The sequence below is a fragment of the Stenotrophomonas sp. 05N37 genome (assembly GCF_056397365.1).
Map to the genome: position 1 here is coordinate 1 of NZ_JBFTNG010000012.1, position 45,713 is coordinate 45,713.

Annotated in this window: 38 protein-coding genes; 13 read left to right on the forward strand and 25 right to left on the reverse strand. The window is 68.7% G+C overall.

Going from position 1 to position 45,713, the window contains the following annotated elements:
• Positions 1–365 precede the first annotated feature (365 nt).
• From AC1DGC_RS19605 to AC1DGC_RS19615, 3 genes are read right to left on the reverse strand one after another with little or no spacing between them, the layout of a single operon-like run.
• On the reverse strand, positions 366–3,452 hold the full coding sequence (locus AC1DGC_RS19605) for an efflux RND transporter permease subunit (protein WP_478048647.1): 3,087 nt from the start codon (positions 3,450–3,452) through the stop codon (positions 366–368).
• Positions 3,449–6,958 carry an efflux RND transporter permease subunit gene (locus AC1DGC_RS19610; protein WP_478048648.1) on the reverse strand — a complete coding sequence of 1,170 codons (3,510 nt, stop codon included), beginning with the start codon at positions 6,956–6,958 and terminating at the stop codon, positions 3,449–3,451. The genes AC1DGC_RS19605 and AC1DGC_RS19610 overlap by 4 nt, the downstream gene beginning before the upstream one ends.
• Positions 6,955–8,103: an efflux RND transporter periplasmic adaptor subunit gene (locus AC1DGC_RS19615; protein ID WP_394164845.1), complete on the reverse strand. Its 1,149-nt coding sequence runs from the start codon at positions 8,101–8,103 to the stop codon at positions 6,955–6,957. The genes AC1DGC_RS19610 and AC1DGC_RS19615 overlap by 4 nt, the downstream gene beginning before the upstream one ends.
• 205 nt (positions 8,104–8,308) lie before the next feature.
• On the opposite strand from AC1DGC_RS19615, the gene AC1DGC_RS19620 reads away from it, so the two are divergent.
• Positions 8,309–8,704, forward strand: coding sequence for a c-type cytochrome (locus AC1DGC_RS19620; protein WP_259208408.1), 396 nt, complete (start codon positions 8,309–8,311; stop codon positions 8,702–8,704).
• 8 nt (positions 8,705–8,712) lie between these two features.
• Positions 8,713–9,174 (forward strand): c-type cytochrome, encoded by a 462-nt coding sequence (locus AC1DGC_RS19625; protein ID WP_259208405.1) that lies wholly within the window; start codon positions 8,713–8,715, stop codon positions 9,172–9,174.
• 642 nt (positions 9,175–9,816) lie between these two features.
• On the opposite strand, the gene AC1DGC_RS19630 is transcribed toward AC1DGC_RS19625, so the two are convergent.
• On the reverse strand, positions 9,817–11,700 hold the full coding sequence (locus tag AC1DGC_RS19630; protein WP_478048649.1) for an ATP-binding cassette domain-containing protein: 1,884 nt from the start codon (positions 11,698–11,700) through the stop codon (positions 9,817–9,819).
• Between the two features lie 36 nt (positions 11,701–11,736).
• A complete protein-coding gene (locus tag AC1DGC_RS19635; RefSeq protein WP_478048650.1) occupies positions 11,737–12,639 on the reverse strand; it encodes a LysR family transcriptional regulator in 903 nt (300 codons plus the stop codon).
• A gap of 110 nt (positions 12,640–12,749) precedes the next feature.
• Here AC1DGC_RS19635 and AC1DGC_RS19640 point away from each other — a divergent pair, with 110 nt between their 5' ends.
• From AC1DGC_RS19640 to dbpA, 3 genes are read left to right on the forward strand one after another with little or no spacing between them, the layout of a single operon-like run.
• Positions 12,750–13,820, forward strand: a complete 1,071-nt coding sequence (locus AC1DGC_RS19640) for a YeiH family protein (RefSeq protein ID WP_478048651.1) — start codon at positions 12,750–12,752, stop codon at positions 13,818–13,820.
• Positions 13,821–13,861: 41 nt separating this feature from the next.
• Positions 13,862–14,131 carry a hypothetical protein gene (locus tag AC1DGC_RS19645; RefSeq protein WP_478048652.1) on the forward strand — a complete coding sequence of 90 codons (270 nt, stop codon included), beginning with the start codon at positions 13,862–13,864 and terminating at the stop codon, positions 14,129–14,131.
• 47 nt (positions 14,132–14,178) lie between these two features.
• Positions 14,179–15,555 carry an ATP-dependent RNA helicase DbpA gene (gene dbpA / locus AC1DGC_RS19650; RefSeq protein ID WP_478048653.1) on the forward strand — a complete coding sequence of 459 codons (1,377 nt, stop codon included), beginning with the start codon at positions 14,179–14,181 and terminating at the stop codon, positions 15,553–15,555.
• 259 nt (positions 15,556–15,814) lie between these two features.
• Here the strand turns inward: dbpA and AC1DGC_RS19655 are convergent, their stop codons facing one another.
• Entirely contained in the window at positions 15,815–16,351 is a 537-nt protein-coding gene (locus tag AC1DGC_RS19655) for an adenine phosphoribosyltransferase (RefSeq protein WP_259208390.1), read from the reverse strand.
• Positions 16,352–16,660: 309 nt separating this feature from the next.
• Between AC1DGC_RS19655 and AC1DGC_RS19660 the strand changes: the two genes are divergently transcribed.
• Both AC1DGC_RS19660 and AC1DGC_RS19665 read left to right on the forward strand, forming a co-directional pair.
• Positions 16,661–19,102 carry a membrane-bound PQQ-dependent dehydrogenase, glucose/quinate/shikimate family gene (locus AC1DGC_RS19660; RefSeq protein ID WP_478048654.1) on the forward strand — a complete coding sequence of 814 codons (2,442 nt, stop codon included), beginning with the start codon at positions 16,661–16,663 and terminating at the stop codon, positions 19,100–19,102.
• Positions 19,103–19,198: 96 nt separating this feature from the next.
• The gene (locus AC1DGC_RS19665; RefSeq protein ID WP_259208385.1) at positions 19,199–20,053 is read left to right on the forward strand and encodes an IclR family transcriptional regulator domain-containing protein; all 855 of its coding nucleotides are present in this window, start codon (positions 19,199–19,201) and stop codon (positions 20,051–20,053) included.
• A gap of 49 nt (positions 20,054–20,102) precedes the next feature.
• On the opposite strand, the gene pcaC is transcribed toward AC1DGC_RS19665, so the two are convergent.
• The 15 genes from pcaC to AC1DGC_RS19740 all read right to left on the reverse strand — a co-directional run bounded on the left by pcaC (position 20,103) and on the right by AC1DGC_RS19740 (position 34,820).
• Complete coding sequence (pcaC, locus tag AC1DGC_RS19670) at positions 20,103–20,495, reverse strand: 4-carboxymuconolactone decarboxylase (protein WP_259208383.1); 393 nt, start codon at positions 20,493–20,495, stop codon at positions 20,103–20,105.
• 55 nt (positions 20,496–20,550) lie between these two features.
• On the reverse strand, positions 20,551–21,327 hold the full coding sequence (gene pcaD / locus AC1DGC_RS19675) for a 3-oxoadipate enol-lactonase (protein WP_394164853.1): 777 nt from the start codon (positions 21,325–21,327) through the stop codon (positions 20,551–20,553).
• Between the two features lie 20 nt (positions 21,328–21,347).
• Positions 21,348–22,691, reverse strand: a complete 1,344-nt coding sequence (locus tag AC1DGC_RS19680) for a 3-carboxy-cis,cis-muconate cycloisomerase (RefSeq protein ID WP_478048655.1) — start codon at positions 22,689–22,691, stop codon at positions 21,348–21,350.
• Positions 22,692–22,758: 67 nt separating this feature from the next.
• Positions 22,759–23,322: a protocatechuate 3,4-dioxygenase subunit alpha gene (pcaG, locus tag AC1DGC_RS19685; RefSeq protein WP_449336096.1), complete on the reverse strand. Its 564-nt coding sequence runs from the start codon at positions 23,320–23,322 to the stop codon at positions 22,759–22,761.
• A gap of 4 nt (positions 23,323–23,326) precedes the next feature.
• Entirely contained in the window at positions 23,327–24,037 is a 711-nt protein-coding gene (pcaH, locus tag AC1DGC_RS19690) for a protocatechuate 3,4-dioxygenase subunit beta (RefSeq protein WP_259208373.1), read from the reverse strand.
• Between the two features lie 105 nt (positions 24,038–24,142).
• Complete coding sequence (pcaF, locus tag AC1DGC_RS19695; RefSeq protein WP_478048656.1) at positions 24,143–25,357, reverse strand: 3-oxoadipyl-CoA thiolase; 1,215 nt, start codon at positions 25,355–25,357, stop codon at positions 24,143–24,145.
• Between the two features lies 1 nt (position 25,358).
• The gene (locus AC1DGC_RS19700) at positions 25,359–26,006 is read right to left on the reverse strand and encodes a 3-oxoacid CoA-transferase subunit B (protein WP_259208371.1); all 648 of its coding nucleotides are present in this window, start codon (positions 26,004–26,006) and stop codon (positions 25,359–25,361) included.
• On the reverse strand, positions 26,003–26,692 hold the full coding sequence (locus tag AC1DGC_RS19705; protein WP_259208368.1) for a 3-oxoacid CoA-transferase subunit A: 690 nt from the start codon (positions 26,690–26,692) through the stop codon (positions 26,003–26,005). The genes AC1DGC_RS19700 and AC1DGC_RS19705 overlap by 4 nt, the downstream gene beginning before the upstream one ends.
• Before the next feature lie 151 nt (positions 26,693–26,843).
• The gene (locus AC1DGC_RS19710; RefSeq protein WP_478048657.1) at positions 26,844–28,163 is read right to left on the reverse strand and encodes an MFS transporter; all 1,320 of its coding nucleotides are present in this window, start codon (positions 28,161–28,163) and stop codon (positions 26,844–26,846) included.
• Between the two features lie 52 nt (positions 28,164–28,215).
• Positions 28,216–29,067, reverse strand: coding sequence for a type I 3-dehydroquinate dehydratase (gene aroD, locus AC1DGC_RS19715; RefSeq protein WP_478048658.1), 852 nt, complete (start codon positions 29,065–29,067; stop codon positions 28,216–28,218).
• Entirely contained in the window at positions 29,067–30,362 is a 1,296-nt protein-coding gene (locus tag AC1DGC_RS19720; protein ID WP_259208364.1) for a carbohydrate porin, read from the reverse strand. Before AC1DGC_RS19720 ends, aroD begins: the two co-directional genes overlap by 1 nt.
• Before the next feature lie 20 nt (positions 30,363–30,382).
• On the reverse strand, positions 30,383–31,885 hold the full coding sequence (locus AC1DGC_RS19725; protein WP_478048659.1) for a right-handed parallel beta-helix repeat-containing protein: 1,503 nt from the start codon (positions 31,883–31,885) through the stop codon (positions 30,383–30,385).
• Positions 31,886–32,172: 287 nt separating this feature from the next.
• Positions 32,173–33,738, reverse strand: coding sequence for a protein adenylyltransferase SelO (locus AC1DGC_RS19730; RefSeq protein WP_478048660.1), 1,566 nt, complete (start codon positions 33,736–33,738; stop codon positions 32,173–32,175).
• 37 nt (positions 33,739–33,775) lie between these two features.
• Positions 33,776–34,468, reverse strand: coding sequence for a glutathione S-transferase family protein (locus AC1DGC_RS19735; RefSeq protein ID WP_478048661.1), 693 nt, complete (start codon positions 34,466–34,468; stop codon positions 33,776–33,778).
• Positions 34,469–34,610: 142 nt separating this feature from the next.
• Positions 34,611–34,820 carry a cold-shock protein gene (locus AC1DGC_RS19740; RefSeq protein ID WP_006451993.1) on the reverse strand — a complete coding sequence of 70 codons (210 nt, stop codon included), beginning with the start codon at positions 34,818–34,820 and terminating at the stop codon, positions 34,611–34,613.
• Positions 34,821–35,120: 300 nt separating this feature from the next.
• Here AC1DGC_RS19740 and AC1DGC_RS19745 point away from each other — a divergent pair, with 300 nt between their 5' ends.
• On the forward strand, positions 35,121–35,597 hold the full coding sequence (locus tag AC1DGC_RS19745; RefSeq protein WP_478048662.1) for a YaiI/YqxD family protein: 477 nt from the start codon (positions 35,121–35,123) through the stop codon (positions 35,595–35,597).
• A gap of 67 nt (positions 35,598–35,664) precedes the next feature.
• Here AC1DGC_RS19745 and AC1DGC_RS19750 read toward each other — a convergent pair whose 3' ends face one another.
• Together AC1DGC_RS19750 and AC1DGC_RS19755 are read right to left on the reverse strand one after the other, a co-directional pair.
• Positions 35,665–36,525 (reverse strand): pseudouridine synthase, encoded by an 861-nt coding sequence (locus tag AC1DGC_RS19750; RefSeq protein ID WP_478048663.1) that lies wholly within the window; start codon positions 36,523–36,525, stop codon positions 35,665–35,667.
• Positions 36,522–36,704 carry a hypothetical protein gene (locus AC1DGC_RS19755; protein ID WP_478048664.1) on the reverse strand — a complete coding sequence of 61 codons (183 nt, stop codon included), beginning with the start codon at positions 36,702–36,704 and terminating at the stop codon, positions 36,522–36,524. The genes AC1DGC_RS19750 and AC1DGC_RS19755 overlap by 4 nt, the downstream gene beginning before the upstream one ends.
• 123 nt (positions 36,705–36,827) lie before the next feature.
• Here AC1DGC_RS19755 and AC1DGC_RS19760 point away from each other — a divergent pair, with 123 nt between their 5' ends.
• The 3 genes from AC1DGC_RS19760 (at position 36,828) to AC1DGC_RS19770 (ending at position 40,737) form a co-directional block, all read left to right on the forward strand.
• Complete coding sequence (locus tag AC1DGC_RS19760; RefSeq protein ID WP_259208348.1) at positions 36,828–37,379, forward strand: YaeQ family protein; 552 nt, start codon at positions 36,828–36,830, stop codon at positions 37,377–37,379.
• 10 nt (positions 37,380–37,389) lie between these two features.
• On the forward strand, positions 37,390–38,574 hold the full coding sequence (locus AC1DGC_RS19765) for a BaiN/RdsA family NAD(P)/FAD-dependent oxidoreductase (RefSeq protein WP_478048665.1): 1,185 nt from the start codon (positions 37,390–37,392) through the stop codon (positions 38,572–38,574).
• A gap of 90 nt (positions 38,575–38,664) precedes the next feature.
• On the forward strand, positions 38,665–40,737 hold the full coding sequence (locus AC1DGC_RS19770; RefSeq protein WP_394164864.1) for an EAL domain-containing response regulator: 2,073 nt from the start codon (positions 38,665–38,667) through the stop codon (positions 40,735–40,737).
• Between the two features lie 33 nt (positions 40,738–40,770).
• Here the strand turns inward: AC1DGC_RS19770 and AC1DGC_RS19775 are convergent, their stop codons facing one another.
• Entirely contained in the window at positions 40,771–41,358 is a 588-nt protein-coding gene (locus tag AC1DGC_RS19775; protein WP_478048666.1) for a TetR/AcrR family transcriptional regulator, read from the reverse strand.
• A 133-nt stretch (positions 41,359–41,491) separates the two neighbouring features.
• Between AC1DGC_RS19775 and AC1DGC_RS19780 the strand changes: the two genes are divergently transcribed.
• Both AC1DGC_RS19780 and AC1DGC_RS19785 read left to right on the forward strand, forming a co-directional pair.
• Positions 41,492–42,733 carry an MFS transporter gene (locus AC1DGC_RS19780; RefSeq protein ID WP_478048667.1) on the forward strand — a complete coding sequence of 414 codons (1,242 nt, stop codon included), beginning with the start codon at positions 41,492–41,494 and terminating at the stop codon, positions 42,731–42,733.
• Positions 42,730–43,935, forward strand: coding sequence for an MFS transporter (locus AC1DGC_RS19785; protein ID WP_478048668.1), 1,206 nt, complete (start codon positions 42,730–42,732; stop codon positions 43,933–43,935). The genes AC1DGC_RS19780 and AC1DGC_RS19785 overlap by 4 nt, the downstream gene beginning before the upstream one ends.
• Before the next feature lie 54 nt (positions 43,936–43,989).
• Here AC1DGC_RS19785 and fabV read toward each other — a convergent pair whose 3' ends face one another.
• Positions 43,990–45,246, reverse strand: a complete 1,257-nt coding sequence (gene fabV, locus AC1DGC_RS19790; protein ID WP_259208342.1) for an enoyl-ACP reductase FabV — start codon at positions 45,244–45,246, stop codon at positions 43,990–43,992.
• Positions 45,247–45,713: the final 467 nt, after the last annotated feature.

A 45,713-nucleotide genomic window follows, 5' to 3' on the forward strand; every position in this document is an offset into this window, starting at 1 on the left:
CCCATGCCCTTTCCGGCGAATGTCCCCCGGCGTCGGCCTGCGGCCGCCCCCTCCTCCTTTATTTCGCCTCCAAGGGCATGGGGCCCCAGCGCCCAACCCACCGACCAGCGTCAGCGCCAGCAGAGCCTTGCTTCCACCTGCGCACCGCAAGCCGCGCCCCGTCGCAGCCGGTAGGCTCCTGGGCAAAATAAAGGAGGAGGCCGCCACGCGGCCGGGGGACATTTGCGCCAGGGGCCTACCGGCTGCTACGGGGCCCACATGCGCGCGACGGACCCGAACGGAGACACCGCCTGGCAGTGCCCACCCCGGCCCGACGGCCGGCACTACCGAACGCCGGGATTGTTGGCCGGCGGCCACCGGCCCGTTCAGGCGACCGTTGCCGCGTCGCCCTTCGCCGGCAGCCCGCGCGCACGGCGGATGATCCGCGACACCGCCGTGCTCATGTCATCGAGCATGGCGTAGATGGTCGGCAGGAACAGCAGGCTGACCACCGTCGAGAACGCCAGGCCGCCGGCGATGGCACGCGCCATCGGGTAGTACGGCGGGCCGTCGCCCAGCAGCTGGGTGTCGGTGAGCGAAATCGGCACCATGGCCAGGATCGCCGTGCCCATGGTCATCATGATCGGCCGCAGGCGCTCGCGCGAACCCTCCACCAGCGCCTGGGTGCGCCCTACCCCGCGCCGGCGCAGGTTGTTGATGTGCTCGATCATCACGATGCCGTTGTTCACCACCACCCCCATCAGCACCAGGATGCCGATGAAGGACATGATCCCGAACGACGTGCCGGTGAGCCAGAACAGCCAGAACACGCCGAAGATCGAGAACAGCACCCCGCTCATGATCGCGGCCGGGAACAACAGCGATTCGAACACCGCGGCCATCACCACGTAGATCATCACCAGCGCGATGATCAGGTTGAACAGCATCTGCTGCATGGCTTCGTTGTCGTTGCCGTAGTCGCCCCCATCGAAGGTGAAGCTGTAACCGGCCGGGAAGCTCATCGGCTTGAGGGTGTCCTCCATGGCCTTGCGTGCTTCCGGGGTGGTGATCTTCTCGGCAAGGTTGGCCTTGATGGTCAGGGTGGTCTGGCGGTTGGTGCGGGCAACCCGGGTAGCCGATGGCTTGATCGAGACGTCGACCAGGCTCAGCAGCGGGACCGAGCGGCCGTCGCCGGTACGCACGGTGAAGCTGGCCAGGTCTTCCGGGCTGCTCTGGTCGGCGCCGGCAAAGCGCACCCATACCGGCACTTCGCTGTCGCCGCGACGGAACTCCCGCAGCGGCGCGCCGCGCAGGGCCAGGCCGACGAAGCTGGCGACCTGTTCGGCGTTGAAGCCGAAGGCGGCGGCACGCTCGCGGTCGACGTGGATGGCCAGTTCGCTGCCCTTCTCGCCATTGTCGATGCGCACATCGCGCAGCTCCTTGCGCTGGGCCAGCAGGGGCACCACTTGTTCGCCGATCTCCTGCAGCATCTTGGTCGAGTCCCCGACCAGCTGCACCTGCACCGACTGGGTGCCGCCACCGCCACCATCCCCGCCTTGGTTGCCGACGATGTAGTCCGCGCGCGCCGAGCGCGGCAGGCCCTTGCGCAGCACTTCCTGCACGGCGGGCAGGTTGTCGGCATGCGCCGCGTCGAAGGTGACGGTGGTGCTGCTGCCTTCCTCTTCGCTGTACCAGGAATACACCTGGGTGATGTGCAGCTTCTCGCGGTTGTCATCCAGGTAGCGCTCGACGCGCGCGACTTCCTCGGACATCTGCCCGTAGGTGTAGGCACCCTTCCAGTTGTAGCCGATGAAGATGTCCTTGCCACCCTCACCGCCGAACATGTCGACCTTGGTCAGCTTCATCGGTACCAGGCTGACCAGCACCACCATCACGATGCCGAGCACGCTCCAGCCACGGTGTTCCAGCGTCCATTGCAGCAGGCGCGCGTAGCGGCGCTGCAGGCGTGCGATCACCCCGCTCTCCGAATGCACCAGCTTGGGCGTCTGCATGCGGGCCGACAGCATCGGGATCAGGCTGACCGCGACCAGCCACGACGCCAGCAGCGAGACCGAAATGGTGATCGCGATCTGCGCCATGAAGATGCTGATGTTGTTGGTTTCGCCGAACAGGTTGGGCACGAACACGATGCAGTGGCACAGCGTGCCGGCGCTGAGCGCGATGGCCACGTTGCGGGTGCCGACGATCGAGGCCAGCCGCGGCTGGTCGGGCATGCGCTCGCGTTCCTGGTAGATGCTCTCCACCACCACCACCGCGTTGTCCACCAGCATGCCGACCGCCAGCAGCAGGCCCATCATGCTCAGGATGTTGAGGGTGACGCCGGCGAAATACATGAAGCCCAGCGTGATCACGAAACAGATCGGGATCGCCAGGGTCACCATCAGCGTCGACGGCCAGTGGCGCAGGAAGAAGAACAGCACCGTGACCGACAGCAGCAGGCCGACCGCGCCGGCTTCGGCCAGTTCCAGCAGCGAGGAGGTGACCGTCTTGCCCTGGTTGTCGATCACCTTGATCTGCACGTCGCGCATCGATGGCTGCGTGCGGATCGCCTCGACCTCGGCCAGCGCCGCGCGCGAGACCTCCACCAGGTTGGCGCTGCGCTCCTTGTAGATGTCCAGGCCCACCGCCGGATTGCCATCCAGGCGCCGGCCGTAACTCATGCGGGTCGGCTTGAGGCGGATGTCGGCGATATCGCCCAGGCGCAGCCCCCGGGTGTCGATCACCAGGTCGCGCAGCTCCTGCAGGTCGGTGATCTCGCCGACCGGCTGGATGCGCACGCGCTGGCCGTTGTCGTCGATCTGCCCGGCGGAGATGGAAAAGTTGAGCGTGCGCAGGCGGTCGCTGAGGTCGTTGATGCTCAGGTTGTGCGCGGTCAGGCGGTCGGGGCTGATCGCGATCTCCACCTCGTTGGGCGGTGCGCCGGAGATGTTGACCCGGGCCACGCCGGGAATGCGCTCGATGCGCCGCTTGAACTCGCGGTCGAGCATGTCATACGCGCCGGTCAGGTCGGCGCTGCTGGCCAGGCGTACCTTCAGCACCGGCTCGTCGCTGCTGGACCACTTGAACACGTTGTAGCGCTGCAGATCGTCGGGCAGGTCGCTGCGGATCGCATCGATGCGCTCGCGCGCGTCGGAGGCGGCGATGGCGATGTCGCGGTCCCAGTCGGTGAACTCGATGAAGATGCTGGCGCCTTCGGAGGTGGCCGAGGAGCGCATGCGCTTGATCCCGGTCATGGTCGCCAGCGCCTCCTCGGTGGGGCGGATGATGTTGCGCTCCACCTCTTCCGGGGTGGAGCCGGTGTAGGGCACCTGCACGAACAGGAACGGCGCGGAGATGTCCGGCAGGGCTTCCAGCGGCAGCCGGAACGAGGCGATCAGCCCCACCACCACCAACGACACGAAGCACATGATGGTGGTGATCGGGCGGCGGATGGAGAACTCGGCGATGCTCATGCCGGCTCCTGTGCAGCGCCGCCGGCGGTGGGCTCGGCGTGGCCGGCGTGCTTGCGCCCACGTTCGCGGTAGTAGGCATCACCGCGTCGATCCAGCAGGTCGTACACCACCGGGATGACCACCAGGGTGAGCAGCGTGGACACCAGCAGGCCGCCGATCACGGTGATCGCCATCGGCGCGCGCACTTCGGCGCCCTCGCCCATCGCCACCGCCAGCGGCAGGAACCCGAACAGGGTGCACAGCGTGGTCATGATGATCGGGCGCAGGCGCGAGCGCGCGCCTTCGACCAGCGCCTGCTGCTTGGGCACGCCGGCTTCGCGCAGCTGGTTGACCTTGTCGATCAGGATGATGGCGTTCTTGGTGACCAGACCCACGAGCAGGATCAGGCCGATGAACACCACCACCGAGATCGGCTTGCCGCTCAGCATCAGCGCCAGGATCGCGCCCACCAGGGCCAGCGGGATGGTGAACAGGATGACGAACGGATGCAGCAGGGACTCGAACTGCGAGGCCATCACCAGGTAGACCAGGAAGATCGCCAGGCCGAAGGCGAAGATCAGCGAGCGCGCCGATTCGGCCAGCTCCTCGCCCTGTCCGCCGATGTGCATCGCCACGCCCGCGCCCAGCGGGTCCTTGGCGACCATCTCCTGCACTTCGCGCACCGCACCGCCCAGGTCGATGTCGCGCAGGTTGGCCGAGACCACCGCCACGCGGGTCTGGTCGGCGCGATGGATCTCGCTGGGGCCGTTGGTGGCGACCACCTCGGCCACCGCGTCCAGCGTGACCGGACGGCTGCTGCCGGGATTGACGATCAAGCGACGGATGCTGTCCACGCTGGCGCGGTCGCCTTCCTGGGCACGCACCAGCACGTCGATCTTGCGGTCGCGGAAACTGTAGCGGGTGGCCACGTCGCCACGCACTTTCTTGACCACCACGTCGGCGATCTGCCGCGTGGTCAGCCCCAGCGCGCCGGCGCGCTCCTGGTCGAAACGGATCTGGATTTCCGGGAAGCCCTCCTCCACCGTGGACTTGACGTCGGCATAGTGCGGGTTGTTGCGCAGCATCGCCGCCAGCGCCTGGCCGCCGCGTTCCAGCGTGGCCATGTCCTGGCCGCGCAGTTCCACTTCCAGCGGCGTGGAGAAGCTGAACAATGCCGGCCGCGCGAAATCGACCTGCACGCCGGGATGCTGCCGCATCGAATCACGCAGGCGCTCGGTGATTGCCGCTTCCGTGCGCGCGTCGCCGCCACCGGCCATCACCACGGTCAGCTTGCCGATGTTCTCACCGCTTTCGGTGGGGCTGGCATCCAGCCGCGTACCGCTGCCGCTGACGCCGTACAGGGACGCGATCTGCGCATCCTTGGCATGCGCCAACTGCAGCTCGCGGACCAGTGCGTCGGTCTGCTTGAGCGGCGTACCGGCCGGCAGCTTGGCGGTCATCTCGAAGCGGTCCTGGGCCAGCTGCGGGATGAGGTCGGCACCGAGCATCGGCACCAACGCCAGGCTGGCCGCGAACGCCAGCGCGGCCAGGCCCAGCACCTTGCCCGGATGATGCAGGGCCCCGGGCAGCAGCTTCAGGTAACCGCGCTCGGCACCGGCATAGGGCTTCATCGCGATGTCGCTGGCCTTGCGCATGACCGGGCCGATGACCGCGGCCAGGCCCCGCCAGACCCGGACCACCGCCCAGGCCAGGCCAAAGCAGCTCCAGCGCACCAGCGCGCCGATGCCACGGCGGCCGCCGGCGACCGGCTTGAGCCAGCGCTGTTGCGGCTGCCATGCGGCCTGCGCGGGCTCTTCCGGGAAGACCAGCGGCGGGCGGCCCTTGAGCGAACTCAGCATCGGGATCAGGGTCATCGACACCAGCAGCGAGATCGCGATGGCGATCGCCACGGTCAGCGCCTGGTCGCGGAACAGCTGGCCGGCAATGCCGTCCACGAACACCAGCGGCAGGAACACCGCGATGGTGGTGAGGGTGGAAGCGACCACGGCCATGCTCACTTCGCGGGTGCCGACGATGGCGGCCTGCAGGATGCCCAGCCCACGTTCGCGTGCCTTGGCGATGCTCTCCAGCACCACGATCGAGTCGTCCACGACCAGGCCGGTGGCCAGCGCCAGGCCGCCCAGCGACATGACGTTGAGGCTCAATCCCATCTGGCCCATGAAGAAGAACGTGGTGATGATCGAGACCGGCAGCGACAGGCTGATCACGAAGGTGCTCCAGCCGTCACGCAGGAACAGGAAGATGATCAGGATGGCCAGCAGGCCACCGATCACCGCGTCCTTCTTGACGTCGCTGATGGCGTGTTCGATGAAGCGCGACTGGTCTTCGATGGTGGTCAGTTCGGCATCGCCGGGGATCTGGCCCTTGATCTGCTCCAAACGCGCACGCAGCGCCTCGGCGGTGGCCACGGTGTTGGCGTCGCCTTCCTTGTAGATGGCCAGCTCGACCGCTTCCCTGCCGCCCAGGCGGATGATCGCCTCGCGCTCCTTGTAGCCCTGGCGCACGCTGGCGACATCCTTCAGCCGCACCGGCACGCCATTGGCGATGGTGGAGGAACTGCTGCTGGAGGCGCTCTGCGCCGCAGAGGCGGCCGCGACGGCCGCGTCCGAACCGGTGGAGGCGGCGATCGCGAACATCTGCTGCATGGCTGCGTCGGCAGCGCTGCCATTGCTGCCCTGGGTGGTCACCAGCAGGTTGCGGATGTCCTCCAGGTCGGCGAACTGATTGACGGTGCGCACCAGGAAGCGCTGCGAACCTTCCTCCAGGCGACCGCCGGAGATGTTGATGTTCTCTTCCTTGAGCCGCTTGATGACGTTGTCGATCGGCAGGTTGAGCTGGGCCAGCTTCTGCTGGTCGATGTCCACCTGGATCTCGTCTTCCAAGCCACCGCCCACCTTGACCGCGGCCACGCCGGCCACCGGCTCCAGCTTCTTCTTCAGGTCCTCGTCGGCGTAGCGGCGGAGCTCGGTGAGCTGGCGCACCGCATCGGTCGCCGAGGCTGCATCGGCCTTGGCCGAAATCACCAGGCGCATGATCGGTTCGGTGGACGGATTGAAGCGCAGCAGCACCGGGGCCTTGGCCTCCAGCGGCAGGTTCAGCGCTTCCATCTTGTCGCGCACCTCCAGGCTGGCCTGGTCCATGTTGGTGCCCCAGGCGAACTCCAGCACCACATCGCTCTGCCCGGTGCGCGAGACCGACTTGAGCTTGCGCAGGTTCTTGACCACGCCCACGGCCTCTTCGACCGGTTCGCTGATCAGGGTTTCGATTTCGGTCGGCGCCGCACCGGTGTACTCGGTGCGCACGGTCAGGGTGGGATAGCTCAGGTCGGGCAGCAGGTTGACCTTGAGGTTGCCGAGGGCGATGAAGCCGAACAGCATCAGCGTCACCGTGCACATGGCGATGGTGACGCGGCGGCGGGTGGCGAATTCCACCAGGCCGCCGCCGTGTGCCCCCGGCCGCCCGCCGTGGTGCGGATCGTTGCCGTGGTCGTTGCCGGCCGAGGTCATTGACGGCTCTCCGCCTTCTTCGCCGGTGGCGCCGCGGCGGCGGTGGTGGTCGGCCTGGCGCCGATCACCTGCACCGCGGTGCCATCACGCAGGGCCACCTTGCCGGCGGTGACGACCTGGTCGCCTTCGGCCAGGCCGTCGCGGATCTCCACCCACGGGCCTTCGGCGTAGCCCAGCGTGACCGGCACCCGTGCGACCTTGCCGGCGCGCACGCGGAACACCGCCGGCTCGCCGTCGTCGAGCAGCGCAAGGCGCGGCACCACCAGCGCGTCGGCGCGCTGGTCGTAGTCGATCCGGATGCGGCCGAACATGCCCGGCTGCAGGCCCTGGGCATCTTCGCCGAACCCGCTGACCACGCGGAACGTACCGCTGCCGGCGTCGACCACCGGCGAGATGCGGTCGACCACGCCGGGGAACGATTTACCCGGCAGCGCGTCGGCCACCAGCGTCACCGGCTGGCCGGCGCGCAGCGTGGCCAGTTCGCGCTCGGGCACGTTGAGGGTGGCCTCCAGGCGGGAGTTGTCGATGATCCGGAAGATCGGCGTGTTGATCTGCACGAAGTTGCCGGTCTTGATCGAGCGCGAGGCGATCACGCCGGAGATCGGCGCCACCACCGTGGTGTAGGACAGCTCCAGCGTGGCCAGGCGGTACTGCGCGCGGGCGTTCTCCACGTCGTACTTGATCTGGTCGACGTCGGCGGCGCTGACCATCTGCTGGCCGATCAGCTTCTGCGCACGCTGGTAGTTGTTCTCCAGTTTGCGCATCACCGCTTCGCTCTGGGCCACCGCCAGCCGCGCGCGATCCGGGTCCAGCCGCACCAGCGGCTGCCCGGCGCGGACCGGCTGACCCTCCTCCACCAACACCGCCAATGCCACGCCGGAGGTCTTGGCCACCACCTGCGACTCGGCGCGCGCTTCCAGTGCAGCAGTGCCGGTGTAACTGGCCGCCACCGCGCGACGGCTGGCGGTCACTGCCTCGACCGGCACCGCGTCCACCGCCTTCTGGGCCTTGGGGTCCTTTTCGGCGGCCTGGGCATCGGCGGTGCCGGTGCCCGCGCCGCAGCCACTCAGCAGCAGGGAGGTAGAGAGAAGCAGGGCAGCGGCGCAGGTTCCGGTGCGGCCGTGCAGGAGAGAAGTTCGCGACATCGTCGTGTCCCTGAAGGATGCGTGGGCAGGTGTGGTAGCAAAGTAATGCACCACGTCACGATCACACCATATCCCAAAGGTCATGGTGACCTGCGGCAACCTCCCTGCGCGGGCCGGTTTCAGCTAGCTGAAAACGCAGGCTATACTCGGGCCAGTTCCGTACCCCACGCCGGAACGACCAGACCCGTACACCGGAAAGGACATCATGCGCCCGCAGCCGCTCGCCGCTTGTCTTCTGGCCGTCCTCCTGCCCCTCGGGGCCGCCGCACAGGCCGCCACTGCTCCTGCAGTACCCGCAGCACCTGCCGCACCTGCCACCGCCCCTGCCGCCGCCGCGCCCGCCCCCCTCACCGGGAGCTTCGACAATGGCCGCGTGCTCGCCTATACCTGCCAGGGGTGTCACGGCATCACCGGCTACAAGAACGCCTACCCCAGCTACCGGGTGCCCAAGATTGGCGGGCAGACCCAGCAGTACCTCAGCCAGGCGCTGAGCGAATACCGCCAGGGCAAGCGCCGACATCCCACGATGCAGGCGCAGTCCATGAGTTTCAGCGAACAGGAGATCGCCGATCTCGCTGTTTACCTGTCCACCGTCAAATAAGCGCGCTCATGTCGAAAGCCACGCCCTTCAAGCGTCACGCCATCGCCCTGTCCGTTGCCCTGCTGATGACTGCGTGTTCGCAGTCGCAGGTGGAAAACAGCGCAGATTCCGCCGCCGATCCGGGCCACGCCAGTGGCGAGCACGGGTCCGGCTCCTCCGCCGGCCTGCCCGCCGGTCGCATCGCCGCCGGTGAGGCCCGGGCCCAGGTCAAAGGCAAAGCGACCGGGCAGAGCTGCATCGACTGCCATGGGGCCGACGGCAACAAGCCGATCGACCCGACCTACCCGAAACTGGGCGGGCAATACGGCGACTATCTGGCGCATGCATTGCAGGCCTATCGGGCCGGCGACCGCCAACATGCGTTGATGACCCCGCAGGCAACCGGCCTGAGCGATCAGGACATTGCCGACCTCGCCGCGTATTTCGGGTCGCGGCCGAGCCAGTTGCGGGACCTGCACGGGGTGAAATGACCGCGGTAGCGCCGACCGTTGGTCGGCTGCCTATCATGACCCTCTGAATGGTAGAGCCGACCGTTGGTCGGCTGCCTTTCGTTCGGGCGTCATGAACCTCTGACGCCAGCCGACCAACGGTCGGCTCTACAGGTGAGGCCGACCAACGCTCGGTTCCACGCGTGAGGGCTGAATGGTAGAGCCGACCGTTGGTCGGCTGCCTTCCGTCCGGGCGTCATGAACCTCTGACGCCAGCCGACCAACGGTCGGCTCTACGGGTGAAGCCGACCAACGGTCGGTTCCACGGGTGAGGGCTGAATGGTAGAGCCGACCGTTGGTCGGCTGCCCTTCGTTCGGGCGTCATGAACCTCTGACGCCAGCCGACCAACGGTCGGCTCTACAGGTGAGGCCGACCAACGGTCGGTTCCACGGGTGAGGGCTGAATGGTAGAGCCGACCGTTGGTCGGCTGCCTTTCGTTCGGGCGTCATGACCCCCTGAATGGTAGAGCCGACCGTTGGTCGGCTGCCTTTCGTTCGGGCGTCATGAACCTCTGACGCCAGCCGACCAACGGTCGGCTCTACGGGTGAGGCCGACCCGCGGTCTTTTCCATACGTCCCGTACCGTCAAGCCGACCAACGGTCGGCTCTACGCCGATCACGGGATCAGGCGTCCAGCTCTTCCCAGCGTGCGTAGGCGGCATCCAGTTCGGCCTGCAGCTTGCCGAGCTGCTGGGTGTGCGCGGCCATGTCGGCGGCGCTGCGCTGGTAGAACGCCGGGTCGTTCATCGCGGCGGTGAGGCCTTCGACGTCCTTCTCCAGGGTTTCGATCTTCAGCGGCAACTGTTCCAGCTCGCGTGCGTCCTTGTAGCTGAGCTTGCGCTTGGGCTCGGCCGGGGCCGCAGCGGCCGCTGCAGCCGCCACGGGCCTGGGCGCCGCCACCGGTGCCGACGCGGCCGCCGCCGCCACGCGTGCGGCGTGGCGCTGCCAGTCGGTGTAGCCGCCGACGTACTCGCCGACCACGCCGTCGCCTTCCATGACCATGGTGGAGGTCACCACGTTGTCGAGGAAGTCACGGTCATGGCTGACCAGCAGCAAGGTGCCGGTGTAGTCGCTCAGCAGCTCTTCGAGCAGCTCGAGGGTTTCCACGTCCAGGTCGTTGGTCGGTTCATCCATCACCAGCAGGTTGGACGGCTGCGCGAACAGCTTGGCCAGCAGCAGGCGGTTGCGCTCGCCGCCGGACAGGCGGGTGATCGGTGCACGCGCGCGCTCGGGCGAGAACAGGAAGTCCTGCAGGTAGGCATGCACGTGCTTGCGCTTGCCGTTGAACTCGATGAAATCGCGGCCTTCGGCCACGTTCTCGATCGCGGTCCAGTCTTCGCGCAGCACCGCGCGGTACTGGTCGAAATAGGCAATCTGCAGGTTGGTGCCGGCGCGCACTTCACCACTCTGCGGCTGCAGGTCACCCAGCAGCAGCTTGAGCAGCGTGGTCTTGCCGCTACCGTTGGGACCGATCAGGCCGATGCGGTCGCCGCGCAGGATGACGGTGCTGAAATCCTTGACCATCATCCGCTCGCCGAAGGCGAAGGAGATGTCCTTGACGTCGATGACCTTCTTGCCGGAGTTCTCCGCCTGCGCCGCTTCCATGCGCACGTTGCCGCCGAGTTCGCGGCGCTGCGAGCGGTCGTTGCGCATCGCCTTCAGGCGGCGCACGCGGCCTTCGTCGCGGGTACGCCGGGCCTTGATGCCCTGGCGGATCCAGATTTCCTCCTGGGCCAGCAGTTTGTCGAAGCGCGCGTTTTCCTGCGCCTGCGCGTTCATGCGCTCTTCGCGGCGGCGCTCGTAGTTGGCCCAGTCGCCCGGCCAGCTGGTGACCTGGCCGCGGTCGATCTCGACGATGCGGGTGGCCAGTGCACGCAGGAAACGACGGTCATGGGTGACGAACACCACGCTGCCGTTCCAGTTCTTGAGGAACATTTCCAGCCAGTCGATGGCCTCGATGTCCAGGTGGTTGGTCGGTTCGTCCAGCAGCAGCAGATCCGGCGAGGACACCAGCGCGCGGCCGAGCAGCACGCGCCGCTTCATGCCGCCGGACAGGCGCGCGAACTCCGCCTCGCCATCCAGGTCGAGCTTGGTCAGGGTCTCGCTGACGCGCTGGTCCAGGCCCCAGCCGTTGGCGGCGTCGATCTTGGCCTGCACGGCCGAGAGGGCATCGCCGTCGAAGTCGTCGGCCATGCTCAGGTGGTGGAATTCGGCCAGCCACTGGCCCAGCTCGCCGAGGCCATCGGCCACCACGTCGAAGACGCTGCCGGCGGCACCGTGCGGCACCTCCTGTTCCAGGCGGGTGATGCGCACCCCCTGCTGCACGCGGACTTCGCCGTCATCGGGCTTGTGATCGCCGGACAGCAGTTTGAGCAGGGTCGATTTGCCGGCGCCGTTGCGGCCGATCAGGGCGATACGCTCGCCCGGCTCGATCGACAGTTCGGCTTTTTCCAGCAACAAGGGGCCGCCGACGCTGAAGTCGACGTTTTGCAGAGTAATCAGAGGCATCCGCCCATTGTACGGGCTGGCGGCGCGCGGCGTCGCTCAGGCGTGCGCGAAAGCGTCCGGCGGCAGCGCCAGGAGCGCGGCCAACGCCGGCGGCACCTGCTTGCCTGGGTGCCGCACCACCCACAACTGGCGCGACAACGGCGGCAGCGGAGTATCCAGGATGCGCAGGGTGCCCAGTGCCACCAGATCGGCCACGGCATGCCTGGACAGGCAGGCCACGCCCAGCCCCGCCGCGGCCGCCTGCTTGATGGCCTCGGTACTGCCCAGCTGCATCGACCGGCCGAAGTGGTGCAAGTGCGGCAGCAGCGCCTGCTCCACCGCCTCGCGGGTGCCCGAGCCGGGTTCGCGCAACAGCCAACGGGCCGCGGCCAGCGCGGCCAGGTCCGGCGCCGGGCCCAGCGGCGCGCCTGCCGCAGCGACGATCACCAGGGCATCGCGCTGCCACGGCAGCACCTGCAGGCCGCTGTCATGGCAGGGCCCTTCGATCAGGCCCAGGTCCACCTCCAGCCGCTGCACCGCCGCGACCACGTCGGCGCTGTTGCCGATGCGCAGATCGACCTGCGCCAGGGGATTGCCGGCGAGCAGCGAGGCGACCCGGGCCGGCAGCAGATAGTTGCCGATGGTGGTGCTGGCGCCGATCCGAAGGTGCAGCGGGGGGCCGCCGGCGCCGGCCTCGCGGCCGATGCCGGCCATCGCCTCCAGCTCGGTGGCGCCCACCAGCAGCGCACGCGCCGGCCCCAGCAATGCGCGGCCCTGTGCGTTGAGCACCAGCCGGCGCCCAATCCGGTCGAACAGCGGCGCCGGGAGCTGGGTCTCCAGCTCGTTGAGCGCGGCGCTGGTGGCCGACTGCGACAACGCCAACTGCTCGCCTGCCGCCGCAGTAGTGCCGGCGTCGGCGACGCCCACGAAAACCTGCCATTGGCGAAGGGTGATGTGCATCCGGCCATTAACCCATTTATCGGGTTGAAATTACATGAATAATCCGTTTTACAGGTTCAATGGACGATTCCATCCTGACGATCTGCATTGATTGGAGTTCTGCCGTGACCATGTCCACCGCTTCTCTGCCGCTTCCGCCCCTTATCCAGCGTTGGCGCGGGCGCCTGCCGGGGCTGCTGCTCACCCTGCTGGTGGCCGCGACGGCAATGGGCCTGGCCACCCTGCCCTGGCTGCAGGCGCACGGCATCAGCGCGTTGACCCTGGCCATCGTGCTCGGTATCGCGCTCGGCAACAGCGTCTACCCGCGCATCGCCGCGCAGGCCGCGCCGGGCGTGGGCTTCTCCAAACAGTGGCTGCTGCGCACCGGGATCGTGCTGTATGGCCTGCGGCTGACCTTCCAGGACATCGGCCAGGTCGGCGTGGCCGGTGTGCTGATCGACGCCCTGGTGCTGGCCAGCACCTTCGCGCTGGCCTGGTGGGCCGGCACCCGCTGGTTCGGCATGGATCGCGAGAGTGCGCTGTTGATCGGCGCGGGCAGCGCGATCTGCGGCGCCGCGGCAGTGATGGCCGCCGAACCGGTGGTGCGCGGCCGCGCCGGCCAGGTGACCGTGGCGGTAGCGACGGTGGTGGTGTTCGGCACGCTGGGGATGTTCCTGTACCCGCTGCTGTACCAGCTCAATCTGGCCCATGGCGGGCTGACGATGGGCGAAGCGGCCTACGGCGTGTTCACCGGCTCGACCGTGCACGAGGTGGCGCAGGTGGTCGCGGCCGGACGCGCGGTCAGCGAGGGCGCCGCCGATACCGCGGTGATCGCCAAGATGGTGCGGGTGATGATGCTGGCTCCGTTCCTGGTCGCGCTGTCGTTGCTGCTGGCGCGCGGCCGTGCGACGCAACCCGGCGCCGGACGCGCGGCGATCGTGGTGCCCTGGTTCGCGTTCGGGTTCGTGGCGGTGGCCGGAATCAATTCGCTGCACGTACTGCCTTCGGCCGTGGTCGCCGCGGCCATCGACGTCGATACGGTGCTGCTGGCCATGGCGATGGCCGCGCTGGGACTGACCACCCACGTCTCGGTGCTGCGCCAGGCCGGGCTGAAGCCGCTGATGCTGGCCCTGCTGCTGTTCGGCTGGCTGATCGGCGCCGGGCTGGCCATCAACCTGGGCGTGCATGCCTGGCTGGGGTGAGCCACGGGCCGTGCAACACTACGGCGATGAAATCTGCGCGCGTGCCCCCTGTCGATCGCAGCTGCCTGCGTATCCCCTACCGGCTGCTGCTGCAGCGCTACGCGGCCGCGGATGACGCCGAAGACGACCTGCTTGAACTGGTGCGCCAGGTCGCCGGCGCGGATGCGGCGGTGTGCTGGAAGGAAGATATCGAGCATTCCAATCCATGGTTTCACACGCTGATTCTGGACGTCAGCGCCAGCCTCGGCGAGTTCAGCCACGCCCAGCACGGCGCCTTGATGCACCGCCTGCGGGCGCTGGATCTGGCCTGAGCCTGGCCGGCACCGCCCGGCGAGCGGCGCAGCGGGTAGAATGCGCCATGAACGAATTCTCCGAACTGCCCCTGTCGGCCTCGCTGGCGGCGGGCATCGACGCGCTGGGCTATACCCGCATGACCCCCGTGCAGGCGCAGAGCCTGCCGGCCATCCTTGATCGCCGCGACCTGATCGCACAGGCCCCGACCGGCAGCGGCAAGACCGCCGCCTTCGGCCTGGGCCTGCTGCAGGCGCTGGACCCGGCGGTGATCCGCGCCCAGGCGCTGGTGCTGTGCCCCACCCGCGAGTTGGCCGACCAGGTGGGCAAGCAGATCCGCAAGCTGGCCACCGGCATTCCCAACCTCAAGCTGGTGGTGCTCACCGGCGGCATGCCGCTGGGCCCGCAACTGGCCTCGCTGGAAGCGCACGACCCGCACGTGGTGGTGGGCACGCCCGGACGCATCCAGGAGCTGGGCCGCAAGCGCGTGCTCAAGCTCGGCGGGGTGACCACGCTGGTGCTGGACGAAGCCGACCGCATGCTCGACATGGGCTTCGAAGAGCCCATCCGCGAGATCGCCGGGCGCACCAGCAAGGACCGCCAGACGCTGCTGTTCTCGGCCACCTATCCGGATGAGATCCGCACGATCGCGCGCGAGCTGCTGCGCGATCCGGTCGAGGTGACCGTCGAAGGCGCCGACAACGCGCCGGCGATCCGCCACCTGTTCTGCGAGACCGACCTGGCCAGCAAGCAGAAGGCACTGGCCGGGCTGCTGCTCAAGTACAACCCGGAATCGACCGTGGTGTTCTGCAATACGCGCCGCGATGTGGACGACGTGGCCAACTCGCTGCAGCAGTTCGGCTTCTCCGCGTTGCCACTGCATGGCGAAATGGAGCAGCGCGACCGCGACGAGGTCCTGGTGCGCTTCGCCAACCGCAGCTGCAACGTACTGGTGGCCAGCGACGTGGCCGCGCGCGGGCTGGACGTGCAGGACCTGGCGGCGGTGATCAACTACGAGCTGCCGACCGACATCGAGACCTACGAACACCGCGTGGGCCGCACCGGTCGCGCCGGCGCGACCGGCCTGGCGATCAGCCTGGTGACCGGCCGCGAGCGCAACCGCGCCGACGCGCTGGAAGCGGCGCAGGGCAAGCCACTGGACTGGCAGAAGACCCCCCTGGCGACCGCCCGCCCGGCGGTGCTGCCGCAGGCGGCCATGGAGACCCTGCGTATCGACGGCGGCAAGACCGACAAGCTGCGCCCCGGCGACATCCTCGGCGCACTGACCGGCGACGCCGGGCTGTCGGCCAAGGTGATCGGCAAGATCGACATCTATGCCACCCGCTCGTACGTGGCGATCGCACGCGAGCATGTCGGCCGGGCGATTGCGCGGCTGGAAGCGGGCAAAATCAAGGGCCGTCGGTTCCGCGTCCGCAAGATGTAAGCGACGCGCGGTGGGAGGGCGGCCATGCCCCCGTACACCCGACCGTTGGTCGGCTGCTCCCGCCCCCGTAGAGCCGACCGTTGGTCGGCTGCTCCCCCGCCGTAGAGCCGACCGTTGGTCGGCTGCTCCCGCTCAAGGAGCCACCGGCCAGCGGCCAGCGGCCGGCCCTACCAAAGCTGGATCAACGCCAGCCGATCAACAGCAGCCGACCAACGGTCGGCTCTACGGTGGGCGGTGGCATGGCCACCGCGCCGAGGCGTCAATACACCAGGTTGGCCAGCAGCGGCACATCCGCCGCCCAGCGCTCGCGCCCGCCCAGGCCGGCCAGCTCCACCAGCACCGCGGCGCCGAGCACCTCGACCTGCAACTGGCGCGCCAGCGACAGTGCCGCCAGCAGGGTGCCGCCGGTGGCCAGCACGTCATCGATGATCAGCACGCGCGCGCCCGGCGGCAACGCATCGGCATGCACTTCGATGCTGTCGGTGCGGTATTCCAGCGTGTAGTCCTGCTTGAGCGTGCGGCCCGGCAGCTTCCCCGGCTTGCGCACCGGCACGAAGCCCACGCCCAGCACGCGCGCCATCGCCGCACCCAGGATGAAACCGCGCGATTCGATGCCCATCACCGCCTGCAGGTTGGCCGTGCGCCACGGTTCGACCATCGCATCGATGGCGGCGGCGAAATCCTCGCCGTTGGCCAGCAGCGGCATGATGTCCTTGAACAAAATGCCCGGCTTGGGGAAGTCGGCGATGTCGCGCAGGCGGCCGGCCCAGGCGGGCGTGGCGGAAGACTCGGTCATGGGCGGGAAACCAAACGGGTGGCATAGGGTAAACGCTTCGGCCGGGCACCGCCCGCGACCGGCGGCCGCTGCGTTGCTGCGTTCCAGCGATGGCATGGCAAGTTCACGCGTAAATCGCACATCGGTGCGATAATCGCCCTAACCGGTCGTTCACTTCGTTTCCGCGATAAGCAGCGGAACATCCGTCGCGCTGTCGCCAGGCGATGCATGCAGGCAAGGTGACGCCCGACGGTCCCCGCCACGCTGGTCGCGCGCGGGCCTGCCCGCTGCCGGTCGGCAACGGGTTTCCTCTGTAGAGGTTCATGCAACGTGAACGAGAACAAGAAACAGTCGGCGACCTGCCGGATCCTGGTCATCCTGCTCGGCGTGCTGGTCATGCTGTTCGGCCTGGCCCTGCTGGTCGGCGGTATCCGCCTGGTACAACTGGGCGGCAGTGTCTACTTCCTGCTGATGGGCGCCGCCTCGCTGCTGGCCGGCGTGTTGTTGGCCGCACGCCGCCCCGCGGGCGCGCTTGTGTATGGCGTGGCCTTCGTGGCCACCGCCGTCTGGGCCGTGGCCGATGCGGGCCTGGAATTCTGGCCGCTGGTCTCGCGCCTGGTGATGCCGGCGGTGCTGGCGCTGCTGGTGGCGCTGGCCTGGCCCGCGTTGCGGCGCGCCCGCGGAGTGCCCGCCGGACGCGGCGCGTACGGCGTGGCCGCGTTGCTGCTGGTCGGCCTGCTCGCCACTGCCGTCTCGGCGTTCCAGCCGCGCCCGGTGGTGACCGCGCAGGGCCAGCGACCGGCCGTGGTGCCGGTGGCCAAGGGCAGCGAACAGCGTGACTGGATGCACTGGGGCAACACCACCGGCGGCACCCGTTTCGCCGCGCTGGACCAGATCACCCCGGACAACGTGGACCAGTTGCAGGTCGCCTGGACCGCACATACCGGCGATGTCCCGCAGAGCGACGGCTTCGGTGCCGAGGACCAGGTCACCCCGCTGCAGATCGGGCAGACCCTGTACGTGTGCACGCCGCACAACCAGGTGATCGCGATGGACGTGGACAGCGGCAAGCAGCGCTGGTCGTTCGATCCCAAGGCGACCGCGCCGAACTGGCAGCGCTGCCGTGGACTGGGCTACTTCGACGCCAGCCTGCCGATCGCGGGCGTGCCAACCGTGGCCGCCGCGGTCGCTGCCCCCGCCCCCGCACCCCCGGCGCCCGCCCTGGCCGCCGCGCCCCCCGCCCCGGCGTTGTGCGAAAAGCGCATCCTGATGACCTCGATCGACGCGCGCCTGTTTGCCCTGGATGCGGCCACCGGTGCGGCCTGCCCGGACTTCGGCGTCAATGGCGTGGTCGACCTGAAGGTCGGCATGGGCGAGATCAAGCCCGGCTTCTACACCCTCACCGCCGCGCCGTTGGTGGCCGGTGAGCTGGTGATCGTCGGCGGCCGCGTGGCCGACAACATCGAGGTCGGCGAGCCGTCCGGCGTGGTGCGCGCGTACAACGTGCGCAGCGGTGCGCTGGCCTGGGTCTGGGACCTGTCCAAGGAGACCCCGGACGTGCCGCTGGATCCGTCCATCCACTACACGCGCGCCACCCCGAACGTGTGGACCTCCATGGCCTACGACCCGCAGCTGGGCCTGGTCTACCTGCCGACCGGCAACACCACCCCGGACCAGTGGGCCGGTGAGCGCACTCCGCAGGACGACAAGTACAGCTCGGCCGTGGTCGCCCTCGACGTGGCCACCGGCAAGGAGCGCTGGGTCTACCAGACCGTCCACCACGACCTGTGGGACTACGACCTGCCCGCGCAGCCCACCCTCACCGACGTGCCCGACGGCAAGGGTGGCACCCTGCCGGCACTGCTGCAGATCACCAAGGCCGGCCAGGTGTTCATGCTCAACCGCGCCACCGGCCAGCCGATCACCGAGGTGCGCGACATCCAGGCACCGCAGGGCCACGCCGACGGCGAGCGCTATTCGCCCACCCAGCGGCTGTCGGTGGGCCTGCCGCAGATCGGCGCGCAGACGCTGACCGAATCGGACATGTGGGGCGCCACGCCGATCGACCAGATGCTGTGCCGCATCCAGTTCAAGGGCTTCCGCTACGACGGCATGTTCACCCCGCCGGGCGAGGACCTGGCGCTGCAGTGGCCTGGCTCGCTGGGCGGCATGAACTGGGGCAGCGCCTCGGTCGATCCGACCACCGGCTACCTGTTCGTCAACGACATGCGCCTGGGCCTGTGGACCAAGCTGATCCCGCGTGCACAGATGACCACCGGCGCCGGCGGCGTAGAAATGGGCGCGGCCTCGCAGACCGGTACGCCGTACGGCTCGCTGCGCGACCGCTTCCTGTCCAAGCTCGGCATTCCCTGCCAGAAGCCGCCGTTCGGCACGTTGTCGGCCATCAACCTGGCCACCCACCAGCTGGTCTGGCAGGTGCCGGTGGGCACGGTGAAAGACACCGGTCCGATGGGCATCAAGATGCGCCTGCCGATCCCGATCGGCATGCCCACCCTGGGCGGCTCGCTGGCTACCCAGTCCGGCCTGCTGTTCTTCGCCGGTACCCAGGATTACTACCTGCGCGCCTACGACAGCCGCAGCGGCAAGGAAGTGTGGAAGGCGCGGATGCCGGTGGGCAGCCAGGGCACGCCGATCACCTATGTGTCGCCGACGACCGGGCGCCAGTACGTGGTGATTTCCGCCGGCGGCGCGCGCCAGTCGCCGGATCGCGGTGATTACGTGATCGCCTACGCGCTGCCGGCCGCGCACTGAGCCACGCGCGCCACGGTCGCCCGACCGTGGCGCATCGGCTTCGCTTCGCTGCGTGCAGCCTTTACCATGCACGATCACCGAGCACGACACACCGCCATGTCCGCCGTACCTCCCAGCCGTCGCCCCAAGCGCGTCCCTGCCCCGCCGCAGGACCGCGGCCTCAGCCATGAGCTGATGCAGCAGATACAGGACAACCAGGGCGATCCGGATTTCATGACCTCGCTGGGCCGTGGCCTGGTGGTGCTGAGCGTGTTCTCGCAACATCCGCGCGAAGTGACCATGTCGCAGATCAGCACCGAGACCGGGATTTCCCGCGCCGCGGTGCGCCGCGTGCTGTACACGCTGGAGAAGCTCGGTTACGTGGGCGAACAGGGCCGCGGCTTCGTGCTGCTGCCGCGCGTGCTGGGCATGGGCGGGGCGTACGTCGCGTCCTCGTCGATGACCGCCGCCGCGCAGCCGGTGCTGGATGCACTGCGCGACGATGTGCACGAGTCCTGCTCGCTGGGCGTGCTCGATGGCGACGACGTGCTGTACGTGGCACGTGCCGAAACGGTGCGGATCATGTCGATCGGGTTGCGTGCCGGCAGCCGCCTGCCGGCGTACTGCACCTCGATGGGCCGCGTGCTGCTGGCCGCACTGCCGCGCGACACGCTGGAAAGCTACCTGGAGCGCAACCCGCTGCGACCGCGTACCGAGCGCACCGTGACGCGCATGGACGAGTTCCTCGATACCCTGGAGCGGGTCCGTCGCGAAGGCGTCGCCCTGGTCGACCAGGAGCTGGAGATCGGGCTGCGCTCGATTGCCGTGCCGGTGCATGCGCGCAGTGGCAACGTGGTGGGTGCGTTGAACATCGGCACCCAGGCCGGCCGCATCAGTCTGGGCGTGATGCAGTCGCAGCTGCTGCCGCGCCTGCGTGAGGCGGCGCAGCGGCTGGGGACGTTGCTGCAGTAAACGCGCCGTTGCGCCTTGCAAGGGTGCCGGCCAGCCGCCGGCCCTTCCGTCAGGGCGTGGATTCGTTGGCCTGTTCTTCCAGGATCGGCCTGGCCAGTGCGAAGGCATGGTTGGCCGCCGGCACGCCACAGTAGATCGCCGCCTGCAGCAGCGCCTCCTTGATCTGGTCGGCGGTGACGCCATTGTTGCGCGCCGCGCGGATATGCAGCTTGAATTCTTCGTCGTGGCCAAGCGCCACCATCATCACGATGGTGAGCAACGAGCGCGTGTGCCGTGGCAGGCCATCGCGCGTCCATACCGTGCCCCACGCGGTGCGCGTGATGAAGGCCTGGAACTCCTCGGTGAAATCGGTGCGCGCCTGCAGCGAGCGCTCCACGTGGGCTTCGCCGAGCACGGCGCGGCGTACCGCGAGGCCGGCTTCGTAGCGTTCCTGTTCGTCCATTGGGGATGCCTCTGTTGGGGTGGGCGTGCCGACCCACGGTCGGCACCTGGCCGGTTCAGCGTAGGTGTGCGGCGAGCGCGTCGGTGAACGCACCGGCCGATTCGAGGTTGCAGATGTGGCGGCCCGGCACCGCGATGGCCTGCCCCTGCGCGACGCCGGCGGCGATCGCCGCCAGGTCCGATGGCGGGCAGACGGGGTCGTCATCGCCGGCAATGGCCAGCGTCGGCACCGTGATGCCGGCCAGCGCGCCGCGGAAGTCGGCCGTGGCCACGGCATGGCAGCAGCCGATGTAACCGGCCACGCGGGTGGCGACGAAGCGCTGCAGGATGTCGTCCACCACGGCTGGTTGCGCGGCAGCGAAGGCCGGGGTGAACCAGCGTTCGGCGGTGCCCGCGCGCAACGGCTGCAGCCCGTCCTGCTCGACCTGCGCGATGCGCGCCTGCCAGCTCTCGGCCGTGCCGATCTTCGCTGCGGTCGCGGCCACGGTCAGCGTGCGCAGCCGCGCGCCGGCATGGAGGCCGAGCCATTGGCCGGTCAGGCCGCCGATCGACAGCCCGCAGAAATGGCTGCGCTCCACGCCGAGGTGGTCCCACAGGGCCAGCACGTCCGCGCCCAGGTCGGCCACGCTGTACGCGCCCGGCGGCGCGCTGGACTGGCCGTGGCCGCGGCGGTCGTAGCGCAGGATGCGGAACTGCGCGGCCAGCGCGTCCACTTGCGCATCCCACATGTGCAGGTCGGTGCCCAGCGAGTTGCAGAAGGTCAGCCAGGGCGCATCCACCGGTCCATCGACGCGGTAGTGAATGCGGTGCAGGGGCAGATCAAGGAACGGCATGCAGTACTCCAGGAAACGGATCAGCCGCGCGCAAGCACGCGGTCGATCCAGGTATCGGCCATGCCGCGCCAACTGTCGGCGGCAAACAACGCCTGCAACTGTGCGGGCGGCAGCTGCGCGGCCACCTCGGGCATCTGCTGCAGGACGTCGCGCAGATGCCGCGACTCGGCCAGCGCACGCCGCGCGGCTTCTTCCACCAGTGCGTGCGCGGCGGCCTTGCCGAGCGTGCCGGCCAGGGTCACCGCCACCGCTTCGGCGTAAAGCAGGCCACCGTGGCTGTCCAGGTGCGCCTGCATGCGCGGGCGGTCCAACTGCAGGCCCTGCACGACCACGCCTACCTGGGCCAGGCTGCCCGCGCACAGGCGCACGATCTCCGGCACGGTCTCCCATTCGGCGTGCCACTGCCCCGCAGCACGCTCATGCGGCTGCGGCATCGCCGCGAACAGCGTGGACAGCAGGCCCGGCACGCGGGTGGCCGCGGCGATCGCCGCCACGCACCCCACCGGGTTGCGCTTGTGCGGCATCGCCGAGGAGCCGCCTTTGCCCTCGCCGCTTGGCTCGAACGCTTCGGCGACCTCGGACTGCATCAGCAGCACGATGTCGGTGGCGATCTTGCCAAGGGTCCCGGTGAGCAGCGCGAAGGCGCTGCCGAGTTCGGCGATGCGGTCGCGTGCGGTGTGCCACGGCAGCGCCGGCACCGGCAGGTCGAGCGCGTCGCCCAGCGCCAGCGCTACGTCCAGCCCGCGCGACTGCAACGAGGCCAGCGTGCCGGCGGCACCGCCGAACTGCAGCACCAGCGTATCGCTGCGCAGCGCCTGCAACCGTCGTTGGCTGCGCTGCAGCGCATCGAGCCAGCCCGCCGCCTTCAGCCCGAAGGTGACCGGCACGGCCTGTTGCAGCAGGGTGCGCCCGGGCAGCCCGGTATCGCGCTCGGCATCGGCAAGACCCGCCAACGCGGCGCACAGCACCTGCAGCCGCTCCTCGACCCGGGTGAGCGCGTCACGCAACTGCAGGATGGCGCCGCTGTCGATGATGTCCTGGCTGGTGGCCCCCCAATGCACCCAGCGCGCCGCGTCGGGATCGTGCTGGCGCACCTGCGCGGTGAGCGCCTTGACCAGCGGGATGGCCGGGTTGCCAGCCAGCGCGGTGGCCTGGCCGAGCGCATCAAGCGGGTAGTGTCCGGCTTGGCAGGCGGCCTCGATCGGGGCCAGCGCGGCGGCGGGGATCACCCCGCAGCGCACCTGCGCGCGGGCGAGCGCCGCTTCCACGTCGAGCATCGCCTGCACCCGCGCGGCGTCGGTAAACAGGGCGTCCACCACCGGATCGCCAAACAACCCGCCCAGCAGGGAATGCGAATCGTGCATCAAACCAGCTCCATCCAGGACCGGGACAGCTTACCCGCGCCGGCCGCCGGCAGGCGTGGAGGCCACATCAGTAATCGAAGAACACGGTTTCGTGCTCGCCCTGCATGCGTACGTCCCAGTGGTACACGCCATTGCCCAGCGCCTGCGCGATGAGCGTGCCACGGCGCTCGGCCGGGACCAGCGCGAGGATCGGATCGGCGGCATTGCCGGGCGCATCGCTGAAGTACAGCCGTGCGCTGGCGGCGCGCAACAGGCCACGCATGAACACCAGCACCATCAGGTGCGGGGCCTGCGCGCGCCCGCCCGGGCCGGCCACGCTGCCAGGCCGGATCGTGCTGAAGGCGAAGCGGCCGTGTTCATCGGTGGGTACCCTGCCCCAGCCGTCGAACGCCGGGTCGTGGTCGGCATGGCGCGGGTCTTCGGGGTGGGCATAGATGCCCTGCGCGTCGGCCTGCCAGATCTCCAGCACCGCATCGGACACCGGCACGCCGACGCCGTCGAAGACCTGGCCCTGCACCTGCACGCGATCGCCCTGCGCCTGGGCCGGTGCGATGTCGGTGCGGTACAGCGGTTCCAGGCCCAGCCGGTAGTACGGGCCCACGGTCTGCCATGGAGTGGATTGGAAACTCATCTGCTTACTCCCACACGGTCATCTTGCGGCCACGCAAGACGATGTCGAAACGGTAGCCCAGGGCGAATTCGTTCGCGGTGTTTTCCCAGTCGAACGAGGACACCATGCGCGCGCGGGCCTTGGGATCGTCCACGCAGTTGTAGATCGGGTCGTAGGCCAGCAACGGGTCGCCGGGGAAATACATCTGGGTGACCAGGCGCTGGCCGATCCCCTCGCCGTGCAGCGAGAAATGGATATGCGCCGGCCGCCACGCGTTGTAATGGTTGCGCCACGGGTAGGCGCCCGGCTTGATCGTGGTGAAGCGGTAGCGGCCGTGGTCGTCGGTGAGCACCTGGCCAGTGCCGGTGAAGTTGGGGTCCAGCGGCGCATCGTGCTGGTCGCCCTTGTGCAGGTAGCGGCCCGCCGCATTGCACTGCCAGACTTCGACCACGCTGTTGCGGACCGGGCGGCCGTTCTCGTCCAGCACGCGCCCGCTCACCACGATGCGTTCGCCGAGCGGCTGGCCTTTGAAGCCGGCGGTGAGGTCGGCGGCGTGCTCGCCCAGGGTGATGCGGTCCAGGGTCGGCCCGGTCACTTCGGACAGCGTGGCCGGAATCTGGATCGGATCGCGGCCGGGGCCGCGCAGGCGGGTGGACGCATACGGCAGGTGGATGCGCGCCGGCTGGGTGCCGGGATACGGCCTGCGGTAACCGCGCAGGTCAGTGGGATCGCTCATGGCGTACTCCAAGTGGCGGGCGGCCCGGAGACCGCGGCTGGGTGGCACCGGCACGCTGCCATGCAAGGCGGGCAGCGGCCGTGAAACAGGAAGAAGGCACGCGGTTCACACGCGTTCGATGGCCAGCGCAACGCCCTGGCCGACACCGATGCACATCGTCGCCAGGCCGCGCCGTCCACCGCTGGCCTCCAGTTGGCGCAGCAGGGTCAGCGCGAGGCGTGCACCACTCATGCCCAGCGGATGGCCCAGCGCGATGGCGCCGCCATTGGCGTTCACGTGCGCGGCATCATCGGCAAGGCCCAACTCACGCAGGCAGGCCAGGCCCTGCGAGGCAAAGGCTTCGTTGAGTTCGATGGCGTCGAAGTCGCCGATCGACAGCCCCAGCCGCGCCATCAATGCGCGGCTGGCCGGCACCGGCCCCATGCCCATCACCGCCGGCTCCACGCCGGCGCTGGCAAAGCCGAGGATGCGTGCGCGCGGGGTCAGCCCCAGCGCCTGTACCTGCGCGCCGGAGGCCAGCAGCAGGGCCGCCGCGCCATCGTTGATGCCCGAGGCATTGCCGGCGGTGACGGTACCCGGCTGACGGAACAGCGGTTTGAGCGTGCCCAGCGCCTCCATCGTGGTGTCGGCACGCGGGTGTTCATCGTGCTCCACGCGCACGCTTTCGCCGCGCTTGCGGCCCGGCGCATCCACCGCGACGATCTCGCCCTCGAAGAAGCCACGCTGCTGGGCCGCGGCGGTGCGCTGCTGGCTGCGCAGCGCGAACGCATCCTGGTCATCGCGTGAAATCGCGTACCGCTCGGCGACATTTTCCGCGGTCTGCCCCATGGTTTCCACGCCGTGCAGCTCACGCAGGCGCGGGTTGATGAAGCGCCAGCCCATCGTGGTGTCTTCCAGGATCTGGTCGCGTGCGAATGCGCTGCCCGGCTTGCCCATCACCAGCGGCGCGCGCGACATCGACTCCACGCCACCGGCGATGGCCAGCCCGAGTTCGCCGGCGGCGATGCCGCGGGCCACCGTGCCGATCGCATCCAGGCCCGAGCCACACAACCGGTTGATGGTGCTGCCCGGCACGCTGACCGGCAAACCGGCCAACAGCAGGCTCATCCGCGCCACGTTGCGGTTGTCTTCGCCGGCCTGGTTGGCGCAGCCCAGGTACACCTCCTCGATCAGCGCCGGGTCCAGCTGCGGGTGGCGCGCCAGCAGCGCCTTGATCGGGATCGCGCCCAGGTCGTCGGCACGGATGCCCGACAGCGCACCGGCATAGCGGCCGATCGGGGTGCGGATACCATCGACGATATAGGTTTCCTGCAGGCTCATGTCAGGCTCCTTCACGCATCTGCAGCGGCAGGCCGGTCAGGTCGCGCAGCTGCGCCAGCGTCACCCCGTCGACCATCTCCAGCACGGTCGCGCCGTCCTTGCCCAGGTCGAATACGGCCACGTCGGTGTAGACCCGCGACACGCAGCGCAGGCCGGTCAGCGGATAGCTGCACGCGGCCACCAGCTTGCTCTGCCCCTGCTTGGTGAGCAGGTCCATCATCACGAAGACCTGCTTGGCACCGATCGCCAGATCCATCGCACCGCCTACCGCCGGAATCGCATCGGCCGCACCGGTGCTCCAGTTGGCCAGGTCGCCTTGCGCCGACACCTGGAACGCGCCCAGCACGCAGATGTCGAGGTGGCCGCCGCGCATCATCGCGAACGAATCGGCGTGGTGGAAATAGCAGCCGCCGGTGAGCAGCGTCACCGGCTGCTTGCCGGCATTGATCAGGTCCGGGTCTTCCTCGCCGGGCGCCGGTGCGGGGCCCATGCCGAGCAATCCGTTTTCCGACTGCAGGAAAATGTCCTTGTCGGCCGGCAGGAAGTTGGCCACCGTGGTCGGCAGGCCGATGCCCAGGTTCACGTACGCGCCTTCCGGGATGTCACGGGCGACGCGGGCAGCCATCTGTTCGCGGCTCAGGCGGTTCATGCGCGGGCTCCTTCAGCGGCGGATGCAGGCAGTTCGACCACGCGCTGCACGAAGATCCCCGGGGTGACCACCGCTTCGGGATCGAGCTCGCCCAACGCCACCACGGCGTCGACCTGGACGATCGCGCAGCGTGCGGCCATCGCCATCAGCGGGCCGAAGTTGCGCGCGGTCTTGCGGTACACCAGGTTGCCCCAGCGGTCGCCCTGGTGGGCCTTGATCAGCGCGAAGTCGGCGTGCAGCGGGTACTCGAGCACGTAGTGGCGACCGTCGATTTCGCGGGTTTCCTTGCCCTCGGCAAGCTCGGTGCCATAGCCGGTGGGGGTGAAGATCGCGCCCAGCCCGGACCCGGCAGCGTGGATGCGCGCAGCGAGGTTGCCCTGCGGCACCAGCTCCAGTTCGATCTCGCCGGCACGGTAGGCGGCGTCGAAATGCTGCGAATCGGCCTGCCGCGGGAACGAACAGATGATGCGTCGCACGCGCTTGTGCTGGATCAGCGCGGCCAGCCCGCTGTCGCCGTTGCCTGCGTTGTTGTTGATGATGGTGAGTTCGCGCGCGCCCTGTGCGATCAGCGCATCGATCAGCGCGTCGGGCATGCCGGCGGTGCCGAAGCCGCCGATCATCACCGTGGCGCCGTCGTGGATATCGGCCACCGCTGCGTCAGCGCTGGCCACGGTCTTGTCGATCACTGCATTGCTCCTTGCCGCGCACTGCGATGCACGGCCACGTGCGGGAAGACTCTGGAAGCGACCATGGTGCGGAGCGCGCCCGGCACGGTCAATCCGATATTCGGCCACTTGATTCGATAATCGCACATCATTGTCATTTTCCTTTGGGCGCTCAGGTACGCGTCTGGCCAACGCCGACACGCAGCCCCAGGCACGCCCAGGCGGCCAGCGCCAGCGGCAGCGCGCACAGCACGTACAACGCCGCCGGCGACCAGCCGGCATCGACCAGCAGGCCCACGCTGAGCGGTGACAGGATCGCGCCGACGCGCCCGATGCCAATCGCCCAGCCGAGTCCGGTGGTGCGCACGTCCGCCGCGAACACCACCGGAGCGGCCGCATACAGCCCGGCCATCGCACCGAACAGCGCTGCGCCGATCACGAAGGCAATCGGGAAGGCAATCTCCAGGCGGGTGTTGAAGCCGGCGAACAGCAGCATCGCCAGCATGGCCAGCAGCAGGCTCGCCGCGGTCAACCGCGACAATGCCCAGCGCGAGGCCAGCCAGCCGAACAGGCTGCCGCCGACGATGCCGCCGAGGTTGAGCAGCACCCCGCCGGTGATGCCCTGCTGCGCCGAGACACCGGCCGAGACCAGCAGCTTGGGCGTCCAGCTGAGCACGAAGTAGAACGCGAACATGTGCAGGAAGAACGCCATCGCGATCAGCACGGCCACCTTGCGCAGGTCGCCGACGAACAGCGCCGCATAGCCCTTGCGCCCATCGCCACGCACCGGTGCCGGCGGCAGCGCCTGCAAGGCCGGCATGTGCATGCGGGCCAGCAGTGCGTTGAGCCGCGGCAAGGCATCGGCCGGGCGCCGCGCGACCAGGAAGTCCAGCGATTCAGGCAGGCACTTGAGCACCAGCGGGATGCACAGCAGCGAGGCACCGGCCCCGATCAGGAACACGCTGTGCCAGCTGAAATGCTCCAGCATCCAGGCTGCCAGCAGGCCGCCCAGGGTGGCGCCGATGGGGTAGCCGGTGGCCTGCATCGCCACGGCGGTGCTGCGCCATTTCGCATTGGCATATTCGGCGGTGATCACCCCCACGCCGGCCAGCATGCCGCCGATGCCGATCCCGGTGAACACGCGCAGCGCGCCGAGCTGCCAGGCGTTGGCCGCCAGCGCCGAGGCGGCCATGCCGAGGGTGAGGATCGCCAGGCAGACGATGATCATCGGCCGGCGGCCCCAGCGATCAGCCAGCGGCGCGAGCAGGAACGAGCCCAGCGCCATGCCGACCAGCCCGGCGCTGAGCATGACCCCCAGTACCTTGCCCGACAGTGCCCAGTCGGCCGACACATGCGGCGCGGTGAAGGCCATCACCATCACATCGAAGCCATCGAGCATGTTCAACAGCACGCAGATGGCGATGGCGGTCCATTGGAAGGAACTCATCCGCTCCAGAACGAGCGGTGGAGCGGAGGCGCTGGCGTGGCTCATGCGGGGGTCCTGCGACGACGTCGTGCGGAAAAAAACATCCGGCGGGGAGGTCTCATCGACCGGCCTGGCTGGAGGCGTGGATCACCTGGAGCACCGATTGCAGTTGATCGACCTCGACCTGGCCCGGCGCCGAGGGCGTGCCGATCATCCCGAAGGTGAGCGCCTGGCCGAAGGTCTCCCCGGCCAGCCGCGAAACCACGCCCGTGCCGCCCATGGACATCGTCAGCAGCGGCTTGCTGCTGCGCTGGCGCACGTCCCAGGTGGCCTGAAGCAAGGTGAGCACGTCGCCGGCGTCCTGCGGCATCACCGCGATCTTCAGCACGTCGGCACCGAGCGCTTCCTGGCGCAACAGGCGCGCGACGATCTCTTCGCGCGCCGGCGTCGCGTGGAAGTCATGGCTGGACATCACCACCTTGACCCCGGCCTTGTGCGCCTGCGCCACCAGTGCGGCCACCCGGGTCGGGTCGCGGAACATCTCCACGTCGATCAACTGGGCGAACTCGCCGCGCAGCAGCGTGCTGTACAGCGCCGCATAGTCGGCATCGCTGATCGGCTTGCTGCCGCCTTCGGCCTGGGTGCGGAAGGTGACGATCATCGGCTTGCCCTGCAGCGCGCGCGCGATGCGCTTGCCGAGCGCGACCAATGCCTTGCCGTCGGTGGCGATGTCCAGGTAGTCGATGCGCCACTCGGCCACATCCGTGGACGGGCTGGCCGCGATCGCGGCGGCCTGCTGCAGGGCGAGCTCGGCAGTGGCCCCGGTGATCGGCACGATGGTGCGTGGTGCCCCCTCGCCGATGCGCAGCGCGCCAACCTGCAACGGGGTCACCGGCACGGGGGCGGCCTGGGCGATGGAAGCGACGCCGCCGAGCATGGCGGCCAGGAACAAGCGGGTGAGTGCGCGCATCAGAAGGTGACCTTGGCTTGCACGCCCAACGCCCACGCGTTGTCGGTGCGGGTGTAGGCGAACGTGCCGGGATTGACGATGTACTGCACGTCCGGGCGGATCATCAGCCAGGGATTGACCTGGATGCTGTAGGACAGTTCGAACAGCTCTTCGGCCTGGCTGAGCTGGTACAGCGGCGAATCCAGCGGCACGCCCATGTCGGCCAGGTTGGCGCGGCGCGCGCCGACCAGGCGGCGGTTGATGTCCGCGCCCACGTACCCCAGCGCGATGCTGTCCTGCGCACGCGCGCCGATGCCCTGGTAGACGCCGCCGAGTGCATACCAGCGGCGGATCTGCGCGGTGTCGGTATCCGAGACCATGTACTGCGCGAACGCGGTGAGCCCGCGCTGCGGGTCGCCGGCTTCGCGGGTCAGGCGCTGCTCGGCCAGCACGTAGGCGCCATGGCGGCCGGTGGTCGGCGAGGTATCCAGCCCGCGCTGGGCCACCCGCGAGGTGTCGTAGTACCCGCCGAACTTGTACACGCCCGGATAGGTACCGCCCTTGGCCGGGGTCCAGGTGACTTCCAGCGGGATCAGCGAACCGGTGGTGCCCGAAACGAAGGGCCGGAACGCGTTGCGTTCGATGTTGCCGCCCAGGTTCGGATTGACCTGGAACCAGCCGGTGCGCACGTTCACCGCCGGGCTGATCTGCTGGGCCACTTCACCGCCCCAGCGTGCGGTGGGATAGTTGTACCAGCCGCTGTTGCCCGACATCGCCAGCGGATGCGCGCAGAAAGCGGCGTTGACGAAGTGGGTCAGCAGGCTGTGCACGCCGAACTGGTTGCCCATCGCGTAGTAGCCCAGCTTGAAATACGACTGGCCGGCGTTGAAGGTCTGGTCGTAGCTGGCCTCGGTGAGGCGGGTGTACTGGCCGCCGTAGGCTTCCTGGATCGGGAAGCGGTTGCCGACCAGGTCGGCCGAGGTGCTGTTGCCGCGGCGGTCGTTGAGGGTCACGTGGAAGGCGCCGCCGTCCCACCCCGCCAGCCGGCCCATGTCCAGGTCGATGCCGACCCGCACCTGCTGTGCGTAGCGTGCGCCGGTGCGGCCATAGCCGCCGTCGACCACGCCCATCGCCTCGCCCACATAGTCGCCACGGAAGCGGATGCCCTGCTCGTCCAGCGCGGTGCGGGTACCGCCCCAGTCGCCGGTCAGGGTCTTGCCGTCGTAACGATTGCTGTCCTGGGCCTGGGCCCATGCGGGCACGGACAACGCGGTGCACAGTGCGATGGCCAGGTACGTCGGGGTCGGAGTACGCATCGGGATCTCTCGGGGTCTGGTCAGCGCAGCGACAGCGGCGCGCTCAATGGGGAGGTGGCGCCCAGCGCCGACGTTGCGGTGGCGGTGAGCGTGGCGACATCGGTGGTCGCCGGCAGGGCCAAGGTGAAGTGCCCCTGGCCGCGCGCGTCAGTGACTGCCTCGGTGCTGCCCAGCAGGCGTTCGGCCTCGCTGCCGTTGGCGGCCCGGTTGCCGAACACCTCCAACTGGTAGCGCTGCCCCGGCACGCCCTGGAAAACGCCCCGCAGCGTGCGCGCGGCACCCTTGCCCTGCACGGCCTGCAGCACCGGCGCGGCCTGGCCCAGATTCGGCACCGGTTGGCAGCCGGTGGTATCGGCCGCGCTGCAGATGCGGGCGCGCTTGGCCGGATCGTTCTCCACCCCACGCCCGCGCGAACCGACGAACGCGGCGTGTTCCAGCCCGGGCACGCCGAACACGATCGCCCCGCGCGTCTGGCCCTTGACGCAGGCGCCACCGGCTTCGCAACGCTCGATCGGCAGCCCGTTGCCGACCATCACGTTCGCGCTGAACCGGTTGGGTGCGCTGACCGGCTGCGGCCGCACTGCGATGCCGATTCCATTGCCGCTGATCGTGTTGCCGTCGACGACATTGTCGCTGCCGGTGATGCTCAGCCCGATCGAATTGCCGGTGAAGGTGTTGGCCGCGATGTAGTTGCGGTTGCCCCAGTTGATCTGCAGGCCGTCGGAGTAGTCGACGAAGCGGTTGCGCACCACCGTGTTGTCGTTGCCCCACAGGATTTCGATCCCCTGCGACGGCTCCGGGTTGGCGGCGGTGGACTGGAAGAGGTTGTCGGCGACCAGGTTCCAGGCCGCGCCGCGGGTGAGCTCCAGGCCGTCGCCATTGTCGAGGAACTGGTTGCGCACGATGCGGTTGTGCACCGTCGTGGCGGCGGTGGACTGGCCCTTGCCGTCGTCGCCGGTGAGCATGATCCCGGCACCGCCCTTGTTGGCGACGATGCGGTTGTCGTGGATCTCGCTGTGGCTGCTGCGGTTGATCAGCACGCCGATGCAGAAGTTGCGGATCTCCAGCCCGCTCAGCTCGACGCCGCGCGTATCGCGCAGGACCAGGCCGGGCAGCGTGGTGGTGCGCACATTGGTGCCGGACTGGCCCGGCTCGGCGCCTGGGCAGGCATCGGTGCCGGTGCCGGTGACATAGGCCGAGCCGTCGATGGCGACGTACTGGCCATCGTGGGCCCAGGGCGTGCCGACGATCTGCACTGGCCCGACGATCGCCGGCAACGGCGTGGCGGGGCGGATCACGTACGGCGCCTCGCCCACTGCGGCGATCTCGATGCGGTAGCGCCCCGGCGCCTGGTTGGCGGTGCCGATCGCCCAGCGCAGCGACCCGGGCGCGGCGTCATCGGCATAGCGGTCCACGTGCAGCACCTGCAGCGCCTCGCGCGGCGGCTCGGCCTGGTAGGCCTGGGCCAGCGACGGCAGCAGGGCAAGCAGGGACAGGGAAACGATAGACAGACGGCAACGCATGCGCAGGCTCCGCACAGGAAAAGGGACTCCGGCGGTCTTTCCCCTGCACCTGGCTTCAGTACCGATGGGCACTGCCCTCGCCCGCCAGGGGTGGATCGCGTGGAACGGAATTGAAAGTAGGTTTATCGCACTGCACCATTCAAGTGCGTTTATCGACTGCGCGTGCGATTATCGAACTTATCCGCTACGACCATTGTCGTAGACCGCGGTGAGGCAGCGTCCACCGTCCGTCGGCCGGCCTTGCCGCGCAAGGCCCGGAGCACGCATTCCGGTGTTTTCAGTGCCGATCAGGAACTGCAGGACAGCATCGAGCAGCCGGCCTTGTCGCGCGCCCATTCAGGTCGCTTGCCGGCGTAGTGTTCGCGGCCGGGCTGCAGGTCATACGGATGGCGCAACACCGCTTGCAGCGCGTGCACCCCGCCGAGGTCGCCCTGCTCGGCGCGTTCGATCGCTTCCTGGGCCAGCCAGTTGCGCAGCACATACCGTGGGTTGGCCGCGGCCATCTGCTGCTGGCGTGCCTGCGCGTCCAGCGGGTCGTCACGCAACCGGGCCGCGTACTGCTGCAGCCAGGCCTGCAACGCCGGTAGCACGGCATCACGGCGCTCGGCGTTGTAAAAGGCCTCCTCCAGCACCGTCACTGTCGGCGCCTGCGGGTCCACTGCCATCAATCCCCGGAACGCCAGGGTCATGTCCATCTCGCCGTCCTGCAGGATCTGCAGCCAGGCCGCGCCCAGGGCCACATCATCCTCGCGGCACTGCGCCAACCCGAACTTGGCGGCGATGTCCTCGCGCTCGCGCCGCGCATGGACCGACTGGAAATGGGCCAGGCCCGCGTGCAGCGGGGCCACGTCGTCGAACAGGGGCGACAGCGCCTGCGCCAGCCGGGTCAGGTTCCAGTACGCCACCTGCGGCTGGGTACCGAAGCGATAGCGTCGGCCCTGCGCGTCGGTGGTGTTGGGGGTCCAGTCCGGATCGTAGTCGTCCACCCAGCCATACGGACCGTAGTCGATGGTGAGGCCGAGGATGGACATGTTGTCGGTGTTCATCACCCCGTGCACGAAGCCGACCCGCATCCAGTGCGCCACCATCAGCGCGGTGCGTTCGCAGACCAGGGCGAACCAGCGGGCATGGCGCTCGGTGCCGGCATCGGCCAGCTCGGGGAAGTCGCGCGCGATGCAGGCATCGGCCAACTGCCGCAGCAGCGCCACGTCGCCGCGCGAGGCGGGCAACTCGAACGTGCCGAAGCGGATGAACGACGGCGCGACGCGACAGACGATGGCGCCCGGCTCGGGGCGTGCGTTGCCGTCGTAGAACATGTCCCGCACCACGCGGTCGCCGCTGCCGACCAGGCTCAACGCGCGCGTGGTCGGCACGCCGAGGTGGTGCATCGCCTCGCTGCACAGGAACTCCCGGATCGACGAGCGCAGCACCGCGCGCCCGTCGGCACCGCGCGAATACGGGGTGCGGCCAGCGCCCTTGAGCTGCAACTCCCAGCGCGTCCCCGCGGCGGTGACCAGCTCGCCCAGCGAGATCGCGCGCCCGTCGCCGAGCTGGCCTGCCCAGTGACCAAACTGGTGGCCACCATAGTTGGCCGCCCACGGCTGCATCCCTGCATACAGCGCATTGCCGCCGAACACGCGGGCAAAATCGGGGCTGCCGGTGAGATCCGGGCCCAGCCCGAGCAATGCGGCAACCTCCGCCGACAGCGCCAGCAGTTGCGGGTCGGCGACCGGGGTCGGCAGCACCGACGACCAGGCCGCGCCGCGCACCTCACGCACCCGCGGGCCGGTTTCCGTGTCGCCCGGGAGTGCCTCGATGAAACGGTTGTCGAACTGCAGGGATGGGGTGCTCATCAGCACGAAATGGGGGCGCCGCGACGCCCCCGCAAGCTCAGGCGGTGCCGGCGCCCAGGTCCAGCGCCCCGCCCCGATCACTGGCGCGCTGATAGGCCGGACGCTGCTCGATGCGCTGCAGGAAACCCTGCAGCTTCGGGTAGGCCTGCATGCCGCCGGCGCGCGAGGCGGCGGCCTGGATCGGGAAGCTCATCTGGATATCGGCCGCGGTGAAGCGCTCGCCGGCAAACCACGGCGACTGGCCCAGCTCACGCTCCATCCATTGCAGGTGCAGCGTCAGCTGCGGGCCCACGAACCGCTTCATCACCTTGTCCACGATGCCGCGGGCGATCGGGCGGGCGAAGAACGGCATCGGCGCCTTGCGCACCCGGGCGAACACCAGGCTCATCAGCAACGGCGGCATCGCCGAGCCTTCGGCGTAGTGCATCCAGTAGCGGTAGCGCAGGCGCTCGCTGGCCTGCGCGGGCAGCAGCTCGGGCGACAGCAGGCGGCCACTGTCATAACGGTCGGCCAGGTACTCCAGGATCGCCCCGGACTCGGCCAGCACCAGTGCGTCGTCCTGCAGCACCGGCGACTTGCCCAGCGGGTGGACCTCGCGCAGAGACGGCGGGGCCAGCCAGGTCTTCGGGTCGCGCTGGTAGGTCACGACCTGGTACGGCAGGCCCAGCTCTTCGAGCATCCACAGCACGCGCAGCGAGCGCGAGTGGTCCAGGTGGTGCACTTTGATCATCGACGCGTCCGCAGGGTTCAAAGCGTCATCGTAACCGGCGGGCGGCCACCACGATGTCGTTGCCCGGCACGCGCGCAATAAAAAACGCCGGAAGCTTTCGCTTCCGGCGTTTCATTGCAACCTGACGGTAGCGGGGGGTCGATTAGACCGCCTGCACCTGGTCAGCCTGCATACCCTTCTGGCCCTGCACGGCGACGAAGGTCACCTTCTGGCCTTCCTGCAGCGACTTGAAGCCGGTGCCCTGGATGGCACGGAAGTGCACGAAGAGGTCCGGGCCGCTTTCCGGGGTGATGAAGCCGAAGCCCTTGGCATCGTTGAACCACTTGACGGTGCCGCTCTGACGATCAGACATGTACAAACTCCTGAAACAATAGTTGAAATAATCGCGGCCGCCCATTGTGGGCGCCGAGACTGAGTTGCAGGCGTTGGTAAAGCGGATCGATGAGCAGATCGTGAGATCAACTGCACCAGGCCACGATTCACGGTGACCCTAGCAAACACAGTGTGGGGGACGATACTCGTGTTTTACCGAAAAAGCGATAGCTGGTTTATTCAGCCATCCCCCCGTCCCGCCTGACGCGACAAGGGATTGGCCCATCCTACACCAATTCACCGCGCCTATTCAGACTTTTCCTACCTTAAGAGCAGCCAAATGCCCGATTCAAGTTCTGCCACCCGCCGCATCTGGGTCGACGCCGACGCCTGCCCGGTGGTGATCCGGGAGATCCTGTTCCGCGCCGCCGAGCGGGTGACGATCCCGCTGACCCTGGTGGCCAACCACGGACTGCGCGTTCCGCCCTCGCGGGTGATCCGCTTCCTGCAGGTGCCGCCGGGCCTGGACGTGGCCGACAGCGCCATCGTTGCGCGGGTGTCCGCCGGCGATCTGGTGGTCACCCAGGACATCCCGCTGGCTGCGCTGGTCCTGGAAAAACGTGCCGTGGCACTCAACCCCCGCGGCCAGCTGTATACCCCGGACAACATGGCCGAACGCCTGTCGATGCGGAACTTCATGGAGGAATTGCGCGGCGCAGGCATCCAGACCGGCGGCCCACCGCCGCTGGGCCCGCGCGAGCGCCAGGCCTTCGCGGCGGAACTGGACCGCTGGCTGGCGCAGCGTTCAGTGCGCTGAACGGCAACGGCGCCGCCCGGCCCCCCGACATTGCCACCCGCCGTAGGGCCGGGCCGCAGCGCGCGTACTAGCCGAGGCGGAGGGCGCTGCTGAACCGCCTCTGCGCGCCATCCAGCGGATCGGCAAACGCCAGTTCCCGCGCCAGCAGCTGGAGCGGCACCGCTCCCTCGCCGGGCGCATCCTGGCGCAGGTGCGGATACAGGTCGTCGCCCACGATCGGCGCGCCCAGCGCCGCCATATGCACCCGCAGCTGGTGCTTGCGGCCCGATTCGGGGTGCAGCCGGTAGCGCCACAGTGGCCCCTCGGCGTCGATCACCTCGATCCGGGTCCGCGCATTGGGCGCACCCTCGGCCTCGGCCATGCGGAAGAACGGCTCCCCCGGCACCAGCCGGCTGTGCCGTTCCAGCGGGAACACCAGCCCGGGCAGTGCCGGGGCCAGCGCCTCGTAGGTCTTGTCGATGCGGCGCTCGCGGAACAGGCGCTGGTAGGCATCACGGGTTGCCGGCCGGGTCGAGAACAGCACCAGCCCCGCGGTCAGCCGGTCGAGCCGGTGCAGCGGCACCAGGTCCGCATTACCAGTCCGCGCGACCAGCCGCGCCAGCAGGGTTTCGCGCACGTGCCGGCCAGCCGGGGTGACCGGCAGGTAATGCGGTTTGTCGGCCACCAGCAGGTCCGCATCCTGGTAGAGGATGGCGTCGGCGAACGGAATCACCGCCTCGTCGACCACCTCACGGAAGTACCGGATCTCCAGCCCCACCTGCCACGGCCCGTCCGGGGCCAACGCCCTGCCCTGCGCATCCTGCACCCGGCCACGCGCGAAACGATCCGCCCATTGCGCGCGGTCGATCCGCGGGAAGCGCGCACACAGCCCGTCCAGCAGGGTGGGCCACGTCCCAGGCGGCAGCTGCAGGCGGCTGGGCGCGGTCACGCCGGCGCCCCGCCGGGGGCCTGCGCGTCGGCGGGCAGGCGGGCCACCGCCAGCAGGTGCCAGCCCGCCCCGTGGGCGGTCAAGACCACGGCCGCGGGCACGCCGGCACGTGCCACGCGCACGCTGCAGGTGAAGGTGGCGCCATCGATCTGCAGGCGACGGGGACGGGGGCGTGGCATGGACCGGGCAACCAAGGGCGGCAGGCAGCGAAGCGTGCCACCAATGGCGGCGATGCAGAAGCACCGCATCGGACACCCCGGGGGCAAACCACTATCATGGTCCTCTTTGCTCCCGGTATCCCCATGGCCCTCACCGCCACCATCCGCAAGGCCGAACTGCAGATCAGCGACATGGATCGCGGCTACTACGCCAGCCATTCGCTGACCCTGGCCCAGCATCCCTCCGAGACCGATGACCGGTTGATGGTACGGCTGCTGGCGTTCGCGCTGAACGCCGACGACCGCCTGGAATTCGGCCGCGGCCTGAGCGTGGACGATGAGCCGGACCTGTGGCGCCGCGACTACACCGGCGACATCGAGCTGTGGATCGAACTGGGCCAGCCGGACGAGTCGCGCCTGCGCAAGGCTGCCGGCCGCGCACGCGCGGTGCAGCTGGTCACCTACGGCGGCCGCGCGGCCGATATCTGGTGGGATCGCAACGCCTCGGCGCTGAAGAAGCTGGCGGTGCTGGAGGTGATGGACCTGCCGGGTGAGTTCGTCACCGAATGGGGCGCGCAGATCGAGCGCACCATGCAATGGGACGTGCAGATCCAGGACGGCGAAGTGCAGCTGACCTCCGACAAGGCCCAGCTCAGCGTCATCCCCACCTGGCGCAAGCAGAAGCCGCAGGCCTGAGTCCGCTGCGATGTCCGTGATCCGATGCGATGTACTGGTGATCGGCGCCGGCGCGGCCGGGCTGATGTGTGCGCTCACCGCCGGCCAGCGCGGGCGCATGGTGCAGGTGATCGACCATGCCAACAAGGTCGGCAAGAAGATCCTCATGTCCGGCGGCGGGCGCTGCAACTTCACCAACACCGGCACGACGCCGGCCAATTTCCTCTCCGCCAACCCGCACTTCTGCAAGTCGGCGCTGGCCCGGTACACGCCCTGGCACTTCATCGAGATGGTCGAGCGCCACGGCATCGCCTACCACGAGAAGGAACTGGGCCAGCTGTTCTGCGACATCTCCTCCAAGCAGATCGTGCGCATGCTGATGGACGAATGCCAGGCAGCCGGGGTGCAGGTGCGCACCGACTGCGCGGTGACCGACGTCCAGCGCGGCGCCGATGGTTTCCACGTGACCACCGCGCAGGGGCAGTTCCATGCCGCCTCGCTGGTGGTGGCCACCGGCGGCCTGTCCATTCCCAGCCTGGGCGCGACCGGCTTCGGCTACGACCTGGCCCGCCAGTTCGGCCATGAGGTGCTGCCGACCCGCGCCGGGCTGGTGCCGCTGACCCTCAGCGGCACGCACCAGGAACGCTTCAACGACCTCAGCGGGGTGGCGCTGCCGGTGACGGCGCGCTGCAACGACGTGGCCTTCAGCAATTCCATGCTGATCACCCACCGCGGCATCAGTGGCCCGGCGATTCTGCAGATCTCCTCGTTCTGGCAGCCCGGCGACGCGCTGCACCTGGACCTGCTGCCGGGCCAGGATGCCGAGGCCTGGCTGCAGGCGATGAAGCGCGACCGCGGCGCGGCCGAACTGCGCACGGTGTTGTCCGAGGTGTTGCCGCGGCGGCTGGCGCTGCGCCTGTGCGAGCACTGGCTGCCGGACCGTCCGGTCAAGCAGATCGACGCGCCGCAGCTGCGCCAGGCCGCCGCCCTGCTGCAGGCGTTCCCGCTGGTGGCCAGCGGCACCGAAGGCTACCGTACCGCCGAGGTCACCCTGGGCGGGGTGGACACCCGCAAGGTGTCCTCCAGTACGTTCGAATCGCAGTTGGTCCCCGGCCTGCACTTCGTGGGGGAAGTGCTGGACGTGACCGGCTGGCTGGGCGGCTACAACTTCCAATGGGCCTGGGCCAGCGGCCACGCCGCCGGCCAGGTGGTCTGATCTCTCAGTGGATCCGTGACCGGCTACCGTTTGCCGCATGGACGTATCCACACGCATCGTGTATCAAGTTTGCAGTCCGGGGAGTAGTGAATGCAGAACGCGAATGACATCACCGTCCGCCTGCTGATCGTGGATGACAGCGGCGAAAACGCTGAAACCATCGTCAGCACGCTGCGCAACAGCGGCATCGCGGTGCGCCCGGCGCGTCCGCAGCACAGCGAGGAGCTGGCCCAGATCCTGGGCAGCCAGCCGATCGACCTGGTGCTGGTCGCCCCGGCGCAGAGCATCCCGCTGCTGCAGGTGACCCAGCAGATCGCGGCCAGCGGCAAGGACATCCCGATGGTCCTGCTGGCCGAATCGATCGACGAGAACGAGTGGGTCGAAGCCGGGGCCAACGGCATCCGCGCGATCGCCCTGCGCAACCGCCCCGAACACCTGCTGGCGGTGGTGCGCAATGAATGGACCGACCTGCACGCCCGTCGCGGGCTGCGCCGGATCGAAGCGCAGATGCGCGAGACCGAGCGCCGCTGCGATGCGCTGATCTCCTCCTCGCGCGACCCGATCGCCTACGTCCACGAAGGCATGCACATCCGCGCCAACGAGGCGTACCTGGAGATGTTCGGCTACGAGTCGTTCGACGACGTGGAAGGCATTTCGCTGCTGGACATGGTCGCCCCGCAGCACGTGGACGGTTTCAAGCAGCTGCTCAAGTCGATGAGCAAGGGCGAGGCGCCGCCGCCGCAGTACCAGGTGGACGCGCGCAACCAGGACGGGGCGGTGTTCCCGGCCACGATGGAATTCACCCAGGCCAGCTACGAAGGCGAGTCCTGCCTGCAGGTGGTGTTCCGCCGCCGGCGCATGGAGTTCGACCCGGAGCTGGCACGCGAAGTCGAAGACCTGCGCCAGCGCGACCAGGTCACCGGCCTGCTCAACCGCCCCACCTTCATGCTGCACGTGGAGAACGCGGTGGCCCAGGCCGGTCGCAGCGAAGGCCAGTTCGGCCTGCTGCTGGTCGAGCCGGACCACTACGCCCGCCTGCTGCCGGATATCGGCCTGGATTCGGCCGATGCGCTGATCGCCGCGCTGGCCCGGGTGCTGGCCGACAGCGTCGGCGACGCGGCCCAGGTGGCCCGTTTCGGCGAGCACAGTTTCGCCGTGCTCACCGAAGGCGCCTACGCGCAGACCGTGGCACTGGCCGACCAGATCCGCGACGCCTTCGCCGCGCAGGTGTTCAGCATCGGCGAGCGCTCGGCCACGGTCACGGTGAGCATCGGCGGCGTGCAGGTGGGCGAGAAGATCGCCAGCATCGGCCAGGTGCTGGCCCGCGCCACCGAGTGCCAGCAGGCCGCCTCCGAGCTGGGCAACACCAGCCGCATCTTCGACCCGGCCGCCGTCGACCGTGTCGAGGAAGAGCGCATCCAGCGCTGGGTGGCACGCATTCGTGAAGCCCTGGCCGGTGACGGTTTCCAGCTGCACTACCAGCCGGTGCTGAACCTGCAGGGCGAGGCACTGGAGCTGTACGAGGCCTACCTGCGCCTGGACAACAACGGCGAACTGCTCAGCCCCACGGCGTTCCTGGGCATCGCCGAAGAACATGGCCTGCTGGCCGAGATCAACCGCTGGGTGGTCGCGCATGCCATCAGCGTGCTGGGCCAGCGCGAGCGTGCCGGGCACCCGACCCACCTGATGGTGAAGATCACCCCGGAGTCGTTCAACGATCCGTTGATGGTGGCCACCCTGCGCCGCGAACTGCAGGCGCATGGCGTGCCGGGCGAGCGGTTGTGGCTGCATGCGCCGGAGGCCAAGGTGTTCACCCACCTGCGCAATGCCCAGCAGTTCCTGGCCGACGTGGCCCCGCTGGGGTGCCGGATCGGCCTGGAACAGTTCGGCTCGGGGCTGGACTCGTTCCAGCTGCTGGCCCACTTCCAGCCGCAGTTCCTCAAGCTGGACCGCGACTTCACCCGCGATGTCGCCAGCACCCGCGAACACGGCGAGAAGATCAGCGAGATCACCACCCGCGCGCAGTCGGCCAACATCCGCACCATCGCCGAGTTCGTCGCCGATGCCAACTCGATGAGCCTGCTGTTCAGTGCCGGCGTGGATTACGTGCAGGGCGAGTTCGTGGGGCCGGCCGGCCCGCTGATGAACTTCGATTTCGCCTGATACCGGGTCACGGCCTGCAGTCGTGACCTGCCACTAACGGGAGGCGAGCAAGCCCCGCAGCAGCAGATCCAGCGCGGCCTGTGCGTGCGTCAGTCGTTCCGACGCCCCCGGGCCCTCGGCAATCCAGAACGCCGCCTCGGCGAGACTGCCGTAAATCAGCGACGCCAGCGCCTGCGGGCTGGCGTCGGCCACCACGCCAAGGCGCATGAGATTTTCGAGCAGGGCCTGCATCGAGGCGACGCAATGGCGCTGCGCCTCCGGTGATGCCCCGCCCAGGACCGCACGCGCATCGCGCAGCACGATGCGTTGGATATCCGGCTCCAGGGCCATCTGCAGATAGGCATGGCAGCGGCTGCGAAACCCGTCCCAAGGATCGGCGGCCGTCGCCGAAATCGCCTGTAGTCGGACATCCATCGCGGTATCCAGCTGCGCCACCACGGCCTGCAGCAATCCCTTTTTGTCGCCGAAGTGGTGGTACAGCGCGCCACGGGTGAGCCCTGCCTGCGCGGTCAGATCGTCCATCGAGGCGTCGGCGTAGCCATGCGCGGTGAACACCGCATGCGCGGTCGCCAACAGGGCGGCGCGGGTTTCTTCCATCTCGGCACGAGTGCGGCGAGCCATCCGATCTACTCCTTACATGCGTTCCGTATGTTTATTTACATTCACAGCGTATGTATATAGGATTTTATTCATACACGCCGTATGTATGCGCGTGAGCGCATGCCGGCGCACGGCGAAATCATGGAGAACGTTGATGCTTGCCCCGTACCGAACTCTGTTTGTCGCCCCCGCAACCGGGCGCTTCGTCCTGGCCGGCCTGGTGGCGCGACTGCCGCTGCCGATGACCGGTATCGGCATCATCACCCTGCTCGCGCAACTGCGCGGCAGCTATGCGCTCGCCGGCACCGTGGCGGCCGCGTTCGTGCTGACCTACGCGCTGCTCTCGCCACAGATCTCCCGCCAGGTGGACCGCCACGGGCAATCGCGCGTGCTGCCGGTCGCCACGACGGTCAGTGTGCTGGGCATGGCGCTGCTGCTCGCTGCGGCCTCGGCGCAGGCACCGGCATGGACCCTGTTTGCCGGCGCGGTGCTGGCCGGGTGCATGCCGAGCATGTCGGCGATGGTGCGCGCGCGCTGGGCCGCGATGTTGCGGGGGCAACCCCGTCTGCAGACCGCTTATTCACTCGAAACCGTCCTGGATGAAGTGACCTTCATTGCCGGTCCGCCGCTGGCGGTAGGACTGTCGGTGGCGATCGATCCGCTGGCGGGCCTGTTCGCCGCCGCCGTCCTGCTGGCGCTCGGCGTTACTGCGCTGACCGTGCAGCGTGGCAGCGAACCGCCGCTGCGGCCGGTCGATCCGAGCGACCGCTACGGGTCGGCCATCAGCGTGGGCGGCGTGCGCCTGCTGGCGCTGCTGATGATGGCGATGGGCGTCATCGTCGGCACGGTGGACATCACCAGTGTCGCCTTCGCCGACCAGCGCGGCGTTCCCGGCACCGCCAGCGTGGTGTTGTCCGCCTACGCGCTGGGCTCGTGTGTGGCGGGCCTGTTGTTCGGTGCGGTCACACTGCGTTGGCCACTGCGTCGGCTGCTGTTGCTGGGTGGCATGGCGACCGCGCTGTCCACCCTGCCCCTGCTGCGGGTGGACAGCATCGCCGCGCTTGCGGTGGCCGTGCTGGCGGCTGGAGCGTGCTTCGCTCCGACCATGATCGTGGCAATGTCGATCGTCGAGCGGCTGGTGCCTGCGCACCGGCTGACCGAAGGCATGACCTGGCTGCTGGCCGGGCTCAACGTGGGCGTGGCGATAGGCGCGGCAGCCGCCGGCCAGCGCGTGGATATCGGTGGCGCGCGCGCCGGATTCGTCGTCGCCGTGGCTGGCGCCGCCCTGGTGGTGCTCACCACGCTATGGGCGCATCGGCGCCTCCCTGCGCAGAGGCGCGCCGTCAGCGAGTCAACCGTAACGAGCCCCTCCCTTTCTGCAGGATCCGAACGATGAACATGGTTCCCGGTACGCATCCGCGTGCACGGCGCCCGTGGTTGGCGGTTGTCGCCGCCGCCCTGGCCACCTTCGCCGTAGTGACCACTGAAATGCTGCCGGTCGGGCTGTTGACCGGTATTGCCCAGCACCTGGACACCAGCACCGGCACGGTGGGGCTGACCCTCTCGCTGCCTGCGCTGCTGGCGGCCCTGTTCGCGCCGATCGTGGTGATCGGCGCCGGGGGTGTTGACCGGCGCTGGATCCTGGCGGGATTGCTGGCCCTGCTGGTGATCGCCAACCTGGCCTCGGCGCTGGCGGCGGACATCCGCTGGCTGCTTGCCGCGCGGATGCTGGTCGGGTTCTGCATGGGAGGCATCTGGGCCATCGCCGGCGGCCTGGCTGCCCGCCTGGTACCGGTCCACGGCGTGGGGCTGGCCACGTCGATCATCTTCGGCGGCGTCGCGGCGGCATCGGTGCTGGGCGTGCCGCTGGGTACCTGGATCGGCGACCTGGCAGGCTGGCGATCGGCTTTCGCTGCGATGGCGTTTTTCAGTGCAGCGGTATTGGTCCTGCATCTCGTGGCGATGCCCACGCTGTCGGTAAGCGCTTCGCCCACCCTGCGCCAGTTGCGCGGGCAGTTGGGCAACCGGGCGTTGCAGGCAGGACTGCTGCTGACACTGCTGTTGGTCGGCGGCCATTTCATGACCTTCACTTTCGTACGTCCGCTACTGCTCGGCGTGGCCGGCGTGGATCCACGCTGGATGGGTGCATTGCTGTTCGGCTATGGCATCGCGGGCATCGTCGGCAATTTCATTGCAGGCACCGCGGCGGCCCGTCGCCCTGCAGCCACGATCACCGCCATTGCGATGGGCCTGTTGCTCACGCCACTCCTGTACCTCACCCTCGGCGACACCGCGGCTGGCGGCACGGCCGTGCTTCTGGTCTGGGGGCTGGCGTATGGCGGGGTATCGGTTGGCCTGATGACATGGGTGCTACGGGCCGCGCCGCAGGCCGTGGAAATCGCCAGCGCGCTCTATGTCGGCGTGTTCAACGTGGGGATCGCGTTGGGCGCGTGGAGCGGCGGTCAGTTGGTGGACGGACCTGGGCTGACCGCGGTCCTTTATTTGTCGGCTGGCTGTGCCGGCGCCGCGTTGATGCTGGCGTTGGTGCTCACGGCAGGCGGGCGCCGAGCGGGAACTGAAACGAAAAACGCCGGGTAATCCCGGCGTTTTTTTTCAATCCAACCCATACGTACCGGTTGGCCTACGCCGCGATCAGGCCATCTCGACCAGGTTCGGAATCTTCACGTCGGTGGCCACATCCGCGTCGTAATCCACGCCGTCCACGCCGAAGCCGAACAGGCGCAGGAAGTCGGCCTTGTAGCCGGCCAGGTCGCTGATCTCGTACAGGTTCTCGTTGGTCACCTGCGGCCACAGCGCAACCACCTCGCCCTGCACGTCCGGCGCCATTTCCTTGTAATCCGCACGCAGGCGGCCGGCCTCGTCGATCAACGCGACCGTGCGGCCGCCGTCGCTGAGGTCGTGGCGCAGGCGCTCGGTCGCGGTGCCGCTGTCCTTGCCGCCGTAGACGATGTCATACAGCGTATCGAGCTGCTCGATGCAGCCTTCGTGAGTGCCCTTGGCCTTCATCACCTTGAACAGCAGCGACAGGTACAGCGGCATGGTCGGGATGGCCGAGCTGGCCTGGGTGACCACGGCCTTGAGCACCGACACGCGCGCGTCGCCGCCGATCTTCTCCAGCTTCTCGCGCAGGCCCAGCACCTTGGTGTCCAGGTCCTTCTTGGCCGCGCCGATCGAGCCGTTCCAGTAGATGGCCTGGGTGATCTCTTCGCCGACATAGGTAAAGGCGGTGGTCGTGGCGCCTTCGGCCAGTACGCCGGCCTCGAGCAGCGCATCGATCCACATCTGCCAGTCTTCGCCGCCCATCACCGCAACGGTGCCAGCGACTTCTTCCGGGGTGGCCGGCTCAATCGTGGTCTCGGTGATCACTTCCTTGTCGGTATCCAGCCCGCGCAGGGTGATCGGCGCGCCGATCGGCTTGAGCGTGGAGCTGATCACTTCGCCGGTCTTGGGGTGCTTGCGGCGCGGCGCGGCCAGGCTGTACACCACCTGGTCGACCTGGCCGAGGTCCTGCTTGATCAGCTCGATGACCTTGGCCTTGACCTCATCGGAGAACGCATCGCCGTTGACGCTCTTGGCGTACAGGCCGGCCTGCTCGGCGTACTTGTGGAACGCAGCAGTGTTGTACCAGCCGGCGGTGCCGGGCTTGGTCTCGGTACCCGGACGCTCGAAGAACACGCCCAGCGTGGCCGCATCGCTGCCGAAGGCGGCAGTGATGCGCGCGGCCAGGCCGTAGCCGGTGGACGCGCCGAGCACCAGCACCTTCTTCGGCCCGTTGGTGATCTTCGGCTTGGCCTGGATGTAGTCGATCTGCTGCTTGACGGCCGCATCGCAGCCGACGGGGTGGGTGGTGACGCAGATGAAGCCGCGCACACGCGGTTTGATGACCATGGAAACCTCGATTGGACTGGCGCAGGCCCAGCCTGCGCGATGAAAAGGGGCGGCGCGCGCCACCGGAGCGGCTGCACGGAACGCATGGGATCGTAGTGCGCGGGGGCGCGTTGCACAACCGACGGGGGTGTATGGCGCGCGGCCTCTCACCCGCCCCTCGTCCGACCGTTGGCCGCATGCTGGGCGGAGAGCAGCCGGGCATGGCCCGGCTCTACCAAGGCAGGCTGATGCGAGAGCAGCATGTGCAGGAAAGCCATGCGCCATGAATGCCGCATGCCAGGCAAGAAGGGATCGTCGACTCTCAGGAAAAGTGGCCGTCGGCTCTACCGTCCGGTTCGCGCCGAACCCTCCGGAGGATGGCGGGTAGCCCCGTGCAGGACCGTCATGCGCCATGGATGGCGCATGTCGAGCCCCCATGGACGGGTTTACGGCGTGTCCTGCGCGGGGCTGCCCGCCATCCTCCCACA

What these genes read in the sequence shown, in the direction of transcription:
- AC1DGC_RS19605 (WP_478048647.1), bottom strand. Translation starts at nt 3,452, where the DNA reads ATGAGCATCGCCGAGTTCTCCATCCGCCGCCCGATCACCACCATCATG.
- AC1DGC_RS19610 (WP_478048648.1), bottom strand. Translation starts at nt 6,958, where the DNA reads ATGACCTCGGCCGGCAACGACCACGGCAACGATCCGCACCACGGCGGG.
- AC1DGC_RS19615 (WP_394164845.1), bottom strand. Translation starts at nt 8,103, where the DNA reads ATGTCGCGAACTTCTCTCCTGCACGGCCGCACCGGAACCTGCGCCGCT.
- AC1DGC_RS19620 (WP_259208408.1), top strand. Translation starts at nt 8,309, where the DNA reads ATGCGCCCGCAGCCGCTCGCCGCTTGTCTTCTGGCCGTCCTCCTGCCC.
- AC1DGC_RS19625 (WP_259208405.1), top strand. Translation starts at nt 8,713, where the DNA reads ATGTCGAAAGCCACGCCCTTCAAGCGTCACGCCATCGCCCTGTCCGTT.
- AC1DGC_RS19630 (WP_478048649.1), bottom strand. Translation starts at nt 11,700, where the DNA reads ATGCCTCTGATTACTCTGCAAAACGTCGACTTCAGCGTCGGCGGCCCC.
- AC1DGC_RS19635 (WP_478048650.1), bottom strand. Translation starts at nt 12,639, where the DNA reads ATGCACATCACCCTTCGCCAATGGCAGGTTTTCGTGGGCGTCGCCGAC.
- AC1DGC_RS19640 (WP_478048651.1), top strand. Translation starts at nt 12,750, where the DNA reads ATGTCCACCGCTTCTCTGCCGCTTCCGCCCCTTATCCAGCGTTGGCGC.
- dbpA (WP_478048653.1), top strand. Translation starts at nt 14,179, where the DNA reads ATGAACGAATTCTCCGAACTGCCCCTGTCGGCCTCGCTGGCGGCGGGC.
- AC1DGC_RS19655 (WP_259208390.1), bottom strand. Translation starts at nt 16,351, where the DNA reads ATGACCGAGTCTTCCGCCACGCCCGCCTGGGCCGGCCGCCTGCGCGAC.
- AC1DGC_RS19665 (WP_259208385.1), top strand. Translation starts at nt 19,199, where the DNA reads ATGTCCGCCGTACCTCCCAGCCGTCGCCCCAAGCGCGTCCCTGCCCCG.
- pcaC (WP_259208383.1), bottom strand. Translation starts at nt 20,495, where the DNA reads ATGGACGAACAGGAACGCTACGAAGCCGGCCTCGCGGTACGCCGCGCC.
- pcaD (WP_394164853.1), bottom strand. Translation starts at nt 21,327, where the DNA reads ATGCCGTTCCTTGATCTGCCCCTGCACCGCATTCACTACCGCGTCGAT.
- AC1DGC_RS19680 (WP_478048655.1), bottom strand. Translation starts at nt 22,691, where the DNA reads ATGCACGATTCGCATTCCCTGCTGGGCGGGTTGTTTGGCGATCCGGTG.
- pcaG (WP_449336096.1), bottom strand. Translation starts at nt 23,322, where the DNA reads ATGAGTTTCCAATCCACTCCATGGCAGACCGTGGGCCCGTACTACCGG.
- pcaH (WP_259208373.1), bottom strand. Translation starts at nt 24,037, where the DNA reads ATGAGCGATCCCACTGACCTGCGCGGTTACCGCAGGCCGTATCCCGGC.
- pcaF (WP_478048656.1), bottom strand. Translation starts at nt 25,357, where the DNA reads ATGAGCCTGCAGGAAACCTATATCGTCGATGGTATCCGCACCCCGATC.
- AC1DGC_RS19700 (WP_259208371.1), bottom strand. Translation starts at nt 26,006, where the DNA reads ATGAACCGCCTGAGCCGCGAACAGATGGCTGCCCGCGTCGCCCGTGAC.
- AC1DGC_RS19710 (WP_478048657.1), bottom strand. Translation starts at nt 28,163, where the DNA reads ATGAGCCACGCCAGCGCCTCCGCTCCACCGCTCGTTCTGGAGCGGATG.
- aroD (WP_478048658.1), bottom strand. Translation starts at nt 29,067, where the DNA reads ATGCGCGCACTCACCCGCTTGTTCCTGGCCGCCATGCTCGGCGGCGTC.
- AC1DGC_RS19720 (WP_259208364.1), bottom strand. Translation starts at nt 30,362, where the DNA reads ATGCGTACTCCGACCCCGACGTACCTGGCCATCGCACTGTGCACCGCG.
- AC1DGC_RS19725 (WP_478048659.1), bottom strand. Translation starts at nt 31,885, where the DNA reads ATGCGTTGCCGTCTGTCTATCGTTTCCCTGTCCCTGCTTGCCCTGCTG.
- AC1DGC_RS19730 (WP_478048660.1), bottom strand. Translation starts at nt 33,738, where the DNA reads ATGAGCACCCCATCCCTGCAGTTCGACAACCGTTTCATCGAGGCACTC.
- AC1DGC_RS19735 (WP_478048661.1), bottom strand. Translation starts at nt 34,468, where the DNA reads ATGATCAAAGTGCACCACCTGGACCACTCGCGCTCGCTGCGCGTGCTG.
- AC1DGC_RS19740 (WP_006451993.1), bottom strand. Translation starts at nt 34,820, where the DNA reads ATGTCTGATCGTCAGAGCGGCACCGTCAAGTGGTTCAACGATGCCAAG.
- AC1DGC_RS19745 (WP_478048662.1), top strand. Translation starts at nt 35,121, where the DNA reads ATGCCCGATTCAAGTTCTGCCACCCGCCGCATCTGGGTCGACGCCGAC.
- AC1DGC_RS19755 (WP_478048664.1), bottom strand. Translation starts at nt 36,704, where the DNA reads ATGCCACGCCCCCGTCCCCGTCGCCTGCAGATCGATGGCGCCACCTTC.
- AC1DGC_RS19760 (WP_259208348.1), top strand. Translation starts at nt 36,828, where the DNA reads ATGGCCCTCACCGCCACCATCCGCAAGGCCGAACTGCAGATCAGCGAC.
- AC1DGC_RS19765 (WP_478048665.1), top strand. Translation starts at nt 37,390, where the DNA reads ATGTCCGTGATCCGATGCGATGTACTGGTGATCGGCGCCGGCGCGGCC.
- AC1DGC_RS19770 (WP_394164864.1), top strand. Translation starts at nt 38,665, where the DNA reads ATGCAGAACGCGAATGACATCACCGTCCGCCTGCTGATCGTGGATGAC.
- AC1DGC_RS19775 (WP_478048666.1), bottom strand. Translation starts at nt 41,358, where the DNA reads ATGGCTCGCCGCACTCGTGCCGAGATGGAAGAAACCCGCGCCGCCCTG.
- AC1DGC_RS19780 (WP_478048667.1), top strand. Translation starts at nt 41,492, where the DNA reads ATGCTTGCCCCGTACCGAACTCTGTTTGTCGCCCCCGCAACCGGGCGC.
- AC1DGC_RS19785 (WP_478048668.1), top strand. Translation starts at nt 42,730, where the DNA reads ATGAACATGGTTCCCGGTACGCATCCGCGTGCACGGCGCCCGTGGTTG.
- fabV (WP_259208342.1), bottom strand. Translation starts at nt 45,246, where the DNA reads ATGGTCATCAAACCGCGTGTGCGCGGCTTCATCTGCGTCACCACCCAC.